The organism is Pseudomonas sp. PI1, assembly GCF_000812405.1.
GTDB classification, from domain to species: Bacteria; Pseudomonadota; Gammaproteobacteria; order Pseudomonadales; family Pseudomonadaceae; genus Pseudomonas; species Pseudomonas citronellolis.
Genome location: NZ_JWMC01000078.1, coordinates 55,575 through 112,639 on the forward strand (window position 1 = coordinate 55,575; position 57,065 = coordinate 112,639).

At 64.7% G+C, this 57,065-nt stretch carries 52 protein-coding genes (2 of these 52 cut by a window edge); 30 read left to right on the forward strand and 22 right to left on the reverse strand.

Annotated features, from left to right (window positions below; translation table 11 throughout):
* Together RN02_RS24290 and RN02_RS24295 are read left to right on the forward strand one after the other, a co-directional pair.
* On the forward strand, positions 1-127 hold the end of the coding sequence (locus RN02_RS24290) for a DUF2269 domain-containing protein (protein WP_043317473.1). 341 nt of this gene lie to the left of the window's left edge; the window shows 127 of its 468 coding nt (coding positions 342-468); the start codon falls outside the window, past its left edge; its stop codon occupies positions 125-127.
* Between the two features lie 22 nt (positions 128-149).
* The gene (locus RN02_RS24295) at positions 150-617 is read left to right on the forward strand and encodes a DUF2269 family protein (RefSeq protein WP_009613931.1); all 468 of its coding nucleotides are present in this window, start codon (positions 150-152) and stop codon (positions 615-617) included.
* A 6-nt stretch (positions 618-623) separates the two neighbouring features.
* On the opposite strand, the gene RN02_RS24300 is transcribed toward RN02_RS24295, so the two are convergent.
* Positions 624-1,283 carry an HAD family hydrolase gene (locus RN02_RS24300; RefSeq protein ID WP_043317476.1) on the reverse strand — a complete coding sequence of 220 codons (660 nt, stop codon included), beginning with the start codon at positions 1,281-1,283 and terminating at the stop codon, positions 624-626.
* Positions 1,284-1,428: 145 nt separating this feature from the next.
* Between RN02_RS24300 and RN02_RS24305 the strand changes: the two genes are divergently transcribed.
* The 3 genes from RN02_RS24305 to RN02_RS24315 all read left to right on the forward strand — a co-directional run bounded on the left by RN02_RS24305 (position 1,429) and on the right by RN02_RS24315 (position 5,306).
* A complete protein-coding gene (locus tag RN02_RS24305; RefSeq protein ID WP_009613927.1) occupies positions 1,429-1,908 on the forward strand; it encodes an RNA pyrophosphohydrolase in 480 nt (159 codons plus the stop codon).
* Between the two features lie 21 nt (positions 1,909-1,929).
* The gene (gene ptsP / locus RN02_RS24310) at positions 1,930-4,209 is read left to right on the forward strand and encodes a phosphoenolpyruvate--protein phosphotransferase (protein WP_009613924.1); all 2,280 of its coding nucleotides are present in this window, start codon (positions 1,930-1,932) and stop codon (positions 4,207-4,209) included.
* A 74-nt stretch (positions 4,210-4,283) separates the two neighbouring features.
* Positions 4,284-5,306, forward strand: a complete 1,023-nt coding sequence (locus RN02_RS24315; protein ID WP_043317478.1) for a sensor domain-containing diguanylate cyclase — start codon at positions 4,284-4,286, stop codon at positions 5,304-5,306.
* 287 nt (positions 5,307-5,593) lie between these two features.
* Here the strand turns inward: RN02_RS24315 and RN02_RS24320 are convergent, their stop codons facing one another.
* A complete protein-coding gene (locus tag RN02_RS24320) occupies positions 5,594-6,346 on the reverse strand; it encodes an NRDE family protein (protein ID WP_043317480.1) in 753 nt (250 codons plus the stop codon).
* A 407-nt stretch (positions 6,347-6,753) separates the two neighbouring features.
* On the opposite strand from RN02_RS24320, the gene trbB reads away from it, so the two are divergent.
* The 21 genes from trbB (at position 6,754) to lgt (ending at position 25,946) form a co-directional block, all read left to right on the forward strand.
* Positions 6,754-7,710, forward strand: coding sequence for a P-type conjugative transfer ATPase TrbB (trbB, locus tag RN02_RS24325; protein ID WP_043317482.1), 957 nt, complete (start codon positions 6,754-6,756; stop codon positions 7,708-7,710).
* 13 nt (positions 7,711-7,723) lie between these two features.
* Complete coding sequence (gene trbC, locus RN02_RS24330; protein WP_043317485.1) at positions 7,724-8,116, forward strand: conjugal transfer system pilin TrbC; 393 nt, start codon at positions 7,724-7,726, stop codon at positions 8,114-8,116.
* A 3-nt stretch (positions 8,117-8,119) separates the two neighbouring features.
* Positions 8,120-8,431: a conjugal transfer protein TrbD gene (locus RN02_RS24335; protein WP_043317487.1), complete on the forward strand. Its 312-nt coding sequence runs from the start codon at positions 8,120-8,122 to the stop codon at positions 8,429-8,431.
* Positions 8,428-10,986, forward strand: a complete 2,559-nt coding sequence (locus tag RN02_RS24340; protein WP_043317489.1) for a VirB4 family type IV secretion/conjugal transfer ATPase — start codon at positions 8,428-8,430, stop codon at positions 10,984-10,986. The genes RN02_RS24335 and RN02_RS24340 overlap by 4 nt, the downstream gene beginning before the upstream one ends.
* Positions 10,983-11,732, forward strand: a complete 750-nt coding sequence (locus RN02_RS24345) for a conjugal transfer protein TrbF (protein WP_043317491.1) — start codon at positions 10,983-10,985, stop codon at positions 11,730-11,732. The genes RN02_RS24340 and RN02_RS24345 overlap by 4 nt, the downstream gene beginning before the upstream one ends.
* A gap of 10 nt (positions 11,733-11,742) precedes the next feature.
* Positions 11,743-12,633 carry a P-type conjugative transfer protein TrbG gene (gene trbG, locus RN02_RS24350; protein WP_043317493.1) on the forward strand — a complete coding sequence of 297 codons (891 nt, stop codon included), beginning with the start codon at positions 11,743-11,745 and terminating at the stop codon, positions 12,631-12,633.
* A 2-nt stretch (positions 12,634-12,635) separates the two neighbouring features.
* Positions 12,636-13,070: a hypothetical protein gene (locus RN02_RS24355; RefSeq protein ID WP_043317625.1), complete on the forward strand. Its 435-nt coding sequence runs from the start codon at positions 12,636-12,638 to the stop codon at positions 13,068-13,070.
* Positions 13,071-13,076: 6 nt separating this feature from the next.
* A complete protein-coding gene (locus RN02_RS24360) occupies positions 13,077-14,462 on the forward strand; it encodes a TrbI/VirB10 family protein (RefSeq protein WP_043317495.1) in 1,386 nt (461 codons plus the stop codon).
* A gap of 22 nt (positions 14,463-14,484) precedes the next feature.
* Positions 14,485-15,252 (forward strand): P-type conjugative transfer protein TrbJ, encoded by a 768-nt coding sequence (trbJ, locus tag RN02_RS24365; RefSeq protein WP_082033878.1) that lies wholly within the window; start codon positions 14,485-14,487, stop codon positions 15,250-15,252.
* Positions 15,249-15,416 (forward strand): hypothetical protein, encoded by a 168-nt coding sequence (locus tag RN02_RS33780; protein ID WP_161796259.1) that lies wholly within the window; start codon positions 15,249-15,251, stop codon positions 15,414-15,416. The genes trbJ and RN02_RS33780 overlap by 4 nt, the downstream gene beginning before the upstream one ends.
* Entirely contained in the window at positions 15,413-17,062 is a 1,650-nt protein-coding gene (gene trbL / locus RN02_RS24370) for a P-type conjugative transfer protein TrbL (protein WP_052267833.1), read from the forward strand. Before RN02_RS33780 ends, trbL begins: the two co-directional genes overlap by 4 nt.
* Positions 17,063-17,075: 13 nt before the next feature.
* Positions 17,076-17,378, forward strand: coding sequence for a TrbM/KikA/MpfK family conjugal transfer protein (locus RN02_RS24375; RefSeq protein WP_043317497.1), 303 nt, complete (start codon positions 17,076-17,078; stop codon positions 17,376-17,378).
* Between the two features lie 11 nt (positions 17,379-17,389).
* Entirely contained in the window at positions 17,390-18,004 is a 615-nt protein-coding gene (locus tag RN02_RS24380; protein ID WP_043317499.1) for a transglycosylase SLT domain-containing protein, read from the forward strand.
* 97 nt (positions 18,005-18,101) lie between these two features.
* Positions 18,102-18,728, forward strand: coding sequence for a hypothetical protein (locus RN02_RS24385; protein WP_236695223.1), 627 nt, complete (start codon positions 18,102-18,104; stop codon positions 18,726-18,728).
* Positions 18,729-18,799: 71 nt separating this feature from the next.
* The gene (locus RN02_RS24390) at positions 18,800-20,497 is read left to right on the forward strand and encodes a phospholipase effector Tle1 domain-containing protein (protein WP_052267835.1); all 1,698 of its coding nucleotides are present in this window, start codon (positions 18,800-18,802) and stop codon (positions 20,495-20,497) included.
* 9 nt (positions 20,498-20,506) lie between these two features.
* Positions 20,507-21,256 (forward strand): TraX family protein, encoded by a 750-nt coding sequence (locus RN02_RS24395; protein WP_082033879.1) that lies wholly within the window; start codon positions 20,507-20,509, stop codon positions 21,254-21,256.
* A gap of 12 nt (positions 21,257-21,268) precedes the next feature.
* Entirely contained in the window at positions 21,269-21,814 is a 546-nt protein-coding gene (locus tag RN02_RS33495; protein WP_052267837.1) for an IncP plasmid survival protein KfrC family protein, read from the forward strand.
* 46 nt (positions 21,815-21,860) lie between these two features.
* On the forward strand, positions 21,861-23,699 hold the full coding sequence (locus tag RN02_RS24405) for a type IV secretory system conjugative DNA transfer family protein (protein WP_043317503.1): 1,839 nt from the start codon (positions 21,861-21,863) through the stop codon (positions 23,697-23,699).
* Positions 23,700-23,707: 8 nt separating this feature from the next.
* Complete coding sequence (traF, locus tag RN02_RS24410; protein WP_161796260.1) at positions 23,708-24,235, forward strand: conjugative transfer signal peptidase TraF; 528 nt, start codon at positions 23,708-23,710, stop codon at positions 24,233-24,235.
* 79 nt (positions 24,236-24,314) lie between these two features.
* Positions 24,315-25,103: a sulfite exporter TauE/SafE family protein gene (locus RN02_RS24415; RefSeq protein WP_043268279.1), complete on the forward strand. Its 789-nt coding sequence runs from the start codon at positions 24,315-24,317 to the stop codon at positions 25,101-25,103.
* A gap of 9 nt (positions 25,104-25,112) precedes the next feature.
* Positions 25,113-25,946 carry a prolipoprotein diacylglyceryl transferase gene (gene lgt / locus RN02_RS24420; RefSeq protein ID WP_043317506.1) on the forward strand — a complete coding sequence of 278 codons (834 nt, stop codon included), beginning with the start codon at positions 25,113-25,115 and terminating at the stop codon, positions 25,944-25,946.
* A gap of 190 nt (positions 25,947-26,136) precedes the next feature.
* On the opposite strand, the gene RN02_RS24425 is transcribed toward lgt, so the two are convergent.
* Genes RN02_RS24425 through RN02_RS24435 form a run of 3 tightly spaced genes read right to left on the reverse strand, consistent with a single transcriptional unit; the run spans position 26,137 to position 28,755 of the window.
* Positions 26,137-26,658 (reverse strand): dihydrofolate reductase, encoded by a 522-nt coding sequence (locus tag RN02_RS24425; RefSeq protein ID WP_043317508.1) that lies wholly within the window; start codon positions 26,656-26,658, stop codon positions 26,137-26,139.
* Positions 26,659-26,677: 19 nt separating this feature from the next.
* Positions 26,678-27,739 (reverse strand): hypothetical protein, encoded by a 1,062-nt coding sequence (locus RN02_RS24430; RefSeq protein WP_052267839.1) that lies wholly within the window; start codon positions 27,737-27,739, stop codon positions 26,678-26,680.
* On the reverse strand, positions 27,736-28,755 hold the full coding sequence (locus tag RN02_RS24435; RefSeq protein ID WP_043317510.1) for a hypothetical protein: 1,020 nt from the start codon (positions 28,753-28,755) through the stop codon (positions 27,736-27,738). The genes RN02_RS24430 and RN02_RS24435 overlap by 4 nt, the downstream gene beginning before the upstream one ends.
* Positions 28,756-28,942: 187 nt before the next feature.
* Here RN02_RS24435 and RN02_RS24440 point away from each other — a divergent pair, with 187 nt between their 5' ends.
* Positions 28,943-30,334 (forward strand): DUF2868 domain-containing protein, encoded by a 1,392-nt coding sequence (locus RN02_RS24440; protein WP_043317512.1) that lies wholly within the window; start codon positions 28,943-28,945, stop codon positions 30,332-30,334.
* Positions 30,327-31,700: a GTPase/DUF3482 domain-containing protein gene (locus tag RN02_RS24445; RefSeq protein ID WP_043268289.1), complete on the forward strand. Its 1,374-nt coding sequence runs from the start codon at positions 30,327-30,329 to the stop codon at positions 31,698-31,700. Before RN02_RS24440 ends, RN02_RS24445 begins: the two co-directional genes overlap by 8 nt.
* Before the next feature lie 159 nt (positions 31,701-31,859).
* Here the strand turns inward: RN02_RS24445 and RN02_RS24450 are convergent, their stop codons facing one another.
* Complete coding sequence (locus tag RN02_RS24450) at positions 31,860-32,327, reverse strand: metallophosphoesterase family protein (RefSeq protein WP_152623811.1); 468 nt, start codon at positions 32,325-32,327, stop codon at positions 31,860-31,862.
* 49 nt (positions 32,328-32,376) lie between these two features.
* Positions 32,377-33,765 carry a nucleobase:cation symporter-2 family protein gene (locus tag RN02_RS24455; protein WP_043317514.1) on the reverse strand — a complete coding sequence of 463 codons (1,389 nt, stop codon included), beginning with the start codon at positions 33,763-33,765 and terminating at the stop codon, positions 32,377-32,379.
* Positions 33,766-34,087: 322 nt separating this feature from the next.
* On the opposite strand from RN02_RS24455, the gene RN02_RS32770 reads away from it, so the two are divergent.
* Entirely contained in the window at positions 34,088-34,564 is a 477-nt protein-coding gene (locus RN02_RS32770) for a pilin (RefSeq protein ID WP_081884576.1), read from the forward strand.
* 108 nt (positions 34,565-34,672) lie between these two features.
* Here RN02_RS32770 and ilvD read toward each other — a convergent pair whose 3' ends face one another.
* Entirely contained in the window at positions 34,673-36,511 is a 1,839-nt protein-coding gene (gene ilvD / locus RN02_RS24465; protein WP_043317516.1) for a dihydroxy-acid dehydratase, read from the reverse strand.
* A 388-nt stretch (positions 36,512-36,899) separates the two neighbouring features.
* Positions 36,900-38,096 (reverse strand): class I SAM-dependent rRNA methyltransferase, encoded by a 1,197-nt coding sequence (locus RN02_RS24470; protein ID WP_043317519.1) that lies wholly within the window; start codon positions 38,094-38,096, stop codon positions 36,900-36,902.
* A 243-nt stretch (positions 38,097-38,339) separates the two neighbouring features.
* On the opposite strand from RN02_RS24470, the gene RN02_RS24475 reads away from it, so the two are divergent.
* A complete protein-coding gene (locus RN02_RS24475; RefSeq protein WP_116425215.1) occupies positions 38,340-39,164 on the forward strand; it encodes an HDOD domain-containing protein in 825 nt (274 codons plus the stop codon).
* A gap of 349 nt (positions 39,165-39,513) precedes the next feature.
* Here the strand turns inward: RN02_RS24475 and RN02_RS24485 are convergent, their stop codons facing one another.
* The 13 genes from RN02_RS24485 to RN02_RS24545 all read right to left on the reverse strand — a co-directional run.
* The gene (locus RN02_RS24485; RefSeq protein WP_043317523.1) at positions 39,514-41,418 is read right to left on the reverse strand and encodes a beta-ketoacyl synthase; all 1,905 of its coding nucleotides are present in this window, start codon (positions 41,416-41,418) and stop codon (positions 39,514-39,516) included.
* Positions 41,419-41,702: 284 nt separating this feature from the next.
* Entirely contained in the window at positions 41,703-42,635 is a 933-nt protein-coding gene (gene arcC, locus RN02_RS24490) for a carbamate kinase (RefSeq protein WP_043317525.1), read from the reverse strand.
* 69 nt (positions 42,636-42,704) lie between these two features.
* Positions 42,705-43,715, reverse strand: a complete 1,011-nt coding sequence (locus tag RN02_RS24495) for an ornithine carbamoyltransferase (RefSeq protein WP_009613905.1) — start codon at positions 43,713-43,715, stop codon at positions 42,705-42,707.
* A 108-nt stretch (positions 43,716-43,823) separates the two neighbouring features.
* Positions 43,824-45,080 (reverse strand): arginine deiminase, encoded by a 1,257-nt coding sequence (arcA, locus tag RN02_RS24500; protein WP_043317527.1) that lies wholly within the window; start codon positions 45,078-45,080, stop codon positions 43,824-43,826.
* A gap of 17 nt (positions 45,081-45,097) precedes the next feature.
* The gene (arcD, locus tag RN02_RS24505; protein WP_081884577.1) at positions 45,098-46,546 is read right to left on the reverse strand and encodes an arginine-ornithine antiporter; all 1,449 of its coding nucleotides are present in this window, start codon (positions 46,544-46,546) and stop codon (positions 45,098-45,100) included.
* Positions 46,547-47,206: 660 nt separating this feature from the next.
* A complete protein-coding gene (locus tag RN02_RS24510; RefSeq protein ID WP_043317529.1) occupies positions 47,207-47,638 on the reverse strand; it encodes a GtrA family protein in 432 nt (143 codons plus the stop codon).
* Positions 47,635-48,930, reverse strand: a complete 1,296-nt coding sequence (locus RN02_RS24515) for an NAD(P)/FAD-dependent oxidoreductase (RefSeq protein WP_043317532.1) — start codon at positions 48,928-48,930, stop codon at positions 47,635-47,637. The genes RN02_RS24510 and RN02_RS24515 overlap by 4 nt, the downstream gene beginning before the upstream one ends.
* A complete protein-coding gene (locus RN02_RS24520; RefSeq protein WP_009613899.1) occupies positions 48,930-49,880 on the reverse strand; it encodes an NAD-dependent epimerase/dehydratase family protein in 951 nt (316 codons plus the stop codon). Before RN02_RS24520 ends, RN02_RS24515 begins: the two co-directional genes overlap by 1 nt.
* A gap of 40 nt (positions 49,881-49,920) precedes the next feature.
* Entirely contained in the window at positions 49,921-52,263 is a 2,343-nt protein-coding gene (locus RN02_RS24525; RefSeq protein ID WP_043317534.1) for a hypothetical protein, read from the reverse strand.
* Positions 52,264-52,309: 46 nt separating this feature from the next.
* A complete protein-coding gene (locus tag RN02_RS24530; protein WP_009613897.1) occupies positions 52,310-53,050 on the reverse strand; it encodes an SDR family oxidoreductase in 741 nt (246 codons plus the stop codon).
* Positions 53,047-54,369 carry an FAD-binding oxidoreductase gene (locus RN02_RS24535; RefSeq protein ID WP_043317536.1) on the reverse strand — a complete coding sequence of 441 codons (1,323 nt, stop codon included), beginning with the start codon at positions 54,367-54,369 and terminating at the stop codon, positions 53,047-53,049. The genes RN02_RS24530 and RN02_RS24535 overlap by 4 nt, the downstream gene beginning before the upstream one ends.
* Positions 54,369-55,790, reverse strand: coding sequence for a UbiA family prenyltransferase (locus RN02_RS24540; protein WP_009613895.1), 1,422 nt, complete (start codon positions 55,788-55,790; stop codon positions 54,369-54,371). Before RN02_RS24540 ends, RN02_RS24535 begins: the two co-directional genes overlap by 1 nt.
* Before the next feature lie 135 nt (positions 55,791-55,925).
* Positions 55,926-57,065 carry the 3' portion of a sigma-54-dependent transcriptional regulator gene (locus tag RN02_RS24545; protein WP_043317538.1) on the reverse strand. It continues 243 nt past the right edge of the window, so only the last 1,140 of its 1,383 coding nucleotides appear in the window; its start codon lies beyond the right edge, outside the window; it ends in the stop codon at positions 55,926-55,928.

Consider the following 57,065-nt stretch of genomic DNA (forward strand, 5'->3'; position numbering starts at 1 on the left):
CCGCGACAGCGGCGAGCCGCTGGCCGAGCGCGTGGTGCGCGAGCTGCGCTTCGGCGCGGCGTTCTTCGCCCTGGCCCTGCTCGGCTGGCTGGCGATACTGGCGCTGATGCTGGCCAAGCCGCTGTGAATCCGATGGCGATGGAGCGCCGATGAGTCCCTACCTGCTGCTCAAGACCCTGCACATCCTGACCGCCACCCTGCTGTTCGGCACCGGCCTGGGCTCGGCCTACTACGCCTGGCGGGCCTGGCGCAGCGGCCAGTTGCAGGTCATCGCCACGACCTTCCGCCACCTGGTCAGCGCCGACTGGCTGTTCATCGCCACCAGCGCCGTGTTCCAGCCGCTCAGCGGCCTGGGCCTGGCGTACTGGGCCGGCTGGCCGCTGGCCCAGGGCTGGCTGCTGTGGAGCCTGGGGCTGTACGTGTTCGCCGGGCTCTGCTGGCTGCCGGTGGTGTGGCTGCAGATTCGCGTGCGCGACCTGGCCGAGGCGGCGACGGCGGCGGGAACCGCTTTGCCGCCGCGGGCCTTCTTCTATATGCGCTGGTGGTTCGCCCTGGGCTGGCCGGCATTCCTGGCCTTCCTGGCGATCTTCTGGCTGATGGTCAACAAGCCGCTGTGAGGCGCCTCAGTCGCGCAGGCTGAGCACCGGCCAGCCGCGCTCCTGGGCGGTGGCGCGCAGGACGTCGTCGGGGTCGACGGCGACCGGGTTGGCGACGACTTCCAGCAGCGGCAGGTCGTTGCGCGAGTCGCTGTAGAAGTAGCTGCCGTCCAGGCTCATGCCGGTTTCCTGCAGCCAGCGTTGCAGGCGGGTCACCTTGCCGCCCTGGAAGCAGGGCACGTCGAAGGTGCGGCCGGTGTAGAGGCCGTCGCGCATCTCGCACTCGGTGGCGATCAGCGTTTCCACGCCCAGGCGCTCGGCGATGGGGCCGGTGACGAAGCGGTTGGTGGCGGTGATGATCACCAGGCGGTCGCCGGCGGCGCGGTGCTCGGCCAGCAGGGCCTCGCCGCGGGGCAGGATGATCGGCTCGATGACCTCCTCCATGAACTGGCGATGCCAGACGGCCAGCTGCTCCAGGCTGTTGCGGCCGAGGATCGCCTGGGTGAAGGCCTGGTAGGCGAACACGTCCAGGGTGCCGGCCTGGTAGTCGGCATAGAAGGCATCGTTGCGCGCCTGGTACTCGCCGGCGTCGACCAGGCCGCGCCGGCACAGCCACTCGCCCCAGCTGTGGTCGCTGTCGCCGGCCAGCAGAGTGTTGTCGAGGTCGAAAAGGGCCAGACGCGCCATGGTTCACCATTAATTGCGAAAGCGGAAAAGTCGCCTAGAGTAACGGCTTTTGCCGGCCCTGCCCATGCGCGCCAAGCCTCGCGTTGCCGCTGTCACAGGCTTTGTGGAACAATGCGGGCACACGCGTTTTCGAGGATGTACCGCCGTGATCGATCCCGATGGTTTTCGCCCCAATGTCGGCATCATCCTCTCCAACGAGGCCGGTCAGGTTCTGTGGGCTCGGCGCATCAACCAGGAGGCCTGGCAGTTCCCGCAGGGCGGCATCAACGCCCGGGAAACTCCTGAAGAGGCGCTGTTCCGCGAGTTGAACGAGGAAGTCGGCCTGGAGGAGCAGGATGTGCGCATTCTCGCCTGCACCCGCGGCTGGTTGCGCTATCGTCTGCCGCAGCGTCTGGTGCGCACCAACAGCCAGCCGCTGTGCATCGGCCAGAAACAGAAGTGGTTCCTGCTGCGCCTGACCGGCGACGAGAACCGGGTACGCATGGATGTGACCGGCAAGCCGGAATTCGATGGCTGGCGCTGGGTGAGTTACTGGTACCCCCTGGGGCAGGTGGTGACCTTCAAGCGCGAGGTCTACCGGCGCGCCCTGAAGGAACTGGCGCCGCGCCTTCTGGCGCGGGACTGAAGAGGAGATAAGGCCCTGAGCATGCTCAACACGCTGCGCAAGATCGTCCAGGAAGTGAACGCCGCCAAGGACCTGAGGGCGGCGCTGGGCATCATCGTGCAGCGGGTCAAGGAAGCCATGGGCACCCAGGTGTGCTCGGTCTATCTGCTCGACGCCGAGACCAACCGCTTCGTCCTGATGGCCACCGAGGGCCTGAACAAGCGCTCCATCGGCAAGGTCAGCATGGCCCCCAACGAGGGCCTGGTGGGCCTGGTCGGCACCCGCGAGGAGCCGCTGAACCTGGAGAACGCCTCCGAGCACCCGCGCTACCGCTACTTCGCCGAGACCGGCGAGGAACGCTACGCCTCCTTCCTCGGCGCCCCGATCATCCACCACCGCCGGGTGATGGGCGTGCTGGTGGTGCAGCAGAAGGAAAAGCGCCAGTTCGACGAAGGCGAGGAAGCCTTCCTGGTGACCATGAGCGCGCAGCTGGCCGGGGTCATCGCCCACGCCGAGGCCACCGGTTCGATCCGCGGCCTGGGCAAGCTCGGCAAGGGCATCCAGGAAGCCAAGTTCGTCGGCGTGCCCGGCGCCCCCGGCGTGGCCGTGGGCAAGGCCGTGGTGGTGCTGCCGCCGGCCGATCTGGAAGTGGTCCCGGACAAGCCCATCGACGACGTCGAGGCCGAGGTCGAGCTGTTCAAGCAGGCCCTGGAAGCCGTCCGCGAAGACATGCGCAACCTCTCCAGCAAGCTGGCCACCCAGCTGCGCAAGGAAGAGCGCGCGCTGTTCGACGTCTACCTGATGATGCTCGACGACGCTTCCATCGGCCAGGAGGTCAAGCGCATCATCCGCTCCGGCCAGTGGGCCCAGGGCGCCCTGCGCCAGGTGGTGATGGAGCATGTCGCGCGCTTCGAGCTGATGGACGACGCCTACCTGCGCGAGCGCGCCTCCGACGTCAAGGACATCGGCCGGCGCATCCTCGCCTACCTGCAGGAAGAACGTAAGCAGACCCTCACCTACCCCGACCAGACCATCATCGTCAGCGAGGAACTGTCCCCGGCGATGCTCGGCGAGGTGCCCGAAGGCAAGCTGGTGGGGCTGATCTCGGTGCTCGGCTCGGGCAACTCCCACGTGGCCATCCTCGCCCGCGCCATGGGCATCCCCACGGTGATGGGCGCGGTCGACCTGCCGTATTCCAAGGTCGACGGCATCGACCTGATCGTCGACGGCTACCACGGCGAGATCTACACCAACCCGTCGCCGCAGTTGGTCAAGCAGTACGGCGAAGTGGTCGCCGAAGAGAAGGAACTGAGCAAGGGCCTGGCCGCGCTGCGCGAGCTGCCCTGCGAGACCCTCGACGGCCACCGCATGCCGCTGTGGGTCAACACCGGCCTGCTGGCCGACGTGGCCCGCGCCCAGGAGCGCGGCGCCGAGGGCGTTGGCCTGTACCGCACGGAAGTGCCGTTCATGATCAACGACCGCTTCCCCAGCGAAAAGGAGCAGTTGGCGATCTACCGCGAGCAGCTCTCGGCCTTCCACCCGCTGCCGGTGACCATGCGCACCCTGGACATCGGCGGCGACAAGGCGCTGTCCTACTTCCCGATCAAGGAAGACAACCCCTTCCTCGGCTGGCGCGGCATCCGCGTCACCCTCGACCACCCGGAAATCTTCCTGGTGCAGACCCGCGCCATGCTCAAGGCCAGCGAGGGCCTGAACAACCTGCGCATCCTGCTGCCGATGATCTCCGGCACCCACGAGCTGGAAGAGGCGCTGCACCTGATCCACCGCGCCTGGGGCGAGATTCGCGACGAAGGCGTGGACATCCCCATGCCGCCGATCGGCATGATGGTGGAAATCCCCGCGGCGGTGTACCAGACCCGCGAACTGGCGCGCCAGGTGGACTTCCTCTCGGTCGGCTCCAACGACCTGACCCAGTACCTGCTGGCGGTTGACCGCAACAACCCGCGGGTGGCCGACCTCTACGACTACCTGCACCCGGCGGTGCTGCAGGCGCTGAAGAAGGTGGTCGACGACGCCCACCTCGAAGGCAAGCCGGTGAGCATCTGCGGCGAGATGGCCGGCGACCCGGCGGCGGCGGTGCTGCTGATGGCCATGGGCTTCGACTCGCTGTCGATGAACGCCACCAACCTGCCGAAGGTGAAATGGCTGTTGCGCCAGATCACCCTGGGCAAGGCCCGCGAACTGCTCGGCCAACTGATGACTTTCGACAACCCGCAGGTGATCCACAGTTCCCTGCACCTGGCATTGCGCAACCTCGGCCTCGGCCGGGTGATCAACCCCGCGGCGACCGTCCAGGGCTGACCTGGAGCGCCGCACTCCCCGGAGCTGAGTCGTCCCTGGGGCCCTGTACAACCGGCAGCGCCGGGAGAAGGCTTATGGACGAGCAGCAAGCGCTCGCGGGCGACCGCGAAGCCATCGAGAAGACCCTCCGCTATGCCCTGGAGATCGTCAGCGACGGCATCTGGGACTGGGACATCCGCAGCAATGACGTCAAGCGCAGCCCCGGTTGGTACCGCATGCTCGGCTACCCCATCGATGGCCTGCCGGAAAACGTCGCCACCTGGCACTCGGTGATCCACCCGGACGACTTCCCCCGCGTCATGCGCAGCTTCCAGGCCTACCTGGACGGCCGGCAGGCGGCCTACGCCGAGGAATACCGCTGCCTCTGCGCCAATGGCGAATACCTGTGGATAAGGGACCATGGCCGCTTCGTCGAATTCGACGACCAGGGCCGCGCCACGCGGATGATCGGCGCCCACCACAACATCCACGAGCGCAAGCTGATCGAGCTGGAACTCAAGCGGCGCAACGAGGAGCTGCACGAACTCAACCGCAACCTGGAACAACTGGTCGAACAGCGCACTGAGGCCCTGCGCCAGGCCAACCTGGCCCTGGCCGAACAGGCCGCGGTGGCGGTGCGCCTGAGCGAGACCGACCCGCTGACGCAGATCTACAACCGGCGCCGCTTCGAAAGCAGCCTGCAGCAGGAATGGCAGCGCCTGCAGCGCTACGACCAGCCGATCAGCCTGCTGATGTTCGACCTCGACCACTTCAAGCGCATCAACGACCTCTTCGGCCACCCGGTCGGCGACCGCGTGCTGGTAGCGGTGACCCAGGCGGTGCGCCGGACCTTGCGCGAGGAGGACTGCTTCGCCCGCTGGGGCGGCGAGGAATTCATCGTGCTGCTGCCGAACACCCCGCTGGCCTCCGCCAGCCGCCTGGCCGAGCGCCTGCGCCTGCACATCCGCGAGGCCTGCGCCGAGCTGGAACAACCGCTCACCGCCAGCTTCGCCCTGGCCGGCATGCGCCGCGCCGAACCCCTGGAAAACCTGCTGCGCCGCCTGGATGACGCCCTCTACCGGGCCAAGCGCCTGCGCGATGCCATCGAGGTGTGCTAGGCCTCGGTGCATGGTGTAGGCGCAATTGCCCTACCGGCTGCGCCGAGGTGTTTTTCGTAGGATGGGTTGAGCTTGCGAAACCCATGCGGTGGCGGTGATGGGTATCGCTTCGCTCAACCCATCCTACGGGGCTGCGCGATGCCATCGAGGTGTGCTAGCGCGCATCGGACGTGATGTAGGAGCGGGCCCTGCCCGCGATTTCGCGCGCAGGGCGCGCTCCTACATGGGATTGGCGCGGTAGGTTGACCATCGCGGACGGAGTCCGCTCCTACAAAACCAACCTTCCCCTAGGCGTTGAGCTCCAGACGAACCTCGCCCAGATGGGCCCCCTCCGGCCCGAAGCTGCGCTCGATGAACTCCCGGCGCCCGTCGGCATGCACGCGCAGCACGCTGCTGGCGCGGGTGCCGTAGTTGGCGCTGGCGATGAACACGCTGGACAGCAGGCGCTCGGTGGCCAGGCCGACGCCGGTTTCCGGCAGCCGTTCGTCGTCGGGGCGCTCGCGGTCGCCGAGCAGCCCCAGCAGCGCCCCGGGCTCGGCTTCGTCGAGGTGTTCCTCCAGCGCGGCGCGGGCACGCAGCAGCTTGGGCCAGGGCGTATCCAGCGAAGCGTTGGACAGCCCGTGCAGCCCGGCAGGCAATTCCCGCGGCTCGCCATCACGGGGGTTGAAGTAGCAAAGCTGGCGGGCATCGCCGACCAGCAGATTGAAGCCGGAATACTCGGCGGCGCGGCGCTGCACCTCGGCCAGGTAATCCAGCGGCGCCTGACGGCCACGCAGAAAACCGGCCACCAGCTCGCCGCGGGAGCGCGGCCCCAGCGGCTGGCTCGGATCACGCACGTTGGTCAGCGCCGCGAAGCGCCCGCCAGGCCCCAGCCCCATCCAGGTACCCCCGGCCTCCAGATCGCGCCCGGCATACACGCCCGGCGCATCCTCCCACGCCGCCAGCGGCAGGGTGGGGCGGGCATAGAACTCGTCGCGGTTGGCCGCGACTATCAGCGGCATGGCGTGTCCGGGGCGCCAGGCAAGGACGATCAGGCACATGCTGCGAGCCATCGGCTGGTGATCCCCGCAGGGTAGGGGACTGGATATGGAAGCTCAATAGTGATGGTTCAAATGATGGCACTTAAATTTCTTGGTGATATCAACCTCAAGCTTTCGCTAACAGAACTACCTGTGCGATGCGGAAAAGCGGATGTGAATTGCTTCCGATTTTTCGCAACAACATACAGGCGGGTTGCAAAAGACCCACTATTCCTTGGCTTCGCTGTATTGCACGGTTAATGGGAGTTTCCGAGAAACAGGCAGTACTTTTGATGTTAATTTGATATTGCGCTTGTAAGTTATTGCTTACACAGAATGAAGGAAATGGTCCATTTCGTAACTTTTGGTTTCTCAGGTAACTTTCGCCCCTCCCAAGGATCCGGGTAACCCTTCAGTGGACGAAGTTCGTGGAAAACATTGAAACAGCCAGCCTGAAAGAGCGCGCCAAGAAGAAACTGGAGCGCGACGCCGGCCCCCTGATTATCGATGCCTTGAACGATCCACAAACCGTGGAGCTGATGTGCAACGGCGACGGCAAGTTGTGGGTCGAGAAACTCGGGCAGCCGATGAGCCATATTGGCACCCTGCGACCGGCCCAGGCCGAGTCCATCATCAAGACGGTAGCGGGCTTCCATGGCAAGGAAGTGACCCGCAGCAAGCCGCTGCTGGAAGGCGAGTGGCCGCTGGATGGCTCGCGCTTCGCCGGGCAGCTCCCGCCCGTGGTGCGGGCTGCTACCTTCGCGATCCGCAAGAAGGCGGTGTCCATCTATACCCTCGACCAGTACGTCGAGTCGAGAATCATGACGCCGGCCCAGTGTGCCGCGATCAAGAAAGCCATTCGTGATCACCGCAACATCCTGGTGATCGGCGGTACCGGTACCGGCAAGACCACCCTGGTCAATGCGGTCATCAACGAGATGGTCGTGGAGTTCCCCAGCGAGCGCGTGTTCATCATCGAGGACACCGGCGAGATCCAATGCGCTGCGGCGAATTTCGTGCAGTACCACACCACCCTCGACGTGAGCATGACCCACCTGCTCAGGACATCGTTGCGCATGCGCCCGGACCGCATCCTGGTCGGCGAGGTGCGCGGCGAAGAGGCGCTCGACCTGATCGACGCCTGGAACACCGGCCACCCGGGCGGCGCCGCGACGCTCCACGCCAACAGCGCCGCCGAAGGGCTGACGCGCCTGAAATCGCTGGTGTCCCGCAACAAGTCGGCACCTGCCGATATCGAGCCGCTGATTGGCGAGGCGGTTCATGTCGTCATCTCCATCGCCAGAACCCCGGAAGGCCGTCGCATCCAGGAAGTCCTCGAGGTTTCCGGATACGAGAACGGCCGTTATCTCCTGCACAACCTGTAAGGAAACAGAGCAAATGCAAGGCATCCCGTGCAAATCGCGTTTTTCCGGCCCGGCCCTGGGCTACCTGATGTTCAGCTTCCTGCTGCTGGCCGTCATGGCCCTGCCGGAGCACGCTTTCGCCGCCTCCAGTGGCGGTGGTTCGCTGCCCTATGAAAGCTGGCTGACCAGCCTGCGCGAATCGGTAACCGGTCCCGTGGCCTTCGCCCTGTCGATCATCGGCATCGTGGTCGCCGGCGGCGTGCTGATCTTCGGCGGCGATCTCAACGGCTTCTTCCGCACCCTGATTTTCCTGGTGCTGGTAATGGCCCTGATCGTCGGCGCCAACAACGTGATGAAGAACTTCTTCGGTACCAGCGCCGAGATCGCCCAGCAAGGCCAGGGTGGCGTTGCCGAGCGTCAGGTGTAACCCATGGCGTTGCGCACGATCCCCATTCGCCGGGCCGGAAACCGGGACAACCTGTTCATGGGCGGGGATCGCGAGCTGGTGATGTTTTCCGGATTGCTCGCTTTCGCGCTGATCTTCAGCGCCCAGGAGTTGCGGGCAACGGTGGTCGGCCTGGCGCTCTGGTTCGGCTCGCTGTTCATGCTCCGCGTGATGGCCAAGGCGGACCCGAAGATGCGCCATGTCTATCTCCGTCACCGGCGCTACAAGTCGTACTACCCGGCGCGTAGCACGCCGTTCAGGGACAATCCTCCAAGTCAGGGAAGTCAATACAAATGATCGAAGGTATTGCGTACGCCATCGCAGCCCTCGGTGCCTTGCTGGTCCTGTTGCTGATCCAGCGTCTGCTGCAGGTGGACGCGGAGCTCAAGCTGAAGAAGCATCGCTCCACCGAGGCCGGCCTGGCGGACCTGCTGAATCATGCGGCCATGGTCGACGACGGCGTGGTGGTCGGCAAGAACGGCGCCTTCATGGCCGCCTGGCTGTACCGCGGAGACGACAACGCCAGCAGCACCGAGGAGCAGCGCGAGCTGGTATCGCTGCGTATCAACCAGGCCCTCGCCGGCCTGGGTAACGGCTGGATGATCCATGTCGACGCAGTGCGCCGGCCAGCACCCAATTATTCCGCCAGGGGCGTGTCGCATTTCCCGGACCGCCTGACCCTGGCGATCGACGAGGAACGCCGCGGGCTGTTCGAGTCGCTCGGCACCCTCTACGAGGGCTATTTCGTACTGACCCTCACTTATTTCCCGCCGTTGTTGGCCCAGCAGAAGTTCGTCGAGCTGATGTTCGACGACGATACCGCACCGCCGGATGCGAAGGTGCGTACGCGCAACCTGATCGAGCAGTTCAAGCGTGACTGCAACAGTGTCGAGGGCAGCCTGTCGTCGGTGCTCAAGCTGACCCGGCTGCGCGGCAACCGCATGGTCAACGAGGATGGCTCGCAGGTCACTCGCGATGATTTCCTCAGCTGGCTGCAGTTCTGCATCACCGGCATCAGCCAGCCGGTGTTGCTGCCGAGCAACCCCATGTACCTGGATTCGATTATCGGCGGCAAGGAACTCTGGGGTGGGGTAGTGCCGAAGGTCGGTCGCCATTTCATCCAGGTGGTGGCTATCGAAGGTTTCCCCCTGGAGTCAGCCCCCGGCATCCTTGCCGCCCTGGCCGAGCTGCCCTGCGAGTACCGCTGGTCCAGCCGTTTCATCTTCATGGACACCCATGAGGCGGTGAAGCACCTGGAGAAGTACCGCAAGAAGTGGAAGCAGAAGGTTCGCGGCTTCTTCGACCAGGTGTTCAACACCAACTCCGGAAACATCGACCAGGATGCCCTGGCCATGGTCCAGGATGCCGCCGACGCCATTGCCGAGGTGAACAGCGGACTGGTCGCCCAGGGCTACTACACCAGCGTCGTGGTGCTGATGGACGAGGATCGCGGGCGCCTGGAAGAGTCCGCCCGCAGCGTCGAGAAGGCCATCGAGCGCCTCGGCTTCGCTGCCCGCATCGAGTCGATCAACACCCTCGATGCCTATCTGGGCAGCCTGCCGGGCCATGGGGTGGAGAATGTGCGCCGGCCGTTGATCAACACCCTCAATCTGGCCGACCTGCTACCCACCAGCAGCATCTGGACCGGTAGCGCCGACGCGCCTTGTCCCTTGTATCCGCCGCTGTCGCCGGCGCTGATGCACTGCGTCACCAGTGGCTCGACGCCGTTCCGGCTCAACCTGCACGTGCGGGACCTGGGCCATACCTTCATGTTCGGCCCCACCGGCGCCGGCAAGTCCACCCACCTGGCGCTGATCGCCGCACAGCTGCGGCGCTATCAGGGCATGTCGATCTTCGCCTTCGACAAGGGCCTGTCGATGTACCCGCTGGCGGCCGGCATTCGCGCCGAGAGCGGTGGGAAGTCAGGTCGGCACTTCACCGTGGCCGCCGACGACGAGCGCCTGGCCTTCTGCCCGTTGCAGTTCCTGGAAACCAAGGGCGACCGTGCCTGGGCCATGGAGTGGCTGGACACCATTCTCGCCCTGAATGGCCTGGAGACCAGCGCAGCCCAGCGCAACGAGATCGGCCATGCGGTGATGACCATGTACCGCGATGGCTCCCGGACCCTGTCCGAGTTCTGCGTCATGGTGCAGGACGAGGCGATCCGCGAGACCCTGCGCCAGTACACGGTGGACGGCACCATGGGCCACTTGCTCGATGCCGAGGAAGACGGCCTGGCGCTGTCCGATTTCACTGTCTTCGAGATCGAGGAACTGATGAACCTGGGCGACAAGTACGCCCTGCCGGTGCTGCTGTACCTGTTCCGGCGTATCGAGCGTGCCCTGCTGGGCCAGCCCTCGGTGATCATCCTCGACGAGGCCTGGCTGATGCTTGGCCACCCGGTGTTCCGCGAGAAGATCCGCGAATGGCTGAAGGTGCTGCGCAAGGCCAACTGCCTGGTGTTGATGGCGACCCAGAGCCTGTCCGACGCGGCCAACTCCGGGATCCTCGATGTCATAGTCGAGTCCACCGCCACCAAGATCTTCCTGCCCAACGTCTATGCCCGTGACGAGGACACCTCGGCGCTGTACCGGCGCATGGGCCTGAACGCCCGGCAGATCGAGATCCTCGCCACTGCCGTGCCGAAGCGCCAGTACTACTACGTGTCGGAGAGCGGCCGGCGTCTCTACGACCTGGCCCTGGGACCGCTGGCCCTGGCCTTCGTCGGTTCTTCGGACAAGGAATCGGTAGCGGCCATCAAGCGCCTGGAAGCCAAGTTCGGCGACGCCTGGGTGAATGAGTGGCTCGCCGCCCGGGGACTAAGACTCAACGACTATGGAGTGGCCGCATGAGCCTCGCTGAAAGCATCAAGGGACTGGTCTTCAAGCGCCCCGCCGCCAAGGCCGCCGAGTCCAGCGCACCACGTGGCGCAGTCCTCGACAACCCCTATCTGACCGCACGCCGCACCTGGAACGATCATGTGGGCAGCGTGGTTTCCTCGCGCCAGTCCTGGCAGGTGGTGGGCATCCTCTCGCTGATGATCGCCCTGGCCGGGGTCGGCGGCATTATCCACATCGGCAGCCAGTCGAAGTTCGTGCCCTATGTGGTCGAGGTCGACAAGCTCGGCCAACCCATGGCCGTGGCGCCCGCCCAGGCCGCGGTGCCGGTGGACCTGCGCGTGCTCAAGTCGCAGGTGGCCTCCTTCGTTTCCGATGCCCGTACGGTGACGCCGGACGTGGCCCTGCAGCGCAAGTCGATCTTCCGCCTCTACGCGCTGTTGTCGCCCAACGACCCGGCGACCCAGAAGATGAACGAATGGCTCAACGGCACCAAGGACTCCAGCCCCTTCGTTCGCGCCGCCGAGGAAACCGTCAGCGTGGACATCCGCTCGGTCATGCAGCAGACCCCGGAAACCTGGCAGGTCGACTGGGAGGAAGTCACCCGTGACCGCCAGGGGCTGCTGAAGGCCAAGGCGACCTGGCGCGCTCTGGTGACCACCTACGTCGCCGAACCTACGACACAGACCAGCGAAGAACAGATGCGGATGAACCCGATCGGGACCTTCGTCCGCGATTTCTCCTGGTCCAAGCAACTCTGAGGGATCGACCATGAACCGTTACCTTTGCGCCCTGCTCGCGGCCAGTCTGCCGCTGCTCGCGCAAGCCGCGCCGGGAAGCACTGCGGCTGATCTGTATTTTTCCGATAACAACCCGACCCTGACGCCCCAGGAACAGGCGGCCATCTCCATTTCGCAGCGCTGGCAGCAGGCCAGCGCCACTGGCATCAAGCCGGTGGACGGTGGCGACGGCACCGTACGCTTCATCTACGGCGCGCAGCAGCCGAGCGTGGTCTGCGCCGTGTTGCAGGTCTGCGACATCGCCCTGCAGGCCGGTGAGCAGGTCAATTCGATCAACCTCGGCGATACCGCGCGCTGGACCGTCGAGCCGGCCATCACCGGGGTCGGCGAAACCGAGGTGCAGCACCTGATCGTCAAGCCCATGGACGTCGGCCTGGAGACCTCGCTGGTGGTCACCACCAATCGCCGCACCTACCACATCAAGCTGCGTTCGCATCGCACCCAGTACATGCCGCAGGTGGCCTTCACCTATCCGGAAGAGGCGCTGGCCAAGTGGAACCTCATCAAGACCCGCGAGGCCACCGAGCGCAGGAAGGCGACCATCCCGGAAACCGGCGAGTACCTGGGCAACCTGAGCTTCGACTACAGCATCAGCGGCGAGACTTCCTGGAAGCCGGTACGGGTCTACAACGACGGTCGCAAGACCATCATCCAGATGCCCGGCACCATGGCTCAGAGCGAAGCCCCGACTCTGCTGGTGGTCCGCAAGGACGGCGGCTGGTTCCGCGACGACGAGACGGTGATGGTCAACTACCGCGTACAGGGCGACCGCTACATCGTCGATACCGTGTTCGACAAGGCGATCCTGATCGCCGGGGTGGGCAAGTCGCAGGACCGCATCACCATCCAGCGGGGTAAATGATCATGCGCGCCAGGATGCTTTTCGCGCTGCTCGCTTGCCTTGCCGGCTGTGCCAGCGGCCCTTATGGCAACTTCACCGAGCGCAGCACACCTGCGCTCAACCAGCGCCTGGCCACTGACTCGGCGCGCCAGCTGACGGTACTTCGCCCGCCTGCCGGTACCCGCTTGCAGATCGGCCAGGAGGCCACCGACGGCTACGGTGTGGCGCTGGTCCGCTCGCTACGCGCCGCCGGCTATTCGGTGCAGGAGTTCAGCCCCCAGGCGAAGCCGAGCAGTGCCGCCAATGCCCCATTGCTGGTGAACTACATCGTCGACGCCCCCAAGAACAGCAACCTCTACCGGGTCACCCTGCAATACGGGCGGGAGTCGATCAGTCGTGCCTACATAGTGCAGAACGAAGGCCTGCAACCGGCCGGCGTCTGGGTCCGCAAGGAGTGAGTGGCGATGAGTAGCAGCAACGACGCCATGTCCCCGGACGCATCGCCCGGGACCCTTTCCCGTCGCAGTGGCGTGCGTCGGGTCAACAACTGGCCGATGTACATCATCGGTGGGGCCGCCATGCTCTTCCTGCTGATCATGCTGCTGGTCGCCGCCGACCGTGCCGAGCAACAGAGCAAGCCGGCCGAGAAGGAGGCCGAGAAGGGCGGCAACAGCAGCCTGTTCGCCCAGCAGATCAAGGGCATCGACCAGGATGGCATCATCCCCAGCAAGGCCGAGCCGCCAGCGCTGCCGACGCTTGACGATAAACCTGCGCAGCCGGCGGCCCTGCAGGTGGTGCGCCCCAGCAATCTCGACGCACCGCCGCTGCCGCCACGCGATCTGCCGCCGAACGTGGACGCCGAGGAACTGGAGCGTATCCGCCGCATGAAGATGCAGCAGTTCCAGGAGGCTGTCCGGGCCAGAAGCACGGTGCAGGTCGACGCACCGCGTAGCCGCGGCTCCAGCTCAGCGAGCGCCCCACAAACGCAGCAGGAAGCTCTCGCGCGCATCGCCGCGGCCCGCCAGCGCCTGCAGGAGCAATCGCATACCGACCCCACCGCTGCCTACAAGGCGCGCCTGGCAGAACTGCGCTCCTCTGGCCTGCTCGGCGCTAGTGGCGGTAGCGGTATGGACGGTAGCGCCTCGGACTCGCCCTTCCTGGTTCAGACTGCCGCCGCCGGGCGTGGCTACGACCAGTTCGGCAAGCAGGGCAGCGAAGACCGTTGGCGCCTGGACTCGGCCCTGGAAGCCCCGCGCTCGCCTTTCGAGCTGCGTGCTGGCTATGTGGTACCAGCGACCCTGGTCTCGGGGATCAATTCCGACTTGCCCGGACAGATCATGGCCCAGGTGTCCCAGGGCGTATATGACACGCCTACTGGCAAGTACCTGCTCATCCCCCAGGGCTCGCGTCTGGTCGGCTCATATTCCAGTGACGTCGCCTACGGCCAGTCGCGGGTGCTGGTGGCCTGGCAGCGGATCGTCTTTCCCGACGGCAAGGCCATGGACATCGGCTCCATGGCCGGCGCCGACAGTGCTGGCTATTCCGGCTTCAGCGACCAGGTCAACAACCACTACCTGCGGGTCTTCGGCTCGGCCTTCCTGATGTCGGGCATCGTCGCCGGCATCAGCCTCAGCCAGGACCGTAACAGTGACAGCTACAACGACCGGCAGACCGCCAGCAGCGCGATGAGCGAGGCTCTCGGCCAGCAATTGGGTCAGGTCACCGCCCAGATGATCGCCAAGAACCTGAACATCGCCCCGACCCTGGAAATCCGCCCGGGCTACCGCTTCAACGTCATGGTCACCAAGGACATGACCTTCTCGAAGCCGTACCAGGCCTTCGACTACTGAGCCACCTGCCAAGGAGAGCAACATGAAGCCCATGCACTTGTTGAATGCCGCCATTGCGCTATCGGCCGGTATCGGATTCGCCCTGCCGACCCAGGCCGGTATTCCCGTAATTGATGGTGGCAACCTCACCCAGAACATCATGACCGCAACCGAGTCGGTGTCCCAGACGCTCAAGCAGATCGAGCAATATCAAACCCAGTTGGAACAGTACGAGAACCAATTGCAAAACACGTTGGCCCCTGCGTCCTACATCTGGGACCAAGCTCAGGACACTATCAACAAGCTGAGCCAGGCTACCGACACGTTGGCTTACTACAAACAGCAACTCGGCAGCCTGGATGACTACCTCGGGCAGTTCCAGGACTTGGACTACTACAAGAACAGTCCCTGTTTCACCTCGGCAGGTTGTTCCGACGCCGATCGCGCTGCTCTGGAGAAGACTCAAGAGTTGGCCAGTGAGAGTCAAAAAAAGGCCAACGACGCCGTATTCCGGGGCCTGGATGAGCAACAGCGCAATCTCAAGCGCGACGCCTCCACTCTTCAGGATCTTCAGCGCAATGCCCAAGGCGCTAAGGGGCAAATGGAGGCCATCAGCTATGCCAACCAGTTGGCCAGTCAGCAGGCCAATCAGTTGCTTCAGATTCGCTCGCTGCTGATGACCCAGCAGAATGCCATTGCCACCCAGCAGCAGGCTCAGGCCGACAAGGAGTCCATGCAGCAGGCCGCCAGCGAGCGATTCTGGACAATTTCCTCACCCGACCGCAGCAAAGACCAGGGGTTTAAACCATGAAACGCACTATCGTCGCCATTCTCGCCACTGCCACCGTTTTGTTGCTGAGCGGTTGCTGGGATTCCGAGGATGAAAAGAAGGCCAAGGAACAACAGGCCGCTAGTGAAAAACTCTGGAATATCACTCCACCGGATCGAAGCAAGGATAAGGGATTCAAACCATGAGACCTTCGGTCACTCAACTTGTGATCCTCTTCGCCACGCTGCTGCTGTCTCAGACAGCAGCAGCCGAGACTGGGGGTGTTCTCAACGACGTGACCGAGGAGTTCATGCGGGCCTCTTCTGGGTGGGCCAGCACTATCAGTACCTATGCGACATGGCTGTTCTGGACGCTGGCCACAATCTCGCTGGTTTGGACCTTCGGTTTTATGGTGATGCGCAAGGCAGATATCGGTGAGTTCTTCGCCGAGTTCATCCGGTTCACCATTTTCACCGGGTTTTACCTGTGGTTGTTGCGCCATGGCCCGGAATACGCCATGGATATCATCCGGTCCTTGATGACCATTGGGTCAAAAGCCGGAGGGGTCGACACGCTGAATCCCTCCACGCCGATAAGTATCGGCTTTGACATCATCTCCAAGGCATCCAAGAACGTCAGTATCTTCAAGCCCGCTGACAGCCTGGCGATCGTCATCGTTTGTTTGATCATTTTGCTGTGTCTTGCCACTGTAGCTGCCAATGTACTGATGGTTCTGGTGACCGCATGGGTCATGGCTTATGCCGGAATGTTCGTCCTGGGCTTTGGCGGTTCGCGCTGGACCTCCGATATCGCCATAGGCTACTTCCGAGCCGTCGCTGGGATAGCCATGAAGCTACTGGCCATGACGCTAATGATCGGCATCGCCATGTCAGTCATGAACAATCTCCTGCAGAAGATTCAGGGCGGCGCCTCGGTTGAGCAACTTCTGGTTCCCTGCGTGGTGGCGTTTGTTCTCGCGATACTCATACATACCCTCCCCAACATCATCGCCGGCTTGATTCCTGGCGGCGGAGGTGCGGCATCGGCCTCCGGGTCGTTCAGTGCGGGAGCGGTGGCGGGTGCTGCTGTCGGCGCGGCCTCTACTGCTGCATCTGTCGTAGGTGCCGTCGCGTCCGGTGGCGCGTCCCTTGCGAGCAATCTGGCCGGTGGCGCTCAATCCATATATTCGGCATTCAAAGGTGCCCAGTCCAACGTCGCAGCAGGGATGGATATTGCGTCGCGAATGTCCGGCATGTTCGGTGGCGGTGGCGGTGGCGGTGGCGGTGGTGCGAGCCCTCTGGGGGGCGCCATGGGCTTGGCGTCCGCGTCGTCCGTGGGTATGGGAGGTGGTTCTGCTGTCTCTGCGGCTTCTTCCGCTGGGGGAGAATATTCTGGTGGTGGGTCGGGGGGCTCTGGTAGCTCATCGGAGGGTGCCTCGGACGGAGGCATTGGCGCCGTGGCTCAAGCAGCCGACAGTGGTGGCGGGAGCATATCGACCGAAGCAGGTGGCATGAATACCAGTGGTGATGGCCAAGGTGCAGCCGACGGCGGCGGTACAGGTGGCGGCCAGGCCAAGGGTAGCTCTGGTGGCAGTGGCGCCAGCGCCTCCTCCAGCAAGATGGGAACCGCCGGGCGTATTGCTCTGGATATGGGAGCTAACCTGGCCGCTGGTATGGGACGCATGGCCCAGTCGCGCATCGACAAATCTATGGGTGGGCAGCTCGCTACGGCCGTTTCCAACGCCGGAGCCAACGGCAATAGCGCACGTCTGGACACCAGTTCGTCCAGTCGCAGTTTCGACCCGGCCTCCGAAGTGGCGGCCTATCGCGACAGCAAACAGGAAAACAGTTGAACAAGGAGTGCTCATGACTATCGCCAGGATTCTTCCGGCGGCCGTGCTGGCCGCCAGTTTCGCCATCGCGCTGCCGGCCCAGGCCAAGGATCCGTGCGCCACCGTGCTGTGCATGTGGGGCAAGCTCAAGGGTGCCGGCACGGTGGAGAACTGTGACGGTCCGGTCGCCGACTACTTCGACATCGTCAAGAAGAGGAAGGGCAAGATCAAATTGAGCCAGACTGCGGATGCGCGCCAGTCTTTCCTCGATAGTTGCCCAAAGGCCGACCCGAGCGCGACCAAGGCGATCAACAACAAGTTCGGCAAGGTCATCTGAGGCACGTCGCCATGCCGTTCGTTGCCGACCTTCCACCCGCCGCCCTGACCGAACCCGTTGCCTGCTCGATCATGGCGGCGGTGAAATACGAGCTGCCGGTGAATATAGTGCTCGCGGTCGCCGGCCAGGAGTCCGGCAAGCCCGGGCAATGGGTGCGCAACAGCAACGGTACCTACGACGTAGGCCCCATGCAGTTCAATACCGCCTACCTGAAGGAACTTTCGCGCTACGGCATTACCGCACAGGACGTGGAGAAGGCCGGCTGCTACTCCTACGAACTGGCGGCCTGGCGCATTCGTAGCCATGTGCGCAATGACAGCGGTGACCTCTGGACCCGCGTTGCCAACTACCACTCGCGCACGCCGGAGATCAACGCCCGCTACCGCCAACTGGTGATGCGTCGTGCCGCCTACTGGGCGGACTGGCTGGATGCGCGCTTCGTCACTCAGCAAGTAGCGCAGGACGGGGTGACCTCAGGAGCCTCGCCAGGCCCTGCCAGCGTTGCCCAGGTTGCTGCGCAAGCCACGCCACAAGGGCATGGCGCCAATGCACATGTCGCCTTCCCGCGAGAGTCCGTTTCAGGTTACGTGCCGAGGTCTCTGTTGCTGGGGAGCAATCACCAATGACCGTGGTCAGAGGTTCCGCGGAGTTCATCCGCGCCTGCCTCGAAAGGGTACGACATGCACAAGGACCCACTGCAATGCGGATACAGGGAGTGATCGCTTGAATCAACCGACCATCGCTGCGAGCGTCGCCACCGCGCAGCCAGGATCGCGCCGGCCGGCGAAGGCCTGGGGCCGCTTGCGCCCGGGTTCGCTGGTGCCTCTCGTGCTGGGAGCCTGCCTGCTCCTGCCGATCACACCTTCTGCGCTTCACGCCAAGGAGTTTTCCATGAAAGACAAGCAAGGCCATTACCAGCCCTATACCCCCGGAATGAAACTTCCCGACGGCGTCTTCCCGCCCATGCAGGGATATACCCATGAGGACCTGATTTTCGCGGCCGCCACGCGCGTTGAAGACTTTCTCAAGGCGCAGAATGTCGATCCCACGTTGACTCGCGAGACGCTGTTCGCCCTGGCCGCCCACCTCAAGGCCAAGTTCGAGGAAGAGGGCGTCGAGTACCAGATCGCCAGTTGGTATCAGAAGCCTTATGACGACCCCTCGGCACGGAACCGCAGTGTAGAGCGAATGGGCGAAGACTTCGGTGGCGCTGCCGTGGATGCCGCGGCCGATTCGCTAAAAGGCTCACCCCTGCTTCTCAAGGGGCGGGAGTTCTACCAGGCATTCATCAGGGCGGCTGGCGATGGCGTCCACGATCTGATCGTGACCCTCAACAAGCCAGGCTCCTGACAGCGCTGCGGCAAGGGCGCTCCTGAAGGCGGAGCCTGTTCTACCGTTGGAGTGGTTCATAGGGATGTGACATGAGCGATGCATTGCGCTTCACGGTGTATTTCGATGGCACCGGCAACAACAAGGACCTGAATACACCCGAGGGCACGCATACCAATGTGGCCCGGCTCTACGAGCTCGATACGGCCAAGGGCACCAACCTGGCTCGCAATTCCGGGCACGAGCCGCTCACGTACGATGCCCATGATAGGTCGGGGCAGTCGGAGAAGGTTTATTTCGACGGCGTCGGCAGCCAGGCCAGGATCACGCCACGATCGCTGTTGGAGGGGGGCACCGGTCTGGGCGGCGACTCGCGGATCGAGCAGGCCTACGAGGCCATAGTCGCTTTCCACAATAAATACCCGGACCAGAAGGTCGATGTGAACATCGTCGGCTTCAGTCGAGGTGCGGCACAGTCCCGCGCGCTCGCCAACGAGTTCATCGAGCGTGGCGTGCCGAAGCTGGATGGCCAGGGGCAACCCACGGGCGACTTCCTGATTCCGCCGGGCCAGGCCCATGTGCACAAGCTGGGCATCTTCGACACCGTGGCCTCTTATGGCAACGCGATGTCCGATACCCATCTGGGGAAGAACCTGGAGATTGGCAAGAACGTCGACTCGACCACCCACCTGGTGGCGATGAACGAATACCGCGATACCTTCCGCCTGACCAGCGCTCTGCGCAACGACGACAACTCGCGTATCGAGGAGCTGAAGTTCGCCGGAGCGCATTCGCAGGTCGGTGGCGGTTACCGCAACGATGTGCTGGCGGCAGGACCGCTGGCGGTGATGTATGACCGTCTGCAGGCTGCCGGTATCGAGATGAAGCCGATGCAGCAGGAAGACGTGCAACGCATCGGGCAGTACAACGAACTGATCAAGAACCCGGACAAGGTCCAGGAGGCGTTGATCGATTCGCGTCTGAAGGCGGGTAACGAGGCTTTCACCCGCGGCGCGGATGGCTCGTTCCAGACAGTGGACAACACGCCGTTTCCGATGGAGCGAGGCACGGTCAACCTCTTTGACCGGCAAAACCGGCCCTTCGAGCACCAGGCCAGCGGGCGAGGAGTCATCTTCGAGAACGACAATTCACTCAGCAAGCCCGGCATTCAGCGAGGCGTAGAGTCAGTCGGCAACTGGTTCTCCAAAGTTGGAGAACAGCTCAAGGACCGAATGGCTGAGTACACCGGAGTGCGGACTCGTTCCGAACGAACGGAGGCGCGCGGGCAGGATGATTTCGATCGAGCGTTGGCAGAATATCAAAAGGCTTCCCGCCAACAGACTGAAGAGCTGGCCAAGTCAATGGCAGCGTCTCGTCCGGAGCGGGGGTATATCAGCAACCTCGATCTGCAGCAGGTACCGGTACCGCCCGGGAGCGAACCGCAACTCAAGACCGATTCCCAGGCCTCGCAGCGCACCCACTCTTTCAAGGCCATGGAAGACAAGGCGCGTGCGCTCAATCCTTCTGCCAGCGTCAGCGAAGCCTCCCAGAGCGGCCGCAAGGCCTTCAGCGGGCTGGTGGTGGACATGGACGAGCACCACATCCTGCAGAAGATCGGCCAGACCAACGAGTTCGTCATCCATGACCGCCGCGACTGCGATCCGAACCGCACCTACCAGGTCGGCAGGAGCACGGCGATTGTCCACGGCAAGGGCATGGACGACCTGAGTCGCTCCCAAGCGCCGAAGCTGGAGCTGGACGCCGGCCTGGGCAAGGCGATCCGTCGCTGAGTGCCGGGCATGGAAGCGAAGAGCACTACGCTGGCCGGCAACTGGCGCGCACCGCGCCTGATGATCGCCGACGGCTCGCTGGAAGCACTGAAGTGGTTGGCGCTGCTGTTGATGAGTGGTGATCACATCAACAAGTACCTGTTCAACGAGACACTGCCCTGGCTGTTCGAGGCCGGGCGCCTGGCGATGCCGCTGTTCGTCTTCGTCCTCGCCTGGAACCTGGCGCGGCCGGGCGCCTTGGCCAGCGGCGCCTACTCGCGCACAGCGCTGCGCCTGACATTGTTCGGCCTGCTGGCGACGCCACCGTTCATCGCACTGGGCGGCCTGAGCGGTGGCTGGTATCCGCTGAACATCTTCTTCACTCTGCTGGCGATCACCCTGGCGACCTGGTGCCTGGACCACGCAGCGATGGGGCGGCGTTGCGCACTGCTGGGCGCCCTGCTCGTGGTGCTGGTCGGTGGCGCGCTGGTGGAGTTCTGGTGGCCAGCAGTGCTGTTGGGCCTGGCCTTCGGCTGGTATCGGCGGCAGCCCGGCTGGACGGCGTTGACCCTTGTTCTCGCGGCCCTGGCCGCCCTGTATCTGGTCAATCGCAACTACTGGGCCGTGGCAGCGCTGCCGCTGATCCTATTGGCAAGCACCATCGATCTGCGCATTCCGCGCTGGCGTTGGCTGTTCTATGCCTATTACCCGTTGCACCTGCTGGCGCTATGGCTGATCCGCATTCCCATGGCCAAGGCCGGTTATCTATTCCTCATCTGAAGCCCAGCCCCCATGCCCGACGACAAGAAACCCGGCCTTCCGGCCACCGTCTCCGACACCGGCGAGGCCCTGGAAAGCCAGGCGCAGCAACTGGCCGGGGAGCAAGCGGCGCTACTGCAAACAGCCTCGCTGCAAAGCCGTTATGGCGAGGCGCTGGCGCTATGCGTGGAGCAGAAGCAGGCCCAGGCCGAGGCCATCGAAGAGCGTCTCGAAGCCTTGATCGAGCACCAGCAGGCCCTGCTGCAGCAAGGCCAGGCCGGGCGTCCCGGATTCCTGGCGCTACCTTCGGCGCGCGCCGCCTGGCAGCAGCGTCAGGCCGAATGTCAGGGGCGCCTGCAACTGCTGCAGGCACGCCTGGAGCGGGTGCATGAGTTGCACCAGGGCATGGGCTTGTATGCCCCACGCATCGAGGAGCTGGCGGCTCGCAAACTGCGCGCCGAACAGCCGGAGCTGGCGGCGCAATGGAGCCTGCAGCGCCAGGCCGAGCGCAGCCGGCAGGAAAACCGGCGGCAAAACCAGACCTGCGAGCCCGGCCGGTCAAGGCCCATGCCTTCCTGAGACTGGTGGTCCCCTTCCCGTCAACTTCGTTCACGGAGCGAACCCAATGAAGCACAACAATGCCGTCGGCCCGCAGATTCGTGGCGGCCAGCGCAGCGGCGGCAACGTTTGGCAGGCGCTGCTGGCCATCCTGTTCCTGCTGGCCGGTCTTGTGACCGCCACCCAGTACTTCGCCCATCTCTATGGCGAGCACCCGGCGCTCGGGGACAGCCTGGGCGGAGTCTATGCACCCTGGATGATCCTGGTGTGGGCGGCGAAGTGGTCGGATCAGTACCAGGACGCATTGTTACGCGCGGGCTCCCTCGGCATGCTGGTCAGTGCGGCTGGCATGATGGCGCTGGTGGTGGTCCGGCTGATCCAGCGCAACAGCGCCACGGCCAACCAGTTCCTCCATGGTTCCGCTCGCTGGGGCGCGCGCAAGGATATCGAGAGCGCCGGCCTGCTGGCGGACGAGGGCGTTTATGTCGGTGCCTGGCTCGATAAGCGCAACAAGCTGCATTACCTGCGCCACAACGGCCCGGAGCATATCCTGACCTTCGCCCCGACCCGTAGCGGCAAGGGCGTCGGGTTGGTGATCCCGACCCTGCTGTCGTGGAAGCACAGTGCCGTAATCACCGACCTCAAGGGTGAACTCTGGGCGCTGACCGCCGGTTGGCGGCAGCAGCACGCCGGCAACCGGGTGCTGCGCTTCGAGCCGGCAACTGCCAATGGCTGCGTGGGTTGGAACCCTCTGGAAGAAATCCGCCTGGGCACCGAGTTCGAAGTGGGCGACGTACAGAACCTCGCCACGCTGATCGTCGACCCCGATGGCAAGGGTCTCAACGATCATTGGCAGAAGACCTCCCAGGCCCTGCTGGTGGGCTGCATCCTGCACCTGTGCTATCGCTCGCTGGACGAGGGGGGCGTGGCCAGCCTGCCGGCACTGGACGCCATGCTGGCCGATCCGTCTCGGCCGATCGAGGAGCTCTGGCAGGAGATGACTCACTATGGCCATCTCAATGGCGAGAACCATCCGCTGGTGGGCTCGGCGGCCCGGGACATGCTCGACCGCCCGGCGGAAGAGGCCGGCTCGGTACTGTCCACCGCCAAGTCCTACCTGTCGCTGTTCCGCGACCCGATAGTGGCGCGCAACGTCAGCCGTTCGGAGTTCAAGATCCGCGACCTGATGAACCACGACGATCCGCTGAGCCTGTACATCATCACCCAGCCCAACGACAAGGCGCGCCTGCGCCCGCTGGTGCGCATCCTGGTGAACATGATCGTGCGCCTGCTGGCGGACAAGATGGATTTCGAGGATGGCCGGCCCAAGGCGCACTACAAGCACCGCCTGCTGATGATGCTCGACGAGTTCCCCAGCCTCGGCAAGCTGGACATCATGCAGGAGTCGCTGGCCTTCGTGGCCGGCTATGGCATCAAGTGCTACCTGATTGTCCAGGATCTCTCGCAGTTGCAGGAGTTCTACGGGCAGAACGAGAGCATCACCTCCAACTGCCACATCCAGAACGCCTACCCGCCGAACCGCGTGGAGACCGCCGAACACCTGTCCAAGCTGACCGGGCAGACCACCATCGTCAAGGAGCAGATCACCACCAGCGGGCGGCGCTCCAGCGCGCTGCTGGGCCAGGTTTCCCGGACCCTGCAGGAAGTGCAGCGTCCACTGTTGACCGTGGATGAGGCTCTACGCATGCCGGGGCCGCGCAAGGACAGCCAGGGCAACATCCAGGAGGCGGGCGACATGGTGGTTTACTGCGCCGGCTTCCCGGCCTTCTACGGCAAGCAGCCGCTGTATTTCCAGGACCCGGTGTTCCTGGCCAGGGCGCGGGTGCCGGCACCGCGAGAAAGCGACCGGACCATCGACCGGCATCCCGCCAGGGCCAATGCCTGATGCGGCCGTTGAGTATCGCCGCACTGGCGGCGATCGCGGCTTTCTGTGCCTTGCCGCTGGTACTGCATGCCGGGTTGCGCATCAACACCACCAGCAGCTTCCCGCCCGGACTCTACTGGGTGGTGGACAAGGTGCCGGCGCGGGGCGACCTGGTACTGTTCTGCCCTCCGCAGCGCGAGGTGTTTCGCCTCGCCCACGAGCGTGGTTATCTGGCTGCCGGCACTTGTCCCGGCGGCTACATGCGCCTGCTCAAGCGCCTGGTGGGTGAAGCGGGTGACGAGGTAGCTATCCAGCCTGCTGGCATCAGCGTCAACGGCCAATTGCAGGCGCGCAGCCAGCGCCTGGACGTTGACCCCAGGGGCAGGGCGATGCCCCGGCCCGACAGCGATCGCTTCCAATTGGCGGCCGGCCAGGTGCTGATGCTCTCCGATTACAGCCGGTTGTCCTTCGATGGCCGCTACTTCGGGCCCATACCGCGCAGCCAGTTGGGCGAGGTGGTGCGGCCGGTATTGGTCTGGGGCAAGGCGGGCGACTGAGTCACGGCCATCCGCCGCGGGCGGCTGCCGTCGCCGGCGCATTTTCGGTACCATGCCGCTTTTGCCACCCGAGGTCTCCATGGAGTTCCTTCTCTACCTGGTGCTGGGTGCCTGCGCGGGCGTGCTGGCCGGGTTGTTCGGCGTCGGCGGCGGCCTGATCATCGTCCCGGTGCTGGTGTTCAGCTTCACCGCCCATGGCTTTCCCGTCGAGGTGCTGACGCAGATGGCTGTGGGCACCTCGCTGGCTACCATCGTCTTCACCTCGGTCAATTCCATCCTCGAACACCATCGCCGCGGCGCGGTGCTCTGGCCGGTGTTCCTGTGGATGACCGTGGGCATCGTCGTCGGCAGCGCCCTGGGCGCGCTGACCGCCTCGGCCATCAAGGGAGCGGTGCTGCAGAAGATCATCGGCGTCTTCGCCGTGCTCATCTCCATCCAGATGACCCTGGGCCTGCAACCCAAGGCCGGCGGCAGCCTGCCGGGCAAGGGCGGGTTGGGCGCGGCCGGCGGCTTCATCGGCTGGGCCTCGGCGATCTTCGGTATCGGCGGCGGCTCGCTGACCGTGCCTTTCCTGTCCTGGCGCGGCGTCTCCATGCAGCAGGCGGTGGCTACGTCCTCGGCCTGCGGTCTGCCCATCGCCATCGCCGGGGCGATTTCTTTCATCGTGGTCGGCTGGCACCGGCCCGAGCTGCCGCAGTGGAGCTTCGGCTTCGTCTACCTGCCGGCGCTGGTGGGCATCGCCGTCACCAGCATGTTCTTCGCCCGCATCGGCGCGCGCCTGGCGCACCGCCTGCCGGCCAAGGTGCTCAAGCGCCTGTTCGCTCTGCTGATGTTCTGCATCGGCATGAGTTTCCTGATCAAACCCTAGGAGTAAGCGATGCTGCCCTATCCACAGATCGACCCCGTCGCGGTGTCGCTCGGCCCCCTGAAGATCCACTGGTACGGGCTGATGTACCTGATCGGCATCGGCGGCGCCTGGCTGCTGGCCTCGCGCCGGCTGAACCGTTTCGATGCGACCTGGAGCAAGGAGAAGCTCTCCGACCTGGTGTTCTGGGTCGCCTGCGGCGTGGTGCTCGGCGGGCGCCTGGGCTACGTGCTGTTCTACAAGCTGGACTTCTACCTGGCCAACCCGCTGAACCTGTTCAAGGTCTGGGAGGGCGGCATGTCGTTCCACGGCGGGCTGATTGGGGTGATGCTGGCCACCTGGTGGTTCGGCAAGCGCAACGGCAAGAGTTTCTTCCAGCTGATGGACTTCATCGCCCCGCTGGTGCCGATCGGCCTGGGCGCCGGGCGCATCGGCAACTTCATCAACGCCGAGCTGTGGGGCAAGCCCACCGACGTGCCCTGGGCGATGATCTTCCCGCCCTACAGCGACCCGGCGCAGCTGCCGCGCCACCCGTCACAGCTGTACGAGTTCGCCCTGGAAGGCATAGTGCTGTTCGCCATCCTCTGGATGTTCTCGCGCAAGCCGCGGCCGACCGCCTCGGTGTCGGGCCTGTTCATCCTCTGCTACGGCTGCTTCCGCTTCTTCGTCGAGTTCTTCCGCCTGCCCGACGCCGACCAGGGCGCCGGCGGCAACGGCGGCCCGGGCTACCTGGCCTGGGACTGGCTGACCATGGGTCAGCTGCTGTGCGTGCCGATGATCCTCGGCGGCATCGCCCTGATGGTCTGGGCCTACCGCCATGCGGCGGCGAAGCCGGCGACCCCCTGACGGACGGCGGCTTGTCGTAGAAGCGAGCAAGCCCGCCTGCCTCCTCCGGCAAACGCGACACCCGTAGGATGGGTTGAGCGAAGCGATACCCATCACCGAGACCGCATGGGTTTCGCAAGCTCAACCCATCCTACGGAAAGCACCTCGGTTCAGTGGGCAAGACAGTCGATCCTGCCAGGCTAAGAGCCCCTCAAGCGCGGTCCCAGACCTCGAAGGCATAGGCCGGCGTTTCTGCCGTGGCTTCATGCTCGATGCTGGACGCCAGGTGCCAGCGGCTTTCGTCCACCTCGGGGAAGCATGCGTCGCCCGCCGGGCTCAGGGCCACGCGGGTCAGGTACAGGCGCTCGGCCACGGGCAGGGCCTCGGCGTAGAGCTGGGCGCCGCCGATCAGCATCAGCTCCTCGGCTTCCTCCTCCCGCGCCCAGGCATCGGCGCGCTGCAGCGCAGCGTCCAGCGAGGTGAAGACCTCGGCACCTTCCAACTTCAGGCCGGCCTGGCGGCTGACCACCAGGTTGAGCCGGCCGGGCAGCGGGCGGCCGAGGGAGTCCCAGGTCTTGCGGCCCATGATGATCGGCTTGCCCAGGGTCAGCGCCTTGAAGTGCTTGAGGTCGGCCGGCAGGTGCCAGGGCAGGCGGTTGTCGACGCCGATCACGCGGTTCTCGGCGAGGGCGGCGATCATCGCCAGCGGCAGGCGGGAAGGGGCTTGGGACATCGTGGCTCCGGTCATGTGCTCAGGGTGATCCATCGGTGGCAGAGGATACCAGCCGCTGGGCCGGCGCGTCGTTCGCGTAGGGCGGCACGCGCATGAAGAAGGTGCCGTCCTCGTTGACCTGGGTGATGCCGGTGGCCAGCACCTTGCGGTAGTCCTTGAGGCTGAACGCCAGCGTCTGGCCGGGCTGCTCGGCCTTGAGCAGCACCTGCGCGTAGGTGATGAGGATCTCGAAGATCTTCAGGTCGCCCGATTGCAGCCAGATGTACGAAGGACCGGCCAGGCTGGGCGGCTCGAAGCGCGGCGGCGGGCTGCCGGCCGGGCGGGCGAAGCGCAGGTGCAGGCCCTGCGCATCGAGCCAGGCGGCATCGACCTTGCCGTCGATGCCCACCAGCGGGAACACCTGGTGGTAGTCCAGGCGCATGGCGTTGTCGCGCAGCAGGGCGCCGGGGCGCTGCAGGTCGACCAGCGAATCCAGGTGCAGGCCGACCAGGCTCATGGCACCGTAGGCCGGCACGCCGAGGACCTTGACCTGGTCCGGCTGGTAGAGGATCTCGTCGCCCTCCAGGCGCACGCTGCCGGCCAGGCGCAGCGGCAGCCAGGGGCCGATGCCCAGGGGCTGTACTTCGCCGCTGACGCGCAGGCGCTCGCCGTCGATGCTCATGCTGAAGTTGCGCAGCATGCTCTGTGGATAAGCCAGGATGCGCTCGTTGAACAGGCTGGCCAGTTGCTGCGGGTCGAGGATCACCTCGCCCTCGGTGACCTGGATGCGCATGTCCTGCGGGCGGTCGAAATCCACCGGCGCGCCGGCCTTGAGCGGCACCAGCCAGCCATTGAGCTGCGGGCTGTGGAAGCCGATGCCGCCCTCGAAGTACATGTCCACGTTGTGCAGCAGCAGGCCGACGCCGTCCTGGCCGGAATCGCGCACGCCGCCCGGGCGGCTGGCGGCGTGCCCGGCGTCCGGCGGCGTCTGCTGGAACCAGCCCTGGCGCAGCAGCTGCAGTTCCTGCTGCTGGCGGTCGATGGCGCTCTGCGCCTGCGCAAGCAGGGGCAGGGCGAGGAGCAGGGGCAGCAGACGCTTCATAGGGCTTTCTCCTGCGGGGCCGGCGCCTTCACCGGCGACACCGCGATGTGCACCATGCCGTCCTGGCGCAGGCGGATCTCGCCATACTGCAGCTGGCGGCGGTAGTCGTAGAGGTTGAACAGCAGCGGCTGCCCGGGGCTGAGACTGGTGAACAGGGCGTAGGCCTTGACCAGGATGGTGCGGGCCATCTTGATGTCGCCGCCCTGGATGAACATGTAGCTCTCCGGCGCCTGCAACTGCGGCCATTGCAGGCTGGCCAGGTCGTCGCCCAACTGCAGGTCCATGCCGCCGTCGGCCAGCTTCAGGCTGCGCACGGCGAACTCCAGGCGCGGCGGCGGGAACAGGCCGTCGAGGTCGACCAGGATGCGGTTGCCGACCAGTTGCATGTGCGCGGTGTGCAGTTGCAGCACCTCTGACATCTCGATGGAGGCGGCGCTCAGCGAAGGGGTGACGTCCACGCCGTCGACGAAGATGCGTTGCGGCACCAGCGCCACCTTCAGCGGGCCGGCCTGCTCGATGCCGGTGAGCATCCGCAGCGGCCGCCAGCGGCCCTTGCGCAGCAACTCGCCGCGCACTTCCTGGCCGTCCTTGCGGGTGGCCAGGACCAGGTTGCGCACCGGCGCGTCGGCGCCGCGCAGTTCGGCGTTGAGCAGGGTGGCGAGGGTGGCGTCGGCGACGAAGATGTCGCCGGCCTGGATGCGCGCGACCATGGCCCTGGGGTCGTCGAGCATCAGCGGCGTGCCCTTGGGGCCGTTGGAGCTCATGCGGATCAGCATGCGGCGGATGAAGAAGCCGATGTCGTCGTGCAGGCGGAAGTCGGTGTGGCTTATCCACAGCTTCGACTCGTCGCTGTCGGAGGCGCGCTGGCCGACTTTGTCGTCCAGCTGGCGCGGCGGCACCGCCTGCATCAGCGGGGTGTCCGGGCCCCAGTCGGAGGGGCGCACCGGGGGCGTTTCCACGGCCGCCGCGTGGGCGGCGGCCAGCAGGAGCAGGGCGCAGGGCAGGACGCGCGGCATGGCGGGCCTCGTTGTTGTTGTTGTTCTGGTTGGCTTTGGCACCCTATACCCGTGGGCGCGCCGGGTAAGCCCTTCCTTGGTTCGGTCGGCGGGCGCCGGTGTTACCGTTACCCCGGAGAGCTGGCGGGCGGACGCGGCGCGGCACAGCGGTTATGCTTGCGCCCCAGGAACCCGTGCCGGAGACACTGTGAGCGATAGCGCCCCACCTTCCGCCTTCGACCGACTGTGGCTGTGCGAAGCCGTGCGCCTGCGCGAGGAGCAGGCCGGCCCGCTGGAGGACGCCGAGGCCAACCGCCGCGCCATCGCCGCCGGCGGCGAACTGCCCCGGCGCATCGAGAACCGCGCCCTGTGGCTGGCCGGCCGCGACGAGCTGGACAGCGCCCTGCGCCTGTGGAAACAGGGCGCGCAACTGGCCTTCTACCTGCTGATCTTCCTCGCCCTGCTCAGCGGCGCCGGCCTGGCCCTGGCCGCCCTCGGCGATGGCCAGCGCCCGGTCAATGTGTTCTGGGCCCTGGCCAGCCTGCTCGGCCTGGACCTGCTGATGCTGCTCGGCTGGGCCGCGGGTTTCGCCCTTGGCGGCGGCGAGGCGGCCGGCGCGCTGGGCCGTCTCTGGCTATGGCTGAGCGGCAAGCTGGCGCGCGATGCCCGCGCCGCGCAACTGGCGCCGGCGCTGCTGGTGCTGCTCGGCCGCCAGCGCCTGACGCGCTGGGCGCTGGGCATGCTGGTCCACGGCCTGTGGTTGCTGGCCCTGGGCGCGGCCATGGTGGTGCTGTTGGCGTTGCTCTCGACGCGGCGCTACGGCTTCGTCTGGGAAACCACCATCCTCGGCGGCGACACCTTCGTTTTCCTCACCCAAGGCCTCGGCGCACTGCCTTCGTTGCTGGGCTTCCCGCTGCCGGACAGCGACCTGGTGCGCGCCAGCGGCGATGCCCTGGTGGCCAGCGAGGCGGCGCGCCACGCCTGGGCCGGCTGGCTGGTGGGCATCCTGGCGGTCTACGGCCTGCTGCCGCGCCTGCTGCTCTGGGCCTTCTGCCTGTGGCGCTGGCGCCGCGGCCGCGCGGCGTTGCGCCTGGACCTCTCGCTGCCCGGCTACAGCCTGCTGCGCGAACGCCTGCTGCCCAGCAGCGAGCGCCTGGGCGTCAACGATGCCGCGCCGGCCAGCCTGGTCGAGCCCCAGGCGCAGAACCCCGCCGCCAGCGCGGACGGCGCCCTGCTGGTGGCCATCGAACTGGACGACAGCCAGCCCTGGCCGCCGAAGCTGCCGGCCGGCGTGGCCGATGCCGGCGTGCTGGACGATGGCGCACAACGCCGCCGCCTGCTGGAACAACTGACCCGCTACCCGCCGGCGCGCCTGGCCATCGCCTGCGACCCGCGGCGCTCGCCGGACCGCGGCACCCTAGCGCTGATCGCCGAGCTGTCGCGCTGCGCCGGCGCCACCCGCGTCTGGCTGCTGCAGCCGCCGGCGGGCAGCGGCCTGGACAGCGACCGCCTGGCCGACTGGCATGCCGCCATCGACAAGCTGAACCTGCCGCACAGCGGCGCATCGCCCCTGGCCTGGCTGGAGAGCGGACATGACTGAGCCCCTCAGGCTGGCCGTGGTCGGCCACACCAACGTCGGCAAGACCTCGCTGCTGCGCACCCTGACCCGCGACGTCGGCTTCGGCGAGGTCTCGCACCGTCCCAGCACCACCCGCCACGTCGAGGGCGCGCGCCTGTCGGTGGACGGCGAGTCGCTGCTGGAGCTGTACGACACGCCGGGCCTGGAGGACGCCATCGCCCTGCGCGACTTTCTCGACGCCCTGGAACGCCCCGGCGAGCGCCTGGACGGCCCGGAGAAGCTGCGTCGCTTCCTCGACGGCAGCGAGGCGCGCGGCCGCTTCGAACAGGAAGCCAAGGTGCTGCGCCAGTTGCAGGCGTCCGACGCCGGGCTCTACGTGATCGACGCCCGCGAACCGGTGCTGGCCAAGTACCGCGACGAACTGGCGGTACTCGCCGGCTGTGCGCGGCCGCTGCTGCCGGTGCTGAACTTCGTCGCCAGCGCCAACCACCGCGAGGAGCAATGGCGCGAGGCCCTATCGCGCCTGGGCCTGCATGCGCTGGTGCGCTTCGACAGCGTGGCGCCGCCGCTGGATGGCGAACGCCGGCTCTACGAAAGCCTGGCGCTGCTGCTGGAGAAGTCGCGCCCGCAGCTGGAACGGCTGATCCGGGACCACGAGGCCCAGGCCGTGGCTCGCCGCGAAGCCGGCGCCAAGCTGATCGCCGAACTGCTGGTGGACGTTGCCGCCTGCCGCGACCTGGTGCCGGGCGATGCCGAGGCCATCCGCCTGGCCACCGAAGTGTTGCGCGACCGCGTGCGCAAGCGCGAGGAAGCCTGCGTACAGGCCCTGCTGCGCCTCTACGCCTTCCGCAAGGACGATGCCCGCGCCGCCGACCTGCCGTTGCTGGACGGCCGCTGGGGCGACGACCTGTTCAACCCCGAGACCCTGCGTCAGCTCGGTGTGCGCCTGGGCGGTGGAGTAGCTGCCGGTGCCGCGGCTGGCGCGGGCATCGACCTGCTGGTGGGCGGCCTGACCCTGGGCGCCGCCACCGCCCTCGGCGCCCTGGCCGGCGGCGCCTGGCAGACCGTCGGCCATTACGGCCAGCGCCTGCTCGGCAAGCTCAAGGGGCAGCGCGAACTCTCGGTGGACGACAGCGTGCTGCGCCTGCTCGCCCTGCGCCAGCGCCAGCTGCTGGCGGCATTGCAGACGCGGGGCCATGCGGCCATGGAAGCCATTCGCGTCGATTCGCCGGAAGACAAGCAATGGCGCGAGGGCAAGCTGCCCGAGGCGCTGCGCAAGGCGCGGGCGCACCCGGAGTGGTCGACCTTGAATGGCCGCAAGCGGGTGGATAAGAGCGAACGCCAGGAGCAGGTAGACGCCCTGGCTCAGCAGCTATTGGAACCGTAGGGCGGATAACCGCGAACGGTTATACGCCGCTACACCTCCGTTGCTGCCGCGTCTTGGCCGAGCCCTGGCGCATACCCGGCCAGCGCCAAGCCCAACAGCGAGCGGGCCAGCGGCCAAGGCCAGGCGGCGGATAACCGCGAACGGTTATTCGCCCTACGTTCAGCCGAGCTCGATCATTTCCACCGACGCCTGGCCGTCCGCGATGCTCAGGATCGCCAGCGAGATCGGCAGCTTGAAGCGCCGCGGCCCGGCGCTGCCGGGGTTGAGGTAGAGCACCCCGTCGCGCACTTCCTCTAGCGGCTTGTGCGAATGCCCGGCCAGCACCACGTCGAAGCCTTCGGCCCGTGGATCGATGGCCAATTGCTTGAGGTCGTGGATCAGGTACAGGCGCAGCCCGCCCAGTTCCAGGCCCAGGGTTTCGGGAATGGTCTCGGCCCAGGCTTCGGTGTCGTTGTTGCCGCGCACCACGTCCAGCGGCGCCAGTTGGCGCAGCGCATCGAGGATCGCCGGCTTGCCGATGTCGCCCAGGTGCAGCAGGCGCTGGCAGCCGCGCAGGGCTTCCAGTGCTTCGGGACGCAGCAGGTTGTGGGTGTCGGCTATTACGCCGACGCGCAGGGAAGTGCTCATGCATCCAGCATAAACGACGACGCCACCCGAGGGTGGCGTCGTGGCTGGTTCAGTGCTGGGCCCTGGCCGCCGGTGTTTCCGGCAGGAACCAGTTCAGCAGCAGGGCGCAGATGCCGCCGGTGGCGACGCCGGACTCCAGCACGTTGCGCAGCGCCGCCGGCATGTGCGCGAGGAATTCAGGCACCTGCGACACGCCCAGGCCCAGGGCCAGGCTGACGGCGATGATCAGCAGGGCGCGGCGGTCGAGGTGGGTGCCGGCGAGGATGTTGATGCCCGAGGCGGCCACCGCGCCGAACATCACCATGGCCGCGCCGCCGAGCACCGGCTCGGGCACCGCCTGGATCACCCCGGCGACGCTGGGGAACAGGCCCAGCACCACCAGCATCGCGGCGATCCACAGGCCGATGTGGCGGCTGGCCACGCCGGTCAGCTGGATCACCCCGTTGTTCTGCGCGAACACCGAGCTGGGGAAGGTGTTGAAGATGCCCGCCAGCAGCGAGTTGGCGCCATTCACCAGCACCCCGCCCTTGATCCGCTGCATCCACAGTGGGCCTTCCACCGGCTGCTTCGACACCTGGCTGGTGGCGGTGACGTCGCCGATGGCCTCCAGCGAGGTGACCAGGTAGATCACCAGCATCGGGATGAACAGCGCCCAGGAGAAGCTCAGGCCGAAGTGCAGCGGCGTCGGCACCTGAAACATCGCGGCCTGGTGCATGCCGCTGAAGTCCAGGCGGCCCAGGTAGCCGGCCAGCGCGTAGCCCACGGCCAGGGCGATGACGATGGCGCCGCTGCGCATCCACACCACCGGGATGCGGTTGAGCACCACGATGATCGCCAGCACGGTGCCGGACAGCAGCAGGTTCTCGCCGTTGGCGAAGGTGCCGTTGCCCATGGCGCTGAAGCCGCCGCCCATGCTGATCAGGCCGACCTTGATCAGGGTGAGGCCGATCATCAGCACCACGATGCCGGTCACCAGCGGGGTGATCAGCCGCTTCACGAACGGCAGGATGCGCGACACGCCCATCTCCACGAAGGAGCCGGCCATGACCACGCCGAAGATGGCCGCCATCACCTGCTCCACCGGCGTGCCCTGCTTGACCATCAGCGCCCCGCCGGCGATCAGCGGGCCGACGAAGTTGAAGCTGGTGCCCTGGACGATCAGCAGCCCGGCGCCGAACGGCCCGAAGCGCTTGCACTGGACGAAGGTGGCGATGCCGGAGATGACCAGCGACATGGACACGATCAGGTTGGTGTCGCGGGCGGAAACGCCCAGCGCCTGGCAGATCAGCAGGCCGGGGGTGACGATCGGCACGATGATCGCCAGCAGGTGCTGCAGCGCGGCGAGCAGCGCGACGGGCAGGGCGGGACGGTCTTCCAGGCCGTAGACCAGGTCGCGCTGGGCCTTGTCGGCGGTGACGGGGTTCTCGAGGGAGCTCATGGCGGCAGTCCGGGAAAAAGAGCGGGATTTTACGGGGTGGGGGCGGGATCGGACAGTGCCATAGGGCAGGGATTTTTCTTTGGGAGGTGACACTAACTGTCAGGAAGTGTCGGTGGTAACGGCATTATCTGCCATTATTTGTCATCTTTTGTTGGGCGGTTTTGAGTGCTGTCAAGCGTGTTTGGATGTTGGGGAAAATTCAGTCACGCCTGAGGGAGTGGGACTACATATTTGTCTTGTTCATGGAAGATCTAATTCATTTGTCCGCTGGTTTTGGTCAGAACTTTGCGGGTAAAGAATTAATAACTCATGGAGAAGGAATATGAGACGATATCGCACCCTGCAAAAGGGTTTTACCCTGATCGAACTGATGATTGCTGTTGCAATTATCGGTATCTTGTCAGCAATTGCCCTTCCGGCTTATCAGGACTACACCGCAACTGCTAAAGCTGCTGCCGGTCTTGCGGAAATGGCTACGCATAAGGCGCCTTTTGAGTTAGATATCATAGCAGATCGTATTCCCACTATAGCCAGCGTCGGTCTTCCCGGCAATGAAACGCCTAACTGCTCGGCTATTGATGTGGGCGAGGCTGGAATAAAATGTACTCTTCGTGATGCCAAGAGACTTGGAACTAATGCATATATAGATTTGAAATATGTTAAGACTACGTATGCGGCTGATGGAACTATTTCAGCTGCGGGTGGATTTAAGTGTGAAACAAACTCGGATATGCCTTCGGCTTTTGTTCCCAAGGGTTGCGCTGCCGCCGAGCAGGCTGGCGGTGGTGGTAATCCCTAACTAATGGGATTTCAATAGGTAACGTAGAAGTAAAGTTTGGTTGGATATCTTATCTTCCGCCAATTAAAAAGCCCGGGAGCACCCCGGGCTTTTTAATTGTTCGGAGTATCAGCCGTCCAACAATGCCTTGTTCCGCACCGCCCCCTTGTCAGCACTGGTAGCCAGCAACGCATAAGCCTTCAGCGCAGTACTGACGCGGCGGGCACGCGGCTGCGCCGGCTTCCAGCCTTTCTTGTCCTGTTCGATGCGGCGGGCGGCCAGTTCTTCGTCGCTGACCAGCAGGTTGATGCTGCGGTTGGGGATGTCGATCAGCACCTTGTCGCCATCCTTGACCAGGCCGATGGCGCCGCCCGCGGCGGCTTCCGGCGAGGCGTGGCCGATGGACAGGCCCGAGGTGCCGCCGGAGAAGCGGCCATCGGTGAGCAGGGCGCATTGCTTGCCCAGGCCCTTGGACTTCAGGTAGCTGGTGGGGTAGAGCATTTCCTGCATGCCCGGGCCGCCTTTCGGGCCTTCGTAGCGGATGATCACGATGTCGCCCGGCTTCACCTCGTCGGCGAGGATGCCCTTCACCGCGGCGTCCTGGCTTTCGAAGATCTTCGCGCTGCCTTCGAACACGTGGATCGACTCGTCCACGCCGGCGGTCTTCACCACGCAGCCGTCGAGGGCGATGTTGCCGTACAGCACGGCCAGGCCGCCTTCGGCGGAGTAGGCGTGCTCGACGCTGCGGATGCAGCCTTCGGCGCGGTCGTCGTCCAGGCTCGGCCAGCGGGTGTTCTGGCTGAACGCGGTCTGGGTGGGGATGCCGGCGGGGCCTGCCTTGAAGAAGGTGTGGACGGCTTCGTCGCGGGTCTGGGTGATGTCCCACTGGGCGATGGCGTCGGCCATGCTCGGGCTGTGCACGGTCGGTACGTCGGTGTGCAGCAGGCCGCCGCGGGCCAGCTCGCCGAGGATGGAGAAGATGCCGCCGGCGCGGTGCACGTCTTCCATGTGGTACTTCTGGATGTTTGGCGCCACCTTGCACAGCTGCGGCACCTTGCGCGACAGGCGATCGATGTCACGCAGGTCGAAGGCGATCTCCGCCTCCTGCGCTGCGGCCAGCAGGTGCAGGATGGTGTTGGTCGAGCCGCCCATGGCGATGTCCAGGGTCATGGCGTTCTCGAAGGCCTTGAAGCTGGCGACGTTGCGCGGCAGCACAGACTCGTCGCCTTCGCCGTAGTAGCGCTGGCACAGTTCCACGGCCAGACGGCCGGCGCGCAGGAACAGCTGCTCGCGGTCGGCGTGGGTGGCCAGGGTCGAGCCGTTGCCCGGCAGCGACAGGCCCAGGGCCTCGGTCAGGCAGTTCATCGAGTTGGCGGTGAACATGCCGGAGCAGGAGCCGCAGGTGGGGCAGGCGCTGCGCTCGTATTCGGCGACCTTCTCGTCGGAGCAGGAATCGTCCGCCGCGACCACCATGGCGTCGACCAGGTCCAGGCCGTGGCTGGCCAGCTTGGTCTTGCCGGCCTCCATCGGCCCGCCGGAGACGAACACCACCGGGATGTTCAGGCGCAGGGCGGCCATCAGCATGCCGGGGGTGATCTTGTCGCAGTTGGAGATGCAGACGATGGCGTCGGCGCAATGGGCGTTGACCATGTATTCCACGGAGTCGGCGATGATCTCGCGCGACGGCAGGGAATAGAGCATGCCGTCGTGGCCCATGGCGATGCCGTCGTCCACGGCTATGGTGTTGAATTCCTTGGCCACGCCGCCGGCCTTCTCGATCTCGCGGGCGACCAGTTGGCCCAGGTCCTTCAGGTGCACGTGGCCGGGCACGAACTGGGTGAAGGAGTTGGCGATGGCGATGATCGGTTTCTTGAAGTCTTCGTCCTTCATCCCGGTGGCGCGCCAGAGGGCGCGGGCGCCGGCCATGTTGCGGCCGTGGGTGGAGGTTTTCGAGCGGTAATCGGGCATGACGAGTTCCTGCGGCTAATCAGGCATCGGTAAGAGTCTTATCGTGAGCGTCGTTCGAGGCACATGCAAACGGCAGATGGAGCTGCATGCTCGGAGGGGGCTGCAAGACGGGGCGGGGTCACCGCCCGCGCGGCCGGGGCTCACGGGCCCGCCGGGGGATGTTGGCGAGGGATGTGCAGGATTCTACGCCGGCCGCCGCCGCCAGGGAAAGGCTGATGGTCGGCGGGTGGGGGCAGCTGGAAGCCTGAAGCTGGAAGCTTGAAGAAAGAGCGGCGCCTGGAATACTTTTCCAGCTTCCAGCTTCCAGCTTCCAGCTTCCAGCTTCCAGCTTCCAGCTTCCAGCTTCCAGCTTCCAGCTTCCAGCTTCCAGCTTCCAGCTTTGAAGCTATCAGCTATTGGGCAACAACCGCACCGTCAGACTCTTGATATAGCGGGTCTCGGCGATGGCCGGGTGCACCGGGTGGTCCGGGCCCTGGCCGCCGCGTTCCAGCAGCTGGAGGTTGCGGTCCAGGTGGCGGGCGCTGCCGAGCAGGATGTTCTGCAGGTCGTCCTCGGGCAGGTGCATGGAGCAGGAGGCGCTGACCAGGATGCCGTCCTTGGAGAGAAGGCGCATGGCCTGTTCGTTGAGGCGGCGGTAGGCGGCCTCGCCGTTCTTCAGGTCCTTCTTGCGCTTGATGAAGGCCGGCGGGTCGGCGATGACCACGTCGAAGCGCTCGTCTGCGGCCTTCAGCTCGCGCAGGGCGTCGAACACGTCGCCTTCCACGCAGGCGACCTTGTCGGACAGGCCGTTGAGGGTGGCGTTGCGCTCCACGCCGTCGAGGGCGAAGCCGGAGGCGTCCACGCACATCACGTCGCTGGCGCCGAAGGCCGCGGCCTGGATGCCCCAGCCGCCGATGTAGCTGAACAGGTCGAGCACGCGCTTGCCTTTCACGTAGGGCGCCAGGCGCGCGCGGTTCATGCGGTGGTCGTAGAACCAGCCGGTCTTCTGCCCGGCCAGCACCGGGGCCTCGAAGCGCACGCCGTTCTCTTCCAGGGCGACCCACTCGGGCACTTCGCCATAGGCATTCTCCACGTAGCGCTCCAGGCCCTCGGCATCGCGCGCGCTGGAGTCGTTCTTCCACAGCACGGCAGTGGGCTTGAGCACCTGCAGCAGGGCGGCGAGCACGTCGTCGCGGTGCTTCTCCATGGTCGCCGAGGCGAGCTGCACCACCAGCACGTCGCCGAAGCGGTCCACCACCAGGCCGGGGAGCAGGTCGGCGTCACCGTAGACCAGGCGGTAGAAGGGCTTGTCGAAGAGGCGCTCGCGCAGGCTCAGGGCGACGTTGAGGCGGTGTACCAGCAGCGATTTGTCGAGAACGTGCTTGGTGTCGCGGGAAACCAGGCGTGCGCAGATCAGGTTGTTCGGGCTCAGCGCCACCACGCCCAGCGGCTTGCCATTGGCCATCTCGAGGATCGCCTGGTCGCCAGCGGCGAAGGCGTTCAGCGGCGTGGCCTGGACATCCACCTCGTTGCTGTAGACCCACAGGTGGCCGGCGCGCAGGCGGCGCTCGGCGTTGGCTTTCAGACGCAAGCTGGGCAGGGTCATGGCGGTGCTCCGGGAAAAAGAGCGAGATTATAACCGCTGGCCGCCGGGGTTGCCGATGCCGCGCGGGCGTGATGAGCAGGCATAAAGTTCGCGTCGCGGCTGCCGATACGGTTCTGTCTAAATCGGCAGTTCCAGAAGTCGTCCGTCTGGGTAAACTGTGCGCCCCGTCAACTTTTCCAGACCGTCCCCATGGTCCAAGAACTCTCCGCCGAACAGATCCGCCAGACCCTGCAGGGCATCAGCGTGCCGCCGCAACCGCAGATCATGGTCGACCTGCAGATGGAACAGGTCATGCCCAACCCCGACCTGAAGGCCATCGCCAAGCTCATCAGCCAGGACCCCGGGTTGTCCGGCGCGTTGCTCAAGCTGGTCAACTCGCCGTTCTTCGGCCTGGCCAACCGCATCACCTCGATCCAGCGCGCGGTCAACCTGCTGGGCAGCCGCTCGGTGATCAACCTGATCAACGCCCAGTCGATCAAGGGCGAGATGAGCGACGACACCATCGTCACCCTCAACCGCTTCTGGGACACCGCCCAGGACGTGGCCATGAGCTGTTTGACCCTGGCCAAGCGCATCGGCTACGAGTCGGTGGACGAGGCCTATGCCCTGGGGCTGTTCCACAATTGCGGCATCCCGCTGATGCTCAAGCGCTTCCCGCACTACATGGCGGTGCTGGAGGAGGCCTATGCCAGCGCCAGCGACGAGCGCCGCGTGGTGGACACCGAGAACCGCGTGCTGAACACCAACCACGCCGTGGTCGGCTACTTCACCGCGCGCTCCTGGCGCCTGCCGGAGCACGTCTGCGAGGCCATCGCCAACCACCACAACGCGCTCACGGTGTTCAGCGAGGAAAGCAGCCGCAACACCCAGCTGAAGAACCTGCTGGCGATCCTCAAGATGGCCGAGCACATCTGCGGCTCGCACCGCATCCTCGGCAACCAGCCGGAGGACCACGAGTGGGAGAGCATCCGCGCCCTGGTGCTGGATTACGTGGGGCTGACCGAATACGACTTCGAGAACCTGAAGTCGAGCATCCTCGAACTGGGCGTGGGGCAGGGGAGCTATTAGGGATCGCGGATGGAGTCCGTTCCTATCATCGTGCTTCCCCGCAACGTAGGGCGTATAACCGTTCGCGGTTATCCGCCGTTGGCAGGAATACCGATGCCCTTTAAGAGCGCCCTCTCCCCAACCCTCTCCCGCAAGCGGGAGAGGGGGCTGTCCTGAGCAGCGTCGAAGCCAGGCACCATCCTCATACCCCCGGGAGCCCAGAAAACAACGTAGGAGCGGGCCCTGCCCGCGATTCGCGCGCAGGGCGCGCTCCTACAAGTGCAAGAGAACCGACCGAAGTGCGCCAAGGCGCGGGACAGCACAATGAAAAAGCCGGGCATCTGCCCGGCCTTTTCATGAACGCGGCGCTTTAGTCGAGCATGTCGCTGAAGCGCTCGTCCTTCTTGTACACCAGCGGCTGGGCGAAGCCCGGCACGCTCATTTCCTCGGCGCCGATGCGGATGTCGCGGTCGTCGATCATGTCGTTGCCGAAGTTGTAGATGATGTCGAACTGGCCCTTGAGCGCCTGTTCCTCGTAGCGCTGGGCGGCGGCGCGGGTTTGCTCGCGGCGCGCCTGGTAGGCGTCGAAGGCGGTGGCGCCGTGGCGCTTGCGCAGCATCTTCTCGGCCAGGCGCGGGGAGAGCAGCACGCCGGTGGCGTTGTTGCCGCCGAAGCCCTTGGAGTTGATGAAGCAGACGTCCAGGTCGTCGCGGCGGCGGTCCTTGTTGGACAGCGCGATGCGATCCTTGTGCACGTCGTCGGCGAAGGTCTCGACGGTCTTGATGCCCGGCAGCAGGCCGTACTTGAAGGTGCCCAGGGCGGAGACCAGCTGGTCGGCGCTGGCGGTGGCCAGGGAGTGGCCGACGAAGGCCTTGACCGCGGCCACCGGCCAGTCGGCGATGCCGAAGGCCTTGGCCACGCGGTCGAGGATTTCCGACTCGGTGACGCGGTTGGCCGGGGTGCTGGAGCCGTGGGCGTGGACGAAGCTGCGGCGGCGCACGCCTTCCTCGCCGACGATCTGCATGGCGGCGGCCACGGCCTTGGCCATGGTCAGGTAGTTGCCCGGGCCGGGGGCGGAGATGGATTTCTTGAAGCCGTCGGCGTTGATGAAGACGTCGGTCACCGCGCCGTGGATGTCGGCGCCCAGCTCCAGGGCCAGGGCGTCGTCCATCAGCACCACGTACTGGCTGGACTCGGCCAGGGTGAAGCCGCAGTTCTCGCCGAACGGGCGGCTGGCGCGGCGGAAGTCCACGTCCGGGCGGCCCTCGATGTTGCGCAGGCCTTCCTCGGTGGCCAGGGCGCTCATGGCCGCGTAGCCCTCGACGATTTCCGAGGTGATCGGCGCTTCGCTGTTGCCCACCACGACCACCCGCGCCTGGCCGGAGGTGATGGCCTCGATGCCTTTCTGCAGGTTGTAGAGGAAGGTGGCGCAGGCGCCGGTGACGCTGCCGGTGAGGCCGACGCTGCCCAGTACGTAGGCGTTGATGAAGTCGGTGGGCATGCTGTTGAAGCCCAGCGGCAGCTGCTTGGCGCTGACGCGGTGGCCCTTCAGACGCGACTGCAGCAGGCCGCCGAAGCCGTTGTCGTCGAGCTGGCTCATGATGCTGCTGGAGAACACGGCGATTTCGTCGGGCTGCACGCGGTCGACGATGCGCTGCCAGTCGATGCCCACCGAGCGGATCGCGTCGGTGGCGCCCACCACGGCCATCTGCAGGCCGCGCGGGTGGAAGCGCGAGGCGTACAGCTCGCCCGGCTCGAAGCCGGTGGGCAACTGGCCGGCGGACTTCACCGGCATCTCGCGGTAGCTGTCGACCTTGACCTCGACGCTGTCGTGGAGGGTGACGCGGACCTGGTTGTCGGCCAGTTCTTCCACCGACCAGTTGGCCGGCAGCGGCTCGGGCAGCTGCTTGCGCGCAGTGGTGAAGCTCAGCGGCTGGGCGCCGTCGGCTTCGAGGGTGAGGTTCTTGTGCCAGTGCGCGGCATCGACGTCGAAGTACTGCTTCTCGATGCGGCGGATCAGGGTGGAGCCGAGGATCTGCGTGGCATGCCGCCGCTCGATGGCGGCCAGGTCCAGGCGCGCGCCGTCGGCGGCGTCCAGGTAGTGGCCGTCCTCGAACTTCACCAGCTTCATCATCACGGCCAGGCCGGCGAGGGTCTGCTGGCGGGCCTGCTCGTCCAGGGACTCCAGGACGGTGCGACGGAACGCATGGTGGAAGGAACTGCGACCCGCGGCGTTATACCCACCAAAACCAACGATGACCGGTAGTCGAGACATCTCTCGCAAACTCCTTCATATAGGCCCGTCCTGTGCAGGACCGGATGGCGCGACCAGGGTGCACGCGAGGCGCAGGGAGGCGACATCACGGATCAGGGGCACAAGCCCGGCGGCAGCTCTGTGATTGGAATGCTTATGCTGACGAGGATGATGACTGCCGAGTCACGCTTTTGGCCAGGGATTGACGGCGAAAGGCGACGAACTTGCCAGGAAGGAGGGGGTGGAACGGATGCGCGAAGGCGCCGGGAGCCGGTGTGGCTCCCGGGCGGGGTTGCAGAACGGACTCAGCGGTACTCGATGCCGGGTTTTTTGGTGCTGACGCGGGTGCCGGACTTGCCCTGGGTGATGGCCACGATGTTTTCCAGCGAGCCGATCACCGCATCCTTGCCGGTGGCGCGGGCGAATTCGGCGGCGGCTTGCACTTTCGGGCCCATGGAACCGGCGGCGAAGCCGAGGCGTTCCAGTTCGTCCGGGTGGGCCTGGGCGATGGCCTTCTGCGTCGGCTTGCCCCAGTCGATGTAGGCCGCGTCCACGTCGGTGGCGATGATCAGGATGTCGGCATCCAGTTCCTGGGCCAGCAGCGAGGAGCACAGGTCCTTGTCGATCACCGCCTCGACGCCGGAGAGTTTCTTGCCGGACTCGTCGTACATGGTCGGGATGCCGCCGCCGCCGGCGCAGATGACGATGGTGCCTTTCTCCAGCAGCCATTTCACCGGGCGGATCTCGAAGATGCGCTTGGGCCGCGGGCTGGCCACCACGCGGCGGAACTTGTCGCCGTCCGGGGCGATGCTCCAGCCTTTCTCCTTGGCCAGGGCTTCGGCTTCTTCCTTGGCGTAGACCGGGCCGATCGGCTTGGTCGGATGCTGGAAGGCCGGGTCCTTGGCGTCCACCTCGACCTGGGTGAGGATGGTGGCGAAGGGCACTTCGAAGGGCAGCAGGTTGCCCATTTCCTGTTCGATCATGTAGCCGATCATGCCCTCGGTCTCGGCGCCGAGGACGTCCAGCGGGTACGGCGTGACCTTGTCGTAGGCGGCGCCCTGCAGGGCCAGCAGGCCCACTTGCGGGCCGTTGCCGTGGGCGATCACCAGCTCGTTGCCAGGCGCCACTTTGGCGATCTGTTCGGCGGCGATCCTTACGTTTTCACGCTGGTTGGCCGCAGTCATGGGTTCGCCACGACGCAGCAGGGCGTTGCCGCCCAATGCGACGACGATACGCATAGTCATTTCCTCCTGAAGCTGAAGACGCCCCCGGGCCGGCAGGCCGGGCCCGGGGCGCGCATCCGTCGATCACATGTCGGCGAGGGTCGAAACGAGGATCGCCTTGATGGTATGCATGCGGTTCTCCGCTTGCTCGAAGGCGATGTTGTACGGGGATTCGAAGACGTCTTCGGTGACTTCGATGCCGTTCTTCAGGTTCGGGTACTGGGCGGCGATCTGCTGGCCGACCTTGGTTTCGCTGTTGTGGAAGGCCGGCAGGCAGTGCATGAACTTCACGCGCGGGTTGCCGGCGGCTTTCATGATGTCCAGGTTGACCTGGTAGGGCAGCAGTTCCTTGATGCGCTCGCCCCAGGCTTCCACCGGCTCGCCCATGGAAACCCAGACGTCGGTGTGGATGAAGTCCACGCCCTTGACGGCTTCCTTCGGGTCTTCGGTGAGGGTGATGCGGGCGCCGCTTTCCTCGGCGAATTTCTTGCAGGCGGCGACGTGTTCGTCGCTCGGCCACAGCGCTTTCGGCGCGGCGATGCGCACGTCCATGCCGAGCTTGGCGCCGATCAGCAGCAGGGAGTTGCCCATGTTGTTGCGGGCGTCGCCCAGGTAGGCGTAGGCGATGTCGTGCAGCGGCTTGTCGCTGTGCTCGCGCATGGTCAGCACGTCGGCCAGCATCTGCGTCGGGTGGTACTCGTCGGTCAGGCCGTTGAACACCGGTACGCCGGCGTACTGCGCCAGTTCCTCGACGATCTCCTGCTTGAAGCCACGGTACTCGATGGCGTCGTACATGCGGCCGAGCACGCGGGCGGTGTCCTTCATGCTCTCCTTGTGGCCGATCTGCGAGGAGTTGGGGTCGATGTAGGTGACGTTGGCGCCCTGGTCATAGGCGGCGACCTCGAAGGCGCAACGGGTGCGGGTGGAGGTCTTCTCGAAGATCAGGGCGATGTTGTTGCCCTTGAGGTGTTGCTGCTCGGTGCCGGTGTACTTGGCGCGCTTGAGGTCGCGGGACAGGTCGAGCAGGTAGCGCAACTCGCGGGTGCTGTGGTGCATCAGGCTGAGCAGGTTGCGGTTGTGCATGTTGAAAGCCATGTTCTTTCTCCTTGTGGGATGGGATCGGCCTCGTCAGTACAGCTTGTGGCTGGCGGGGCGGGCGGCCCTGGCCGGGGCCGCCGCATTGAGTAGGGTGGGCTGTGGCGATCAGTAGTCGACCGGGTCGCGGATGATCGGGCAGGTCATGCAGTGGCCGCCGCCACGGCCGCGGCCGAGCTCGCCAGCGCTGATGGTGATGACTTCCACGCCGGCCTTGCGCAGCAGCGTGTTGGTGTAGGTGTTGCGGTCGTAGCCGATGACCACGCCGGGCTCGACGCAGACCACGTTGTTACCGTCGTCCCACTGCTCGCGCTCGGCGGCGAAGCTGTTGCCGCCGGTCTCGACGATGCGCAGTTTCTTCAGGCCCAGGGCCTCGGCGACCACGCTGATGAAGTCCTTCTCCTCGCGCTGCACGTTGATGCCGTAGGGGCTCTTCTCGTCCGGGCGCAGGGTGAAGGCGACGATTTCCTTGACCACTTCCGGGAAGACGGTGACCAGGTCGCGGTCGCAGAAGCTGAACACGGTGTCCAGGTGCATGGCCGCGCGGGACTTCGGCAGGCCGGCGACTATGACTTTCTCGACCGCGCCCTTGGCGAACAGCGACTGGGCGACCTGGCCGATGGCCTGGCGGGAAGTCCGCTCGCCCATGCCGATCAGCACCACGCCATTGCCGATGGGCATGACGTCGCCGCCTTCGAGGGTGGAGGAGCCGTGGTCCTTGTCCGGGTCGCCGTACCAGATTTCGAATTCGGCGTTGGTGAATTCCGGGTGGAACTTGTAGATGGCGGTGGTCAGCAGGGTTTCCTGGCGACGCGCCGGCCAGTACATCGGGTTCAGCGTCACGCCGCCGTAGATCCAGCAGGTGGTGTCGCGGGTGAACTGGGTGTTGGGCAGCGGCGGCAGCAGGAAGCTGGAGTGGCCCAGGTAGTCGCGGAACATCTTCAGCGGCTTGGAACCTTCGCTTTCCGGGATGTCGTCGGCGGTCACACCACCGATGAGGAATTCGGCCAGTCGTCGCGGCTCGAGGCCTTCCAGCCAGGCGCGCAGTTCGTGGGTCAGGCCCAGGCCGACGCTATCGGCGGTGATCTTGCGGTCGAGGATCCATTTCAGCGCTTCGGGGTTCTGGACGGTCTCGGTCAGCAGGTTGTGCATTTCCAGGACGTCGACGCCGCGCTCGCGCATCTTGGTGACGAAATCGAAGTGGTCGCGCTTGGCCTGGTTTACCCAGATTACGTCGTCGAACAGCAACTCGTCGCAGTTGCTAGGGGTCAGGCGTTGGTGGGCAAGACCGGGCGAGCAGACCATCACTTTGCGCAATTTGCCAGCTTCGGAGTGGACGCCAAGTTTGGTTTTTTCCGTGCTCATGAGTGTCTCCAGTGATGTCACAGAGTGAGGAAGCCGTCGTAGAGGCCATACGCCGCGATCAGCGCGCCGATCACGACACCTGCGAAGATGAGCTTCTCGACGTTGGTGAAGATCGGTTGGCCGACTTCACGTTTCGCTTTCGCGAAGAGGATGACGCCTGGTGCGTACAGCAGCGCCGACAGCAGCAGGTATTTCAGGCCGCCGGCGTAGATCAGCCAGACGGCGTAGATCACCGAGATGCCCGCGATGATCAGGTCCTTGTTGCGCTCGCCCGCATCGTTCTCGTAGGTCTCGCCGCGCACCGCCAGCAGCAGGCCGTAGGCCGCGGACCAGAAGTACGGGATGAGGATCATCGAGGTGGCCAGCAGCAGCATCTTGGTGTACGGGTCCATGCCGCTCGGGTCGCCCGAGGTGAAGAAGACGATGACCAGGAAGACCTGCACGCAGATGTTGGTCAGCCACAGGGCGTTGGCCGGCACCTGGTTGGCGTTCTCCTTGCGCAGGAACTCCGGCATGGTGTGGTCCTTGGCCGCGGCGAACATGATCTCGGCGCACAGCAGCACCCAGGACAGCAGGGCACCGAGCAGGGAGATCAGCAGGCCGACGCTGATGAGTATCGCGCCCCAGTGACCGACCACGTGCTCCAGCACCAGCGCCATCGACGGGTTCTGCAGCTTGGCCAGTTCCGGCTGGGTCATCACGCCCATGGACAGCACGTTCACCAGCACCAGCAGCAACAGCACGGTGATGAAGCCGATGACCGTGGCCTTGCCGACGTCGGCGCGTTTTTCCGCGCGGGAGGAGAAGATGCTCGCGCCCTCGATGCCGATGAACACCCACACGGTGACCAGCATCATGTTGCGCACCTGGTTCATCACGCTGCCCAGCTCGGGATTGCTCTTGCCCCAGATGTCGGAGGTGAAGATGTCCAGCTTGAAGGCGAACAGGCAGATCAGGATGAACAGGAACAGCGGCACTATCTTGGCGATGGTGGTGATGGTGTTGATGAACGCCGCTTCCTTGATCCCGCGCAGCACCAGGAAGTGCAGGGCCCACAGCAGCACCGACGCCGCGATGATCGCGGGGAGGGTGTCGCCCTTGCCGAAGACCGGGAAGAAGTAACCCAGGGTGCTGAACAGCAGCATGAAGTAGCCGACGTTGCCCAGCCAGGCGCTGATCCAGTAACCCCAGGCCGAAGAGAAGCCCATGTAGTCACCGAAACCGGCCTTGGCGTAGGCATACACACCGCCGTCGAGGTTGGGTTTGCGGTTGGCGAGGGTCTGGAAGACGAAGGCCAGGGTCAGCATGCCGACCGCGGTGATGGCCCAACCGATGAGAATGGCGCCGACGTCTGCACTGGCGGCCATGTTTTGCGGGAGAGAGAAGATCCCCCCGCCGACCATGGAACCGACGACGAGAGCGGTGAGTGCCCCAAGTCGTAGTTTTTGGCTGCTTTCTTGCGACATTTTCGGAATCTCCCTATAGGAGTTGGAGAGTGTAGTCATTAGGCGCCGACTGTCAGGGAACCCCCCTGACCTAAATCAATAGCCTGCTAACAAATGTTTCCAACTGCGCAGCGGTGCCGGGCCGCATGAATAGGAACGATAGGAGAGGTTTGCCGATATCGCCTGATTTAGAGGGGATTCATGTGAAATCCGGATGGCGTTTCGGTGACTTTCGGATTGCCATTGACGGCGTGAATGGATCAGGCCGTTCCGGGGCGTTTCGGAAAAATCTGTCAGAAGTTATTTCGCGACCTGGATGACAGGCAGAAAAAAGCCCGACAGGGTGGTCGGGCTTGCTTCTATATAGGGAGGGTTGCCCGTCCAGGGTCGCTGCACGGGCGGCGCCATCCATGCGGATGTACGCCATGGCCGTTCGGCCGGAGAGACACCGCCGGGCTTGTGGCCCAGTGGGCGCCGTGATCGAACGTCACGGCGAGGGAGGTACGCAAGGTACCTGGGTGCTGTATCGCAAGCTCCGTGCCAAGCCATGGGTGCGACGCAATGCCCCATGCCCTCTGGCTTTCAGTCACGCAGGCGCCGCCGGAATCGGCAAGAATCCGCTTATGCGTCGGCTTCTTCGGCGGGATTTCCGCCAGGCGCTTCCGGGATCGCTCTTCCCCGTTACTGCTTGCTGATGTCGCCTTCCTGCTTTGCCCCGCCGAAAGTGAAGAACTTGTAGATCAGGAAAGTGGCGAAGGCCGGAACGGCCAGGGAGATGGCATGGGCCAGGCCGTCGGCGATGTTCTCCAGGCCCGCCTGGCGGAACAGGTAGCGAAAGCCCAGGGCTGCCACCCAGACCACCGGCATGAAGGCGATGTTGACCAGCAGGAACTCCCTGGCCTGGGCTGCTATGGGACGTGGCGAACCGGGAAAGACGAAGCGTCGGTTGAGCAGGAAGGCAACGCTGATCCCGACCAGGTAGGCCAGGAGCACCGCCAGCGAGTAGTTCAGTTCCTTGCTCAGGGCATAGCGGCTGCACCAGTTTGCCAGCGCCGCGGTGACCCCTACGCCAATGAACGTGAGGAACTGTATGGAGAAGAAGTGCCTGATCATTTCTCCGCCGCCTGCCTGGCCATCTTGCGGCCGAAGTCGATGCTCTCCGAGATGCCGCGATCTTCCGGGTAGTAGTAGGAGGTATCCGCCGCCCACAAACCGCGTACCGGCAGCTCCATCGGCGGCAGATGCTCCAGGTAGCCCGGGTCGCAGATCGGCTGGGCATAGCGGTAGCGGCTGGCGCGCATCTCCAGGAAGTCGGCGTCGGTGAGCTGCGGGTTGATCTTCTGCAGGTAGCGTTTCACCTTGTCGAGGAAAGCCTGGTCCGGCTCCTGGAACTTGGGATGTTCGCCGGGCATGTAGAAGGGGACGTAGACGATATGCTCGTCCAGCGGCCGCAGGTTGCTGTATTCCACCAGGCCGGGGATGTCCATTTCCGGGTCGTTGGTGTTGAGCCAGAAGTTCTCGGTTACCGCCTTGCGCAGCTTGGCGATCACGCAGACCACGGCGATGTTCTTCACCGAGCGGAAGGCGTCGAGGGTCGCTGTCGGCAGATCCGGCATCAGTCGTGGCACGTAAGGCAGCGGAATGGTGCTGACGACCTTGTCGAAGGTATGCAGCTCGCCACCGGCCTCTACTCCGTTGACCTTGCCGTTCTCGATCACGACCTTGCTTGCCGGCGTGCCCAGGCGGAACTCGCCGCCATGCCGCTGGATGTAGTCGCGCAGGCCATGCAGCAAGGTTTCCGAGCCCCCTTCGAGATAACCCAGCTTCTCCTTGAACAAGTTGTAGCGGGAGCGGCCGATACGGCGGATGCGGCTCCAGATCCAGGCCGCCGAAAGGTTGTCCGAATAGTCGTAGAACTTGTAGTCGAACAGCCGGCGCCAGAGTACCTCATAGGCTTCGGCACCCACCCAGCGCTTGATCCAGCCGGTCGCCTCGACATGATCCAGCGGACGCCAGTCGTTGCGTTTGGTCGACAGGAAGGCATGCAGGCCGTAGCGGAACTTGGCGATGAAGCTCAGGCCCGAGAATTTCAGCAGGGCGAACGGGTTGCCCCAGGGCTGCACCTTGCCTCGATACCAATAGCCCATCCTGGTTTCCACCCAGCGCATCCTGTCGGCCAGGCCGAGCTCGTCCAGCACCTTGAGGAAGGCGTGGTCGGAGATGCAGTGGAAATGGTAGTAGCGCTCGATCGACAGGCCACCGAAGTCGAAGTGGGCGGTCATGCCGCCGACCCGATCGTCGGCTTCGAAGATCACCGGGCGGTGGCCATCCCTGACCAGTTGGTAGGCGACGGCCAGGCCCATTGGACCTGCGCCGAGCACGGCGATGCGTTGATTGTCCTTCATCAGAATTCCAGTACGACCTTGCTGTAGGTGGGGTGCTTGAAGGTTTCCTCCACGGCCTTGGCGAAAGGCGTGGGGCGGACCTGGAAGATACCCGGCCAATCGATGACTTCAAACTCGTCGCGGGCCACCAGGGCCTTGAGCTGATCGGCGGTGAAGGGCGGGTTCTTGTCGAACAGGGCCCAGATCTTCAGCAGCACGTAGAACAGCCCGTAGGGAATCTTCAGCAGCAGGCACTTGGCGCCGGTGGTGTTGCGAATGGTACGGATGATGTCGATGTAGTCGATCTCTTCCAGACCGGTGATGTTGTACACCTGGCCGGCGATGCGCGACTCGATGCAACTGACGATGATGCTGCTGAAGTCGCCGGCGTAAAGCGGCTGGCGCATGTAGCGGCCGTCGCCGGGGATCGGGAACACCGGCACCTTCTGCATGAAGCGCGACAGCCAGCCCAGGTGCTTGCGGTCGAACCAGCCGAACATCAGGGTCGGGCGTAGTACTACGCAGTTGATCCCGCTCTCGAGAACGATGCGCTCCTGTTCCTTCTTGGTGTTGGTGTAGTGGTCGTCGGCGACCGACTCCACCACGGAGGAGCTGATGTGCACCGTGTAGGGAATTTCGTAGCGCTTGATCAGCCCGAGGATGCGTTCGGTCGAGGTGATGTTGTTGCGCACGAAGGGCTCGGGGTTCGGGTCGCCGATCTGGGCCTGCAGCATGACCACGGTATCCGCCCCCTCGAAGTGTTTTTCCCAGTCGCCGCTCTCGGCGAGGTCGGCGTACTCGATGGTCAGTTCGGGGTGCAGGCTACGCAGGATGTCCAGGTTGGCCCGGTGCTTGTCGAGAATCACCAGGTTGGTGTAGCCGCGCTCCTTGAGCTGGGCGACCAGGTTCTGGCCGACCAGGCCGGCTCCGCCGGGGAGGAGGATCTTTTTGTCGAAGCTCGAAGGATTCATCTGCTCTTGTCTCTTTCCTTGGTCTGGAGTCGTTCGTCGCTCATCGCACGGTGATCGACTGTTCCATGTGTTGGCATCGTTCGAACCGTCCTTTATTCAAACGCAGTATGCCGAGTTGGTATTGCCCTTCCAGCAGCCGGGCGTCCAGGCGGGCAACAAAGCCCGCGTTGAGGAGCCGTGGATTGTTGAAATAGGACTGCACGTCGGGGCGCGCGGCACGCCGGACCGGATAGACCCGGGTACTGCCCTGCGTGTCCGTGAGAGTGATGAAGACTTTCTCGGGCAACTGGCCTTGCGCTGTGGAGAGCGCTGTCCAGCCGTCGACCTCGATGACACCGCTCAACGTTGCCGGCTGGTTGGTGGGTGCGCCATTGACATTGTCCAGGTGGCCTTCGCAGGAGGTGCTTGCCACCAGCGCCAACATATCCTGGGTAGCGGCGATTTCGGTGTCGAAGAAGCCATCGATGGAAAGCTGCCGGTCCGGGATGGGCAGGCGGATGAGTTCGATTTCCAGGCTGTCCTGCCAATCTCGCGCCGGTTCGTCGGCGGTGATCGACAGGCTGGCTACGGCTTTGTGTTCGAGCATACTTAGCTGGTTGTTGGCCAGCAGCGCCAGCTCGAAGGTATTGTCGATGACTGGAGAAACGATGAAGCCGGTTTCCGCCATGCCTGGGATGAAGCGGAAGTTGCGCTGCATGCCGTTTCGCAGGTTGAGGTGCAGGCTCATTGCACCGCTCTTGAACAGTACGTTGCTGAGCTTGCCTCGGGTGGTCGGCTTGGCCCGGATTCGGGCGAAGATGGCGCCTGGCCCCGAGGGTAAGGCGACATCCTTGCCCAGGTACGCAGCACGCGAATCCAGCCGATACTTGTCAAGCTCGACCGGCTTGCGATTTCGCTGCCTGAAGATGACGCGCTGGCCCTGCACGGCCACTGGATCGTAGTCGAGCAGGATAGTGGGCCAACTGACGCCGTCCTCCATGGTTGCGGGGCGCGAGTCGATGCTTTCCACCTTCATCAGGATGTTGGTGGGGGCTTGGTCACTCCTGAGGTGCGCCTCGTTAGCCAGCGCCAGGGCAGGAGTATAGGCCGAATAGCTCTGGAAGATCGGTCGTGGGGCCCACTGGTTGCCCGAGGCAATCAGCGAGGCCTGGTCCCAGGGATATATGTCGCTCGTCCCAGGCAATTTGGCGATCGGGTCGCGCTGATGGATCCATTGCAGCTTGGCGCTGTACGCCGCTGCGAGCTTGGTCGGATCGGTGAGGCGCTCGATTATCCCATTGGCTGCCCTGGTATAGCGCTCACCGAGGTTGTGCTCCACGTCCAGGAGCTTGTAGCCCGGTACCTGCCAGGCCAGGGCCAGGCCACCGAAGGCGCTCAGCAGCCATAGTGGCCGGGGCATATGGCCAGAGGCCAGGAGGATGGCGATCAGCAGAGAGCCCAAGGCAATGACGACATGGTCGACACGGACGAATGCCGCTTTGAACGATAGGAAAAGAAACAGCGCAAAGGCCACCAGCACGAACGCTGTGCGATACCAGGGCTGTCGGCGGACCAGCAGGCTGGCCAGGACGATTGTACTGACTGAGATGTAGGTGAGGATGGTCTGGTTTTCGCCATAGGTCGCCATGGCGCTTGTATAGCCGGAAATGATCGGCAGTATGTTGTGGGCGAAGGCTAGTATTCCTGAGGCCGGCTGCCCCGATGCGAGCCACAGCAGCAAGGCCGTCAGTGGGGGAGCGACCAGACAGGTCACTGCGCTGACGCGGGCTTTCTCATGCCAAGCGAACCATGCGCAGAAGGCGCTGATACACAGGCACAATGGCAACAACGAGCCCTTGATCAAAGGCAGCAGGCCAAGCCCGGCGACGCATACGGCGAAGACCGCGCGCAGGTCTGCACGCCGGTGCAGATCATCGATCAGAGAGTGCAGAGCCAGCGCCAGCAACAGCGGGTAGGTGAACAACAGGCAGTCGCGGCTAATGACGATCAGCCAGCAGAACAGCGCTGCGTTCAGCAGAACGAGCAGCGCCGGCAAACGGCGGCAGACCAGTAGGAACAGTGCACTGTACAGGAAGCCGAAACCTATCCCGCTGAGCAGGCTGAGCATGTCAGTCTGTGGGTGATACTGCAGCGTGAAGAGTGAGGCGTAGGGGCCGAAGGTGAAGACCAGGTCCTGGCCGATGAGCCAGCCGTTGGCTACCGCCTCCTGCATGCCCAGTTCCCAGGAGGGATCCAGCCCCATGCTCGGCATGCGAGGGTAGAAGGGGGCGATAAGTGCCGTCAGCATCAGGAAGACCAGGACTCGGCTCAGCCAGGTCGAGACCGGGGCGCTCTCGGACAGTCCGAGCATTCCCCGGAGCGGGGTTGCGGAGGGCGGCGACATCAAAGGCTCCCGGTGGCAGACGTTGCAACTGGCATCCGTGCAGTTGTCAGATATTGGTTTTCTTGAACAGCGCGGTCGGTATATTGCGGATGAGCAGCATGATCAGCGACCAGAACCAGGGCGTGTAGATCGAATTGCGACGCTTGTCGATGGCCCGGGTAATATCCCTGGCAACCTGAGGTGGCGTGGCGAGCAGCAGCTTGGGTAGGGACAGCCCCTGGGTCATGGGCGTGTCGACGAAGCCTGGCTTGATGGTCAGCACATGTACACCGACCTTGAAGAGGCGGGCGCGCAAGCCTTCGCAGAAAGTACTTATCGCGGCCTTGGCGGTGCCGTAGAGGTAGTTGGAGGGACGGCCACGATCGCCGGCCACGGAGGAGATCACCGCGATGGTGCCGGTCCGCTGTTCCTCCATGCGGTTGGCCAGACGCGTCAGCAGGGCGATCACGCTCAGACCATTGCTCGAGAACTCGCGCAGGGCGAGATCAAGGTCGCGCTCGCACTCGGCCTGGCTCGGCAATGTGCCGTGGGCGACCAGACAGATATCTACCCTGCCCAGGCTGGTGAAGGCGGCGCCGAGCATCTCTTCGTGAGCGGAGAAGTCGTTCATGTCCAGGGTGAAGGTCTTCACCTCGCTGGCACCGCGGGCATCGAGGTCGGCCGCTACCTGCTCGAGCTTCTCGACATTGCGTGCCACCAGGAAGAATCGCGACTTCTCCGCTGCCCAAATGCGCGCGCAGGCAGTGGCTATGGCGGAGTTGGCGCCGACGATAAGGATGTTCTTCATGCTTGGGTTACGCGTTTCCAGAAATGAGAGAGAAGGGCGGGGTCCCGCAGTGCCTCGACCTGCTGCCAGGCTGGATAGAACATGCGGAAGTCGTCGCCGGTCATATGGGCGTCCTTGGCCGGATAGAGGCGGCCTCCGGCGCTGCGGACGATCTGGTCGAGGCGGTGGAACAGTGCGGATTCGAGTTTCGCGTGCTGGGGGAAGTCCAGCGCCAGAGATACGCCGGGCATAGGGAAGGACATCAGCCCGGGCGAAGGCATGTCGCCGCAACGCTTCATCACCGCGAGGAAGGAGCCGCTGCCGCTTTCGGCGATGCTGGCCAGTATCTCCGCCATGGCGGCTTCGGCGGCTGCATTGGGAATGACGCACTGGTACTGCTGGAAGCCTTTGCTTCCGTAGATGCGATTCCAGTGCAGGATGCTGTCCAATGGGTAGAAGAATGGGTCGTAGCTACCCTGGCCGGCATTCCGTCCAGGCTTGTGCAAATGGAAGTAGGTGTTGTTGAACAGATTCAGGCTGAGCTGATTCATCAGTGTGACCGGTGGCGTCAGCGGTACGCTCAGGCGTGTCCGTTCATGGACGTTCAAGCGCCCCTCGCGAACATGGTTGCCGGCCGAGAAGATACCGCGCCCGGCTCTGCTGCCCTTGGCCAGACAATCGATCCAAGCAACGGTGTATTCATGGGTCCTATCGAACTCCTCGGATAGGCTGAAGAACTCTGCCAACGAGTCAAAACGTACGGTGATGCTGTCGATCTGGCTGGAGGCGATCGGCATGAGCTGCAACTCGACCCAGGCGATCACGCCGGTTAGGCCGAGGCCGCCAATGCTGGCGTGGAACAACTCGGAGTTGTCCCTGGCCGAGCACGCCAGAGGTTCGGTTAGGTCCGAGCGCTGCAGTGCAAAGCACCGTACATGGCAGCCAAAGGTACCGCGCACGTGGTGATTCTTGCCGTGCACATCGTTCGCCACTGCGCCGCCCAGCGTTACGAACTTTGTGCCGGGCGTGACGGGCAGGAACCAGCCATGCGGGATGGCCACCTCGAGGACTTCCGCCAGCGTTACCCCAGCCTCCGCGCGGATCACGCCTTGCTCCCAATCGGCGGACAGGAAACGGTCGAGTTGGCGAGTCTGCAGCAGTTCGCCGCTGACTGCCAGGCAACTGTCGCCGTAGCTTCGACCATTGCCGTAGGGCAAGGTGCCTTGGGGGTGGCTTGCCAGGCGCTGGAGCAGCGATGACAGATCGTTACGCCAGGAGCAGGGGTGGCGCTGCTGGGGAATGTAGGGGTAGCGCCCCCAGGAGGCCAGTTCACGGGCCATCAGGCTGCCACCCAGAAGATCAGTGCGAAGCAGGCGCCGATCAGCAGGCTGGCCCGGTCCTTGATCGCGAATACGACGGGGTCGTCGTGCATTAGCCCTCGGTGGGTCAACATCCATATTCGCGTGATCCAGAACAAGAGTAATGGGCACGCCAGCCAGATCAGCTGTGGATAGCGATACAGAGCGGCCGTGGTTCCATCCTGGATGTAGAGCGCCAGTACCATCACTGACAGATACCCAGAAGATGCGCCTAATGACGAAACCATCTCCAAATCGTCTGGGTAGTAGCCGCGGCCGCGTGTTTTTTGACTTTTGCCCTTTACCCTGGCATCGCGCAACTCTGCATAGCGTTTGACTAGGGCCAGGCTGAGGAAGATGAACATCGAGAAGGCCAGCATCCAGAAGGTCAGTCTCACCTCGAAGGCGAAAGTGCCGGCGATGATGCGTGAGGTGTAGAGCATGGCCAGAACTATCACGTCCATCGCCATCCGGCGTTTCAGCCAGAATGAGTAGGCGAGGGTGAGCATGTAGTAGGCCAGTAGAGCGAGGCTGAACTTCCATGGGAGCAATAGCAAGGCGCCGCCTAGTCCGATCAACAGCAGCAGCGGAAATATCAGCAGACCACTCTTGATCGAGAGTGCGCCGCTGGCGAAGGGGCGGTGGCACTTGCTGATGTGGTGGCGGTCATCTTCCAGGTCCAGCAGGTCGTTCAGGATATAGACGCTCGAAGCACAAAGGCCGAAAAACAGGAATGCCAACAGTCCATTGAGCAGGAGATGAGGCTCCAGCAGGCGGTGGCTGGCCAGGAGGGGCACGAAAACCAGTGCGTTCTTGGCCCATTGGTGGACGCGAAGAGCCTTGAGCCAGACGCGAGCGATCTGGACATCATGCTTGAGCTCTTCTTCGACGTTGCCGTGATTACGAGCCAACTGACTGATCTTGCCGGTGGAGTTAACTACGTAAGCGCGCCGGGCAGCTTGCCAGACTGGTAGGTCGTCACTGGAGTTGCCGGCATAGTCGAAGCCTTGCATGCCGAACTCGGTTACCAGTACGTCACGCTTGCGTTGCGCCGAGAGATTGGTGCTTTCGTCGCTGGCCAGCACTTGGTCGAACAGGCCGAGATGCTCTGCGACCTGCTCTGCGTAGCTGCGATGGCTTGCGGTGGCGAGGACAATCCTTCGACCACCCTGTTTTTCCCGGCGAATCAGGTCGAGCACGGCTTCGTTGTAGGGGAGAACGGAAACGTCCAATGGAGCGACACCAGCCAGGCGGCTCTTGAGATTGGCTTTTCCGCCAGCCAGCCAGCCGATGGGGGAGAAGGCCTTCAACGGATGGCGCTTCAGATAGCTCAAGCCGGACTCGAGGAGGAGATCGCTATGGATCAGGGTGCCATCAAGATCGATGACCAAGGGCGCTGACACGTACTACTACCTCGAAAAGTCCACGGGAGGAGTCCAATTGAGCAATAGAGCTTTTACATTCTTGTAAACAAGTGAACCTTGGATACTAACTGTTGATCCTGAAGAGAAAAAGTCGATAGCTGACATAGGGTACTGTCAATCCTCTCCGATGGAGCCTTCGGTCTGGTTGAACAGCAGCCCATGTTTGCGCAGCTTGTCATGCAAGGTCTTGCGCGGGATGCCCAGGGCCTCGGCCAGGCTGCGTAGCGAGGCGTGCTGGTTGGCCATCTCGGCGGCGATCAGGGCGCGCTCGAAGGCTTCCACCTGCTCGTTCAGGGAGTTGCCGGAAATCGCCGCCGGCACCTGTGCGGCCTGTTCGTCCAGGCCAAGGTCCAGGCCCAGGGCAAAGCGCTCGGCGACGTTCTGCAGTTCGCGCACATTGCCCGGCCAGCTGTGGCCCAGCAGTTGTGCGCGTTGCGCGCTGGCGAGGCTGCGCGAAGGGATGCCATGGCGTTGTGCGGCGAGGTCGGAGAAGTGCTGGAACAGCAGCAGGACGTCTTCGCCGCGCTCGCGCAGCGGCGGAATGCGCAGGCTGGCGACGTTCAGGCGGTAATAGAGGTCGGCGCGGAAACGTCCGTCGTCGGCGGCCAGGCGCAGGTCTTCCTTGGTCGCGGCGATGATGCGGATGTCCAGCGGAATCAGCTGGTTCGAACCCAGCCGCTCGACCACCCGCTCCTGCAGCAGGCGCAGCAGCTTGACCTGCACGTCCAGGCTCATGCTCTCGATCTCGTCGAGGAACAGGGTGCCGCCGTTGGCGAACTCGAACTTGCCGATGCGGCGCTTCTGCGCACCGGTGAAGGCGCCCTGCTCGTGGCCGAACAGCTCGCTTTCCACCACCGACTCGGCCAGGGCGCCGGCGTTGATGGCGACGAAGGGGCCGTTGCGCCGGTTGGACAGGTCGTGCAGCGCACGGGCCACCACTTCCTTGCCGGAGCCGGTCTCGCCGAGGATCAGCACGTCGGCCTGCAGGCCAGACAAGGCCGCCACCTGCTCCTGCAGGCGCTGCATGCCGGCCGACTGGCCGACCAGGCGCCCCTTCAGTTCCTTGCGCTCGGCCAGGGCCATGCGCAGGCTGCGGTTCTCCAGCACCAGGCGACGCACCTCCAGGGCGCGGCGCACGCTGTCGAGCAGGGCGTCGCTGGGGAAGGGCTTCTCGAGGAAGTCATAGGCGCCGGCGCGCATGGCCTTGACCGCCAGGGGGACGTCGCCGTGCCCGGTGATCAGGATTACCGGCAG

Coding starts and splice junctions, on each gene's coding strand:
- RN02_RS24485 (WP_043317523.1), bottom strand. CDS start 41,418: ATGTCTCGACTACCGGTCATCGTTGGTTTTGGTGGGTATAACGCCGCG.
- RN02_RS24445 (WP_043268289.1), top strand. CDS start 30,327: ATGACTGAGCCCCTCAGGCTGGCCGTGGTCGGCCACACCAACGTCGGC.
- RN02_RS24450 (WP_152623811.1), bottom strand. CDS start 32,327: ATGAGCACTTCCCTGCGCGTCGGCGTAATAGCCGACACCCACAACCTG.
- RN02_RS24300 (WP_043317476.1), bottom strand. CDS start 1,283: ATGGCGCGTCTGGCCCTTTTCGACCTCGACAACACTCTGCTGGCCGGC.
- RN02_RS24470 (WP_043317519.1), bottom strand. CDS start 38,096: ATGACCCTGCCCAGCTTGCGTCTGAAAGCCAACGCCGAGCGCCGCCTG.
- RN02_RS24510 (WP_043317529.1), bottom strand. CDS start 47,638: ATGATCAGGCACTTCTTCTCCATACAGTTCCTCACGTTCATTGGCGTA.
- RN02_RS33780 (WP_161796259.1), top strand. CDS start 15,249: ATGAAACGCACTATCGTCGCCATTCTCGCCACTGCCACCGTTTTGTTG.
- RN02_RS24345 (WP_043317491.1), top strand. CDS start 10,983: ATGAGCCTCGCTGAAAGCATCAAGGGACTGGTCTTCAAGCGCCCCGCC.
- RN02_RS33495 (WP_052267837.1), top strand. CDS start 21,269: ATGCCCGACGACAAGAAACCCGGCCTTCCGGCCACCGTCTCCGACACC.
- RN02_RS24355 (WP_043317625.1), top strand. CDS start 12,636: ATGCGCGCCAGGATGCTTTTCGCGCTGCTCGCTTGCCTTGCCGGCTGT.
- trbJ (WP_082033878.1), top strand. CDS start 14,485: ATGAAGCCCATGCACTTGTTGAATGCCGCCATTGCGCTATCGGCCGGT.
- arcD (WP_081884577.1), bottom strand. CDS start 46,546: ATGTCGCAAGAAAGCAGCCAAAAACTACGACTTGGGGCACTCACCGCT.
- RN02_RS24515 (WP_043317532.1), bottom strand. CDS start 48,930: ATGAAGGACAATCAACGCATCGCCGTGCTCGGCGCAGGTCCAATGGGC.
- RN02_RS32770 (WP_081884576.1), top strand. CDS start 34,088: ATGAGACGATATCGCACCCTGCAAAAGGGTTTTACCCTGATCGAACTG.
- RN02_RS24415 (WP_043268279.1), top strand. CDS start 24,315: ATGGAGTTCCTTCTCTACCTGGTGCTGGGTGCCTGCGCGGGCGTGCTG.
- RN02_RS24425 (WP_043317508.1), bottom strand. CDS start 26,658: ATGTCCCAAGCCCCTTCCCGCCTGCCGCTGGCGATGATCGCCGCCCTC.
- RN02_RS24335 (WP_043317487.1), top strand. CDS start 8,120: ATGGCGTTGCGCACGATCCCCATTCGCCGGGCCGGAAACCGGGACAAC.
- RN02_RS24430 (WP_052267839.1), bottom strand. CDS start 27,739: ATGAAGCGTCTGCTGCCCCTGCTCCTCGCCCTGCCCCTGCTTGCGCAG.
- trbL (WP_052267833.1), top strand. CDS start 15,413: ATGAGACCTTCGGTCACTCAACTTGTGATCCTCTTCGCCACGCTGCTG.
- RN02_RS24530 (WP_009613897.1), bottom strand. CDS start 53,050: ATGAAGAACATCCTTATCGTCGGCGCCAACTCCGCCATAGCCACTGCC.
- RN02_RS24405 (WP_043317503.1), top strand. CDS start 21,861: ATGAAGCACAACAATGCCGTCGGCCCGCAGATTCGTGGCGGCCAGCGC.
- RN02_RS24525 (WP_043317534.1), bottom strand. CDS start 52,263: ATGTCGCCGCCCTCCGCAACCCCGCTCCGGGGAATGCTCGGACTGTCC.
- RN02_RS24320 (WP_043317480.1), bottom strand. CDS start 6,346: ATGTGCCTGATCGTCCTTGCCTGGCGCCCCGGACACGCCATGCCGCTG.
- RN02_RS24340 (WP_043317489.1), top strand. CDS start 8,428: ATGATCGAAGGTATTGCGTACGCCATCGCAGCCCTCGGTGCCTTGCTG.
- RN02_RS24535 (WP_043317536.1), bottom strand. CDS start 54,369: ATGGCCCGTGAACTGGCCTCCTGGGGGCGCTACCCCTACATTCCCCAG.
- trbC (WP_043317485.1), top strand. CDS start 7,724: ATGCAAGGCATCCCGTGCAAATCGCGTTTTTCCGGCCCGGCCCTGGGC.
- RN02_RS24455 (WP_043317514.1), bottom strand. CDS start 33,765: ATGAGCTCCCTCGAGAACCCCGTCACCGCCGACAAGGCCCAGCGCGAC.
- RN02_RS24375 (WP_043317497.1), top strand. CDS start 17,076: ATGACTATCGCCAGGATTCTTCCGGCGGCCGTGCTGGCCGCCAGTTTC.
- RN02_RS24435 (WP_043317510.1), bottom strand. CDS start 28,755: ATGCCGCGCGTCCTGCCCTGCGCCCTGCTCCTGCTGGCCGCCGCCCAC.
- arcA (WP_043317527.1), bottom strand. CDS start 45,080: ATGAGCACGGAAAAAACCAAACTTGGCGTCCACTCCGAAGCTGGCAAA.
- RN02_RS24295 (WP_009613931.1), top strand. CDS start 150: ATGAGTCCCTACCTGCTGCTCAAGACCCTGCACATCCTGACCGCCACC.
- ptsP (WP_009613924.1), top strand. CDS start 1,930: ATGCTCAACACGCTGCGCAAGATCGTCCAGGAAGTGAACGCCGCCAAG.
- RN02_RS24360 (WP_043317495.1), top strand. CDS start 13,077: ATGAGTAGCAGCAACGACGCCATGTCCCCGGACGCATCGCCCGGGACC.
- trbG (WP_043317493.1), top strand. CDS start 11,743: ATGAACCGTTACCTTTGCGCCCTGCTCGCGGCCAGTCTGCCGCTGCTC.
- RN02_RS24395 (WP_082033879.1), top strand. CDS start 20,507: ATGGAAGCGAAGAGCACTACGCTGGCCGGCAACTGGCGCGCACCGCGC.
- lgt (WP_043317506.1), top strand. CDS start 25,113: ATGCTGCCCTATCCACAGATCGACCCCGTCGCGGTGTCGCTCGGCCCC.
- RN02_RS24390 (WP_052267835.1), top strand. CDS start 18,800: ATGAGCGATGCATTGCGCTTCACGGTGTATTTCGATGGCACCGGCAAC.
- RN02_RS24315 (WP_043317478.1), top strand. CDS start 4,284: ATGGACGAGCAGCAAGCGCTCGCGGGCGACCGCGAAGCCATCGAGAAG.
- RN02_RS24520 (WP_009613899.1), bottom strand. CDS start 49,880: ATGAATCCTTCGAGCTTCGACAAAAAGATCCTCCTCCCCGGCGGAGCC.
- RN02_RS24495 (WP_009613905.1), bottom strand. CDS start 43,715: ATGGCTTTCAACATGCACAACCGCAACCTGCTCAGCCTGATGCACCAC.
- arcC (WP_043317525.1), bottom strand. CDS start 42,635: ATGCGTATCGTCGTCGCATTGGGCGGCAACGCCCTGCTGCGTCGTGGC.
- RN02_RS24380 (WP_043317499.1), top strand. CDS start 17,390: ATGCCGTTCGTTGCCGACCTTCCACCCGCCGCCCTGACCGAACCCGTT.
- ilvD (WP_043317516.1), bottom strand. CDS start 36,511: ATGCCCGATTACCGCTCGAAAACCTCCACCCACGGCCGCAACATGGCC.